The organism is Salinimicrobium catena, from assembly GCF_900102915.1.
GTDB lineage: Bacteria > Bacteroidota > Bacteroidia > Flavobacteriales > Flavobacteriaceae > Salinimicrobium > Salinimicrobium catena.
In genome coordinates, this window is record NZ_FNGG01000004.1 from 172,280 (window position 1) to 228,552 (window position 56,273).

At 42.2% G+C, this 56,273-nt stretch carries 61 protein-coding genes (1 of these 61 cut by a window edge); 12 read left to right on the top strand and 49 right to left on the bottom strand.

Annotation, left to right across the window (positions count from 1 at the left end; genetic code table 11):
* Window positions 1–85: 85 nt before the first annotated feature.
* Entirely contained in the window at window positions 86–1,855 is a 1,770-nt protein-coding gene (argS, locus tag BLS64_RS10265; protein WP_093113445.1) for an arginine--tRNA ligase, read from the bottom strand.
* 114 nt (window positions 1,856–1,969) lie between these two features.
* On the opposite strand from argS, the gene BLS64_RS10270 reads away from it, so the two are divergent.
* The gene (locus BLS64_RS10270; RefSeq protein ID WP_093113446.1) at window positions 1,970–2,404 is read left to right on the top strand and encodes a hypothetical protein; all 435 of its coding nucleotides are present in this window, start codon (window positions 1,970–1,972) and stop codon (window positions 2,402–2,404) included.
* Between the two features lie 43 nt (window positions 2,405–2,447).
* Here BLS64_RS10270 and ctlX read toward each other — a convergent pair whose 3' ends face one another.
* Window positions 2,448–3,380: a citrulline utilization hydrolase CtlX gene (gene ctlX / locus BLS64_RS10275; RefSeq protein WP_093113532.1), complete on the bottom strand. Its 933-nt coding sequence runs from the start codon at window positions 3,378–3,380 to the stop codon at window positions 2,448–2,450.
* An 11-nt stretch (window positions 3,381–3,391) separates the two neighbouring features.
* Complete coding sequence (locus tag BLS64_RS10280; protein WP_093113447.1) at window positions 3,392–4,303, bottom strand: dimethylarginine dimethylaminohydrolase family protein; 912 nt, start codon at window positions 4,301–4,303, stop codon at window positions 3,392–3,394.
* 363 nt (window positions 4,304–4,666) lie between these two features.
* On the opposite strand from BLS64_RS10280, the gene BLS64_RS10285 reads away from it, so the two are divergent.
* Entirely contained in the window at window positions 4,667–5,839 is a 1,173-nt protein-coding gene (locus BLS64_RS10285; protein ID WP_143019301.1) for a glycoside hydrolase family 2 TIM barrel-domain containing protein, read from the top strand.
* Window positions 5,829–9,602, top strand: coding sequence for a glycosyltransferase family 2 protein (locus BLS64_RS10290; protein ID WP_093113449.1), 3,774 nt, complete (start codon window positions 5,829–5,831; stop codon window positions 9,600–9,602). The genes BLS64_RS10285 and BLS64_RS10290 overlap by 11 nt, the downstream gene beginning before the upstream one ends.
* A 65-nt stretch (window positions 9,603–9,667) precedes the next feature.
* Here the strand turns inward: BLS64_RS10290 and BLS64_RS10295 are convergent, their stop codons facing one another.
* The 35 genes from BLS64_RS10295 to rpsL all read right to left on the bottom strand — a co-directional run bounded on the left by BLS64_RS10295 (window position 9,668) and on the right by rpsL (window position 30,999).
* On the bottom strand, window positions 9,668–10,954 hold the full coding sequence (locus tag BLS64_RS10295) for a citrate synthase (RefSeq protein ID WP_093113450.1): 1,287 nt from the start codon (window positions 10,952–10,954) through the stop codon (window positions 9,668–9,670).
* Window positions 10,955–11,259: 305 nt separating this feature from the next.
* Window positions 11,260–12,552 (bottom strand): phosphopyruvate hydratase, encoded by a 1,293-nt coding sequence (gene eno, locus BLS64_RS10300; RefSeq protein ID WP_093113451.1) that lies wholly within the window; start codon window positions 12,550–12,552, stop codon window positions 11,260–11,262.
* A gap of 158 nt (window positions 12,553–12,710) precedes the next feature.
* The gene (carA, locus tag BLS64_RS10305; RefSeq protein ID WP_093113452.1) at window positions 12,711–13,823 is read right to left on the bottom strand and encodes a glutamine-hydrolyzing carbamoyl-phosphate synthase small subunit; all 1,113 of its coding nucleotides are present in this window, start codon (window positions 13,821–13,823) and stop codon (window positions 12,711–12,713) included.
* Between the two features lie 134 nt (window positions 13,824–13,957).
* On the bottom strand, window positions 13,958–14,449 hold the full coding sequence (gene rplQ / locus BLS64_RS10310; protein WP_093113453.1) for a 50S ribosomal protein L17: 492 nt from the start codon (window positions 14,447–14,449) through the stop codon (window positions 13,958–13,960).
* Window positions 14,450–14,546: 97 nt separating this feature from the next.
* Entirely contained in the window at window positions 14,547–15,539 is a 993-nt protein-coding gene (locus BLS64_RS10315) for a DNA-directed RNA polymerase subunit alpha (protein WP_093113454.1), read from the bottom strand.
* A gap of 20 nt (window positions 15,540–15,559) precedes the next feature.
* On the bottom strand, window positions 15,560–16,165 hold the full coding sequence (gene rpsD / locus BLS64_RS10320; RefSeq protein WP_093113455.1) for a 30S ribosomal protein S4: 606 nt from the start codon (window positions 16,163–16,165) through the stop codon (window positions 15,560–15,562).
* Window positions 16,166–16,251: 86 nt separating this feature from the next.
* Window positions 16,252–16,641 carry a 30S ribosomal protein S11 gene (rpsK, locus tag BLS64_RS10325; RefSeq protein WP_093113456.1) on the bottom strand — a complete coding sequence of 130 codons (390 nt, stop codon included), beginning with the start codon at window positions 16,639–16,641 and terminating at the stop codon, window positions 16,252–16,254.
* 8 nt (window positions 16,642–16,649) lie between these two features.
* Window positions 16,650–17,024: a 30S ribosomal protein S13 gene (rpsM, locus tag BLS64_RS10330; protein ID WP_093113457.1), complete on the bottom strand. Its 375-nt coding sequence runs from the start codon at window positions 17,022–17,024 to the stop codon at window positions 16,650–16,652.
* Window positions 17,025–17,026: 2 nt separating this feature from the next.
* Window positions 17,027–17,143, bottom strand: coding sequence for a type B 50S ribosomal protein L36 (ykgO, locus tag BLS64_RS10335; RefSeq protein WP_037325435.1), 117 nt, complete (start codon window positions 17,141–17,143; stop codon window positions 17,027–17,029).
* Between the two features lie 5 nt (window positions 17,144–17,148).
* Window positions 17,149–17,364 (bottom strand): translation initiation factor IF-1, encoded by a 216-nt coding sequence (infA, locus tag BLS64_RS10340; protein ID WP_093228656.1) that lies wholly within the window; start codon window positions 17,362–17,364, stop codon window positions 17,149–17,151.
* Between the two features lies 1 nt (window position 17,365).
* Window positions 17,366–18,703 carry a preprotein translocase subunit SecY gene (secY, locus tag BLS64_RS10345; RefSeq protein WP_093113458.1) on the bottom strand — a complete coding sequence of 446 codons (1,338 nt, stop codon included), beginning with the start codon at window positions 18,701–18,703 and terminating at the stop codon, window positions 17,366–17,368.
* An 11-nt stretch (window positions 18,704–18,714) separates the two neighbouring features.
* Window positions 18,715–19,167 (bottom strand): 50S ribosomal protein L15, encoded by a 453-nt coding sequence (rplO, locus tag BLS64_RS10350; protein ID WP_093113459.1) that lies wholly within the window; start codon window positions 19,165–19,167, stop codon window positions 18,715–18,717.
* Between the two features lie 9 nt (window positions 19,168–19,176).
* Window positions 19,177–19,359: a 50S ribosomal protein L30 gene (rpmD, locus tag BLS64_RS10355; protein ID WP_093113460.1), complete on the bottom strand. Its 183-nt coding sequence runs from the start codon at window positions 19,357–19,359 to the stop codon at window positions 19,177–19,179.
* Between the two features lie 12 nt (window positions 19,360–19,371).
* Window positions 19,372–19,896, bottom strand: a complete 525-nt coding sequence (rpsE, locus tag BLS64_RS10360) for a 30S ribosomal protein S5 (protein ID WP_029037144.1) — start codon at window positions 19,894–19,896, stop codon at window positions 19,372–19,374.
* Between the two features lie 5 nt (window positions 19,897–19,901).
* Complete coding sequence (rplR, locus tag BLS64_RS10365) at window positions 19,902–20,258, bottom strand: 50S ribosomal protein L18 (RefSeq protein ID WP_093113461.1); 357 nt, start codon at window positions 20,256–20,258, stop codon at window positions 19,902–19,904.
* Window positions 20,259–20,269: 11 nt separating this feature from the next.
* Complete coding sequence (gene rplF, locus BLS64_RS10370) at window positions 20,270–20,812, bottom strand: 50S ribosomal protein L6 (RefSeq protein WP_093113462.1); 543 nt, start codon at window positions 20,810–20,812, stop codon at window positions 20,270–20,272.
* Between the two features lie 18 nt (window positions 20,813–20,830).
* Complete coding sequence (gene rpsH / locus BLS64_RS10375; protein WP_093113463.1) at window positions 20,831–21,229, bottom strand: 30S ribosomal protein S8; 399 nt, start codon at window positions 21,227–21,229, stop codon at window positions 20,831–20,833.
* A gap of 68 nt (window positions 21,230–21,297) precedes the next feature.
* Window positions 21,298–21,567: a 30S ribosomal protein S14 gene (rpsN, locus tag BLS64_RS10380; protein WP_093113464.1), complete on the bottom strand. Its 270-nt coding sequence runs from the start codon at window positions 21,565–21,567 to the stop codon at window positions 21,298–21,300.
* A 2-nt stretch (window positions 21,568–21,569) separates the two neighbouring features.
* The gene (rplE, locus tag BLS64_RS10385) at window positions 21,570–22,121 is read right to left on the bottom strand and encodes a 50S ribosomal protein L5 (protein ID WP_093113465.1); all 552 of its coding nucleotides are present in this window, start codon (window positions 22,119–22,121) and stop codon (window positions 21,570–21,572) included.
* A gap of 2 nt (window positions 22,122–22,123) precedes the next feature.
* A complete protein-coding gene (gene rplX / locus BLS64_RS10390; RefSeq protein WP_093113466.1) occupies window positions 22,124–22,435 on the bottom strand; it encodes a 50S ribosomal protein L24 in 312 nt (103 codons plus the stop codon).
* A gap of 13 nt (window positions 22,436–22,448) precedes the next feature.
* On the bottom strand, window positions 22,449–22,817 hold the full coding sequence (gene rplN / locus BLS64_RS10395) for a 50S ribosomal protein L14 (protein ID WP_093113467.1): 369 nt from the start codon (window positions 22,815–22,817) through the stop codon (window positions 22,449–22,451).
* Between the two features lie 2 nt (window positions 22,818–22,819).
* A complete protein-coding gene (rpsQ, locus tag BLS64_RS10400) occupies window positions 22,820–23,077 on the bottom strand; it encodes a 30S ribosomal protein S17 (RefSeq protein WP_093113468.1) in 258 nt (85 codons plus the stop codon).
* 17 nt (window positions 23,078–23,094) lie between these two features.
* Window positions 23,095–23,286, bottom strand: a complete 192-nt coding sequence (rpmC, locus tag BLS64_RS10405) for a 50S ribosomal protein L29 (protein WP_093113469.1) — start codon at window positions 23,284–23,286, stop codon at window positions 23,095–23,097.
* A gap of 11 nt (window positions 23,287–23,297) precedes the next feature.
* Window positions 23,298–23,717: a 50S ribosomal protein L16 gene (gene rplP / locus BLS64_RS10410; RefSeq protein WP_093113470.1), complete on the bottom strand. Its 420-nt coding sequence runs from the start codon at window positions 23,715–23,717 to the stop codon at window positions 23,298–23,300.
* A gap of 19 nt (window positions 23,718–23,736) precedes the next feature.
* Complete coding sequence (gene rpsC, locus BLS64_RS10415; RefSeq protein WP_093113471.1) at window positions 23,737–24,459, bottom strand: 30S ribosomal protein S3; 723 nt, start codon at window positions 24,457–24,459, stop codon at window positions 23,737–23,739.
* A gap of 8 nt (window positions 24,460–24,467) precedes the next feature.
* Complete coding sequence (gene rplV, locus BLS64_RS10420; RefSeq protein WP_093113472.1) at window positions 24,468–24,875, bottom strand: 50S ribosomal protein L22; 408 nt, start codon at window positions 24,873–24,875, stop codon at window positions 24,468–24,470.
* A gap of 8 nt (window positions 24,876–24,883) precedes the next feature.
* Window positions 24,884–25,162, bottom strand: coding sequence for a 30S ribosomal protein S19 (gene rpsS / locus BLS64_RS10425; RefSeq protein ID WP_029037132.1), 279 nt, complete (start codon window positions 25,160–25,162; stop codon window positions 24,884–24,886).
* 6 nt (window positions 25,163–25,168) lie between these two features.
* Entirely contained in the window at window positions 25,169–25,996 is an 828-nt protein-coding gene (gene rplB / locus BLS64_RS10430; protein WP_093113473.1) for a 50S ribosomal protein L2, read from the bottom strand.
* Window positions 25,997–26,005: 9 nt separating this feature from the next.
* Window positions 26,006–26,296 (bottom strand): 50S ribosomal protein L23, encoded by a 291-nt coding sequence (gene rplW / locus BLS64_RS10435; RefSeq protein ID WP_029037130.1) that lies wholly within the window; start codon window positions 26,294–26,296, stop codon window positions 26,006–26,008.
* Window positions 26,297–26,301: 5 nt separating this feature from the next.
* Window positions 26,302–26,931: a 50S ribosomal protein L4 gene (rplD, locus tag BLS64_RS10440; RefSeq protein WP_093113474.1), complete on the bottom strand. Its 630-nt coding sequence runs from the start codon at window positions 26,929–26,931 to the stop codon at window positions 26,302–26,304.
* Window positions 26,931–27,542, bottom strand: coding sequence for a 50S ribosomal protein L3 (gene rplC / locus BLS64_RS10445; protein ID WP_093113475.1), 612 nt, complete (start codon window positions 27,540–27,542; stop codon window positions 26,931–26,933). The genes rplD and rplC overlap by 1 nt, the downstream gene beginning before the upstream one ends.
* A gap of 153 nt (window positions 27,543–27,695) precedes the next feature.
* A complete protein-coding gene (gene rpsJ / locus BLS64_RS10450) occupies window positions 27,696–28,001 on the bottom strand; it encodes a 30S ribosomal protein S10 (RefSeq protein WP_010181931.1) in 306 nt (101 codons plus the stop codon).
* 11 nt (window positions 28,002–28,012) lie between these two features.
* On the bottom strand, window positions 28,013–30,121 hold the full coding sequence (fusA, locus tag BLS64_RS10455) for an elongation factor G (protein WP_093113476.1): 2,109 nt from the start codon (window positions 30,119–30,121) through the stop codon (window positions 28,013–28,015).
* A 3-nt stretch (window positions 30,122–30,124) separates the two neighbouring features.
* Window positions 30,125–30,601: a 30S ribosomal protein S7 gene (rpsG, locus tag BLS64_RS10460; protein WP_093113477.1), complete on the bottom strand. Its 477-nt coding sequence runs from the start codon at window positions 30,599–30,601 to the stop codon at window positions 30,125–30,127.
* A 23-nt stretch (window positions 30,602–30,624) separates the two neighbouring features.
* Complete coding sequence (gene rpsL, locus BLS64_RS10465) at window positions 30,625–30,999, bottom strand: 30S ribosomal protein S12 (RefSeq protein ID WP_010230128.1); 375 nt, start codon at window positions 30,997–30,999, stop codon at window positions 30,625–30,627.
* A 406-nt stretch (window positions 31,000–31,405) separates the two neighbouring features.
* Between rpsL and BLS64_RS10470 the strand changes: the two genes are divergently transcribed.
* The 5 genes from BLS64_RS10470 (at window position 31,406) to rlmB (ending at window position 38,813) form a co-directional block, all read left to right on the top strand.
* A complete protein-coding gene (locus tag BLS64_RS10470; RefSeq protein ID WP_093113478.1) occupies window positions 31,406–34,660 on the top strand; it encodes a SusC/RagA family TonB-linked outer membrane protein in 3,255 nt (1,084 codons plus the stop codon).
* Window positions 34,661–34,671: 11 nt separating this feature from the next.
* On the top strand, window positions 34,672–36,090 hold the full coding sequence (locus tag BLS64_RS10475; protein WP_093113479.1) for a SusD/RagB family nutrient-binding outer membrane lipoprotein: 1,419 nt from the start codon (window positions 34,672–34,674) through the stop codon (window positions 36,088–36,090).
* A gap of 583 nt (window positions 36,091–36,673) precedes the next feature.
* Window positions 36,674–37,267 (top strand): hypothetical protein, encoded by a 594-nt coding sequence (locus tag BLS64_RS10480; RefSeq protein ID WP_143019302.1) that lies wholly within the window; start codon window positions 36,674–36,676, stop codon window positions 37,265–37,267.
* 65 nt (window positions 37,268–37,332) lie between these two features.
* Window positions 37,333–37,992, top strand: coding sequence for a hypothetical protein (locus tag BLS64_RS10485; RefSeq protein WP_093113481.1), 660 nt, complete (start codon window positions 37,333–37,335; stop codon window positions 37,990–37,992).
* A gap of 86 nt (window positions 37,993–38,078) precedes the next feature.
* Window positions 38,079–38,813 carry a 23S rRNA (guanosine(2251)-2'-O)-methyltransferase RlmB gene (rlmB, locus tag BLS64_RS10490; RefSeq protein WP_093113482.1) on the top strand — a complete coding sequence of 245 codons (735 nt, stop codon included), beginning with the start codon at window positions 38,079–38,081 and terminating at the stop codon, window positions 38,811–38,813.
* A gap of 33 nt (window positions 38,814–38,846) precedes the next feature.
* Here rlmB and BLS64_RS10495 read toward each other — a convergent pair whose 3' ends face one another.
* Window positions 38,847–39,575 carry a rhomboid family intramembrane serine protease gene (locus BLS64_RS10495; RefSeq protein WP_093113483.1) on the bottom strand — a complete coding sequence of 243 codons (729 nt, stop codon included), beginning with the start codon at window positions 39,573–39,575 and terminating at the stop codon, window positions 38,847–38,849.
* Window positions 39,576–39,753: 178 nt separating this feature from the next.
* Here BLS64_RS10495 and BLS64_RS10500 point away from each other — a divergent pair, with 178 nt between their 5' ends.
* Window positions 39,754–41,031, top strand: a complete 1,278-nt coding sequence (locus BLS64_RS10500) for a replication-associated recombination protein A (protein ID WP_093113484.1) — start codon at window positions 39,754–39,756, stop codon at window positions 41,029–41,031.
* Here BLS64_RS10500 and BLS64_RS10505 read toward each other — a convergent pair.
* Genes BLS64_RS10505 through BLS64_RS10535 form a run of 7 tightly spaced genes read right to left on the bottom strand, consistent with a single transcriptional unit; the run spans window position 41,025 to window position 47,919 of the window.
* The gene (locus tag BLS64_RS10505; RefSeq protein ID WP_093113485.1) at window positions 41,025–41,864 is read right to left on the bottom strand and encodes a hypothetical protein; all 840 of its coding nucleotides are present in this window, start codon (window positions 41,862–41,864) and stop codon (window positions 41,025–41,027) included. The genes BLS64_RS10500 and BLS64_RS10505 overlap by 7 nt on opposite strands.
* Entirely contained in the window at window positions 41,861–43,237 is a 1,377-nt protein-coding gene (locus BLS64_RS10510) for a DUF5723 family protein (protein ID WP_093113486.1), read from the bottom strand. The genes BLS64_RS10505 and BLS64_RS10510 overlap by 4 nt, the downstream gene beginning before the upstream one ends.
* A 2-nt stretch (window positions 43,238–43,239) precedes the next feature.
* A complete protein-coding gene (locus tag BLS64_RS10515; RefSeq protein WP_093113487.1) occupies window positions 43,240–43,791 on the bottom strand; it encodes a hypothetical protein in 552 nt (183 codons plus the stop codon).
* A gap of 45 nt (window positions 43,792–43,836) precedes the next feature.
* On the bottom strand, window positions 43,837–44,526 hold the full coding sequence (locus BLS64_RS10520) for a YjjG family noncanonical pyrimidine nucleotidase (protein WP_093113488.1): 690 nt from the start codon (window positions 44,524–44,526) through the stop codon (window positions 43,837–43,839).
* Window positions 44,513–45,802 carry a polysaccharide deacetylase family protein gene (locus tag BLS64_RS10525; protein ID WP_093113489.1) on the bottom strand — a complete coding sequence of 430 codons (1,290 nt, stop codon included), beginning with the start codon at window positions 45,800–45,802 and terminating at the stop codon, window positions 44,513–44,515. Before BLS64_RS10525 ends, BLS64_RS10520 begins: the two co-directional genes overlap by 14 nt.
* 12 nt (window positions 45,803–45,814) lie before the next feature.
* Complete coding sequence (gene radC, locus BLS64_RS10530) at window positions 45,815–46,516, bottom strand: RadC family protein (RefSeq protein ID WP_093113490.1); 702 nt, start codon at window positions 46,514–46,516, stop codon at window positions 45,815–45,817.
* Between the two features lie 47 nt (window positions 46,517–46,563).
* Complete coding sequence (locus BLS64_RS10535) at window positions 46,564–47,919, bottom strand: UDP-N-acetylmuramate--L-alanine ligase (RefSeq protein WP_093113491.1); 1,356 nt, start codon at window positions 47,917–47,919, stop codon at window positions 46,564–46,566.
* 308 nt (window positions 47,920–48,227) lie between these two features.
* Here BLS64_RS10535 and BLS64_RS10540 point away from each other — a divergent pair, with 308 nt between their 5' ends.
* Genes BLS64_RS10540 through BLS64_RS10550 form a run of 3 tightly spaced genes read left to right on the top strand, consistent with a single transcriptional unit; the run spans window position 48,228 to window position 53,851 of the window.
* Complete coding sequence (locus BLS64_RS10540) at window positions 48,228–51,248, top strand: gliding motility-associated C-terminal domain-containing protein (protein WP_093113492.1); 3,021 nt, start codon at window positions 48,228–48,230, stop codon at window positions 51,246–51,248.
* 19 nt (window positions 51,249–51,267) lie between these two features.
* A complete protein-coding gene (locus BLS64_RS10545) occupies window positions 51,268–52,203 on the top strand; it encodes a PorP/SprF family type IX secretion system membrane protein (RefSeq protein ID WP_093113493.1) in 936 nt (311 codons plus the stop codon).
* Between the two features lie 10 nt (window positions 52,204–52,213).
* Entirely contained in the window at window positions 52,214–53,851 is a 1,638-nt protein-coding gene (locus BLS64_RS10550) for an OmpA family protein (RefSeq protein ID WP_093113494.1), read from the top strand.
* 73 nt (window positions 53,852–53,924) lie between these two features.
* Here BLS64_RS10550 and BLS64_RS10555 read toward each other — a convergent pair whose 3' ends face one another.
* The 3 genes in view from BLS64_RS10555 to BLS64_RS10565 are tightly spaced (at most 60 nt apart) and all read right to left on the bottom strand, a layout consistent with a single transcriptional unit that may run on beyond the window.
* A complete protein-coding gene (locus tag BLS64_RS10555; RefSeq protein ID WP_093113495.1) occupies window positions 53,925–54,446 on the bottom strand; it encodes a DUF4136 domain-containing protein in 522 nt (173 codons plus the stop codon).
* Between the two features lie 60 nt (window positions 54,447–54,506).
* Window positions 54,507–55,514 carry a GTPase ObgE gene (gene obgE, locus BLS64_RS10560; RefSeq protein WP_093113496.1) on the bottom strand — a complete coding sequence of 336 codons (1,008 nt, stop codon included), beginning with the start codon at window positions 55,512–55,514 and terminating at the stop codon, window positions 54,507–54,509.
* Window positions 55,515–55,552: 38 nt separating this feature from the next.
* Window positions 55,553–56,273: the 3' portion of an adenylate kinase gene (locus BLS64_RS10565; RefSeq protein ID WP_093113533.1), read on the bottom strand. 386 nt of this gene lie beyond the right edge of the window; 721 of the gene's 1,107 nt are visible here — the last part of the coding sequence; the start codon falls outside the window, past its right edge — the gene reads right to left on this strand; the stop codon is at window positions 55,553–55,555.

A 56,273-nucleotide genomic window follows, 5' to 3' on the forward strand; every position in this document is an offset into this window, starting at 1 on the left:
CGAATTTGTCCCTGCTCCCCGCAGATCCAAATTCACTCGAAGTGACGGCAGCCCCGTCTTTAAACATCTAACTTTGTACTTCGAATTACATTCTTTCCGGCACCTGAATTCCCAGCAGTCCAAAAGATGACTTGATCACCTCACCCACTGCCTTAGACAACTGCACCCTGAATTTCTTTTCCGTCTCATCCTCGGTTCCCAGAATGGTCACATTCTGGTAGAAACTGTTGAATTCCTTCACCAGCTCATAGGTGTAGTTGGCGATCAACGCCGGACTGTGATTTTCGGCAGCCAGCACCACTGTTTCAGGATATAACTGAAGCTGCTTGATAAGCTGTCTTTCCTTATCGTTCAAAGTATAGTCGCTCACCGGCTGACTGTACTCAAAATCGGCTCTTCTAAGGATGGATTGTATCCTCGCGTAGGTATACTGAATGAAAGGCCCGGTATTCCCCTGGAAATCCACAGAATCTTCAGGATTGAAAAGGATCCTCTTTCTCGGGTCAACCTTCAGGATATAATATTTTAAAGCTCCCAAGCCAATGATGCGGTACAGTTCCTTTTTCTCCTCATCAGAATATCCTTCGAGTTTTCCAAGTTCTTCCGAAATTTCTTTGGCAGTAGCCACCATTTCTTCAATAAGATCATCTGCATCTACCACCGTACCTTCACGGCTTTTCATTTTTCCCGAAGGCAGGTCCACCATTCCGTAGCTCAAATGATAAAGGTTTTCTGCCCAATCGTATCCCAGTTTCTTCAGGATCAAAAAGAGTACTTTGAAGTGGTAGTCCTGCTCGTTCCCCACGGTATACACCATCCCGTCAATGTGAAAATCCTTCACCCGCTGAATGGCCGTACCAATGTCCTGGGTCATGTAGACCGCGGTACCGTCGCTCCTAAGAACGATCTTTTCATCAAGGCCTTCATCGGTGAGGTCTATCCAAACACTGCCATCCTCTTTTCGGTAAAAAACACCTTTTTCAAGCCCCTCGGCCACGACATCCTTTCCTAAAAGGTAAGTATCACTTTCAAAGTAATTCTTGTCAAAATCAACTCCCAGCTTATCATAAGTCTCCTCGAAACCGTCATACACCCACTGGTTCATGGTCTTCCAAAGCTCAACCACTTCTTCATCTCCGGCTTCCCATTTGCGCAGCATTTCCTTGGCATCCTGCAGAATGGGTGCTTCTGCCTTGGCTTCCTCTTCAGTTTTTCCCTGGGCAACGAGATAAGAAACCTCTTCTTTATAGGCCTTGTCGAATTTCACGTAGAAATTCCCGACCAGTTTATCACCTTTTAGTCCGGAAGATTCCGGAGTTTCTCCATGCCCAAACCGTTGCCAGGCAAGCATGGATTTACAAATATGTATCCCCCTGTCATTGATGATCTGGGTCTTATAAACCTTATTTCCGGCCGCCTTCAAAATTTCAGAAACCGAATATCCCAAAAGATTATTTCTAATATGCCCCAGGTGAAGCGGTTTATTGGTATTTGGCGAAGAATACTCGACCATAATGGCATGTTCCCCTTCAGCCACCCGTCCAAAATCTGGCTCATCCTTTATGCTTCGGAAGAAATCCAGGAAATATTTATCTGCGAGAACTATATTCAAAAATCCCTGAACGACATTATATTTTTCGATCTCCGGATTGTTCTGAACCAGGTATTCCCCGATGGATTCGCCCAGTTTCACCGGATTGGTCTTTACCTGCCGCAGCATGGGGAAGGTCACCAGGGTGATATCCCCTTCAAAATCTTTTCGGGTAGCCTGAAATTCCACATTTTCAAGCTCCACATTATAAATGTTCTTTACTGCTTCTTTTACCTGATCTGAAAGTACCTTTTGAACGCTCATTCTTAAAATTAAATTTGTAGCCTGCCCAATTGCGCAGAAAAACGCAAAGATAACAGAAAAATAAGCTTCCTTAAAGGGTTTGAGCGCAAATGCTTATCTTTATAAAAAAAGAAAATGCTACTGAATCTATCACATGACCTGTCCAAAAAACAAGAACTCATTTCCACTCATGTGGGGAAGCCCTTTGACCTGGAAGAGCGCAAGAAGCTTGACGGCACAAGCCTAACCGAAATCCCGGTCACTGCTGCGAGCATTGATCTTTACAACCTGATGGTATTAAACGAATCGCAGGTCTTTTGCAGCATTGAGATGCGGCCCAACGGAGTGATCATTAGCTTTAAAGCCAATACCGATCTATACTCACTGGTGATCCCTTTTTATAAACTGAAGATCTACAAAGGCCGGGCACAGGAATATTCTTTTTATAAAGACCATTATTTCATCAAAGTATGGGCAGGAGAAGAAAACCCGCAGACCCATAGATTTATAAGGAAAATAAAGAATTACCAGGCAGACAGCGCCCATCCTCGAATTGAAGATATGCTTTAAAATAGAGCATTAAAAAAGCCCTTTTTGAAAGGGCTTTTTCTTTTTATTTTTTCGGAAGGAAAACTTCAGCAAGCATGCATCTCGCGCTCCCTCCTCCGCAGGTCTCAATGGTGGTAAGATCACTGCTCAAGATCTCACAGTGTTTTTCTATGGCCGCCACCTGTAATGGCAGTAAGCTTTTACGAGCAGATTCGCTCATTACCAGATATTTTTTTCCATCGGCTCCCATCACCTGCAGCATATTACCTGCATAGTGATGCATTTGCGCTTCGGTGATCTCAATGATCTCCTTGCCGTCAGCTTTCAGGTGCTTTACCACATTCTTACGTTCCTTGGGATCATCAATGGAATCCAGGCAGATCACCGCGAAATTCTCTGCCAGGCACATCATCACATTAGTATGATAAATAGGCATTCTTTTGCCTCCAACATCCTGGTAGGCGGTAAAGATCACAGGAGTAAACTCCAGGTCTTCACAAAATTCTATCAATAATTCTTCATGGGCCCTGGGCGACAATGCGCAATAAGCTTTTTCATGCACCCTGTCCAGAATAAGACTTCCGGTAGATTCCAGGAAAAGGTCTTCTTCCTCTGCACTGGTATAATCGATCACATTATCAATTCGGAATCCTTCTTCTTCGATCTTTTCAAAGATCTCTGCACGACGCTCCCTTCTTCGGTTCACCGCAAAGAGAGGATAAAGCACCGCCGTGGCGTCTTCATGGAAAGTTACCCAGTTATTGGGAAAAATGGAATCGGGTGTATCAAGCTTCTCGTCATCGCTCACAACGATCACTTTGACTCCCACACTCCGCAGCTTTTCCACGAAAGCGTCAAATTCTTCCTGGGCTTTCTTGTTGATCTTTTCATTTTCCAGTTGAAGCCCTTCCTGAAAATAGTTGTTCACAGCGGTTTGCTCATTCATTCGAAAGGCGACCGGGCGAACCATTAATAAAGTATCTGTAATTTGTCTCATGTATCGTTTTTTCAATCCCTTATTAGGGGTAGGGTTGAACATCTCAACAAACCTTCTTGTTTTGCTATTTCGGCATAGGGAACTTCTTCAACGGTCATTCCATTTTCGCGCAGCCAGGCATTGAGACGTGTAAAATTCTTTTCAGAGATCACCACATCTTCAGAAATAGAGAAGACATTTGAATTCATGTTGTACATTTCTTCACGGGTGATCTCAAAAACGTTCTCTTCACCAAAAAAGTTTTTCAGCCAATTGTATTCCTCTTCATCCAAAAATCCGCCTTTGTAGATAATGGCTTTTCCTTTTCCTACCGGCTGAAAGCAGCAATCAAGATGAAGGGCGTTATCACGAGGCTCGGTATTGGATTTACGAAGATTAAAAGATTTCACCTTTTTATTCGGGAACAACTTCTGTAAATGCTCTACCGCCTTTAGGTTAGTGCGAGCCGTAATATATTCAGGATAGTCCTCTCCATAATACGTGCCAACAAACAAATAATCATTGTGCGGCATCACATCTCCGCCTTCCACATGTGCATCTTCGGGCAATTCAAGCACATTTTCGGCACCTATCTTTTCCAGAACATGGGAGATGGCTTCGATTTCCTGCTCCCTGTCGGGCAGAATATTTGCCTTGACGAATTTATCATCTATGACAAAACCGATATCCCTGGTGAAGATCTGGTTGTAATTCTTTATGACTTTTGGCCTGAACACTTCCACTCCATATTTCTCCAGTACTTTTTTAACCGCATCCATTTCCGCGATCATATCCTCATCTTTGGGATAAGTTCCGGCTTTTATGTGCTCTACAGATTTTGGATCGTAGGCATCAGAAAGATCGGGCACACCTCCTGTACTTTCAGCCGTTCCCAGCACCACCGCCCTTAGGCGTGAAGTTTCGTTTTTAACATTTAATTTCATTTCTGCCAAAATTTCCTGCAAATATAGTAAATGCCTTCTATCTGACTATGAGCAGACAAGGAAAGTAGGCGCTTTCTGCCAGGAATTTTTTACTGCAAACTTGCCGTTAAAAAGATCCTATTCACCGACTCCCGGGCCTGCCGTTCTTACCGTATTTTATAATTTCCCTAACTTATTTCAACCTGTTTCTTTTCATATATTAGCAATAGCCTCAAAGGTCTCTTAATTTTGGTATACCTGAAGTTTTTCAAATTCATATTTCTAACCGGAATTTTTCTTACATGCACCCTTGCATGTACAAATGCCGTTCCTATAACCAATAGTTCGGCTAAAGTGTATGTGCAAAAAACGGAAGGCGGGTTCATGCTGATCAGAAATGATAAGCCTTTTGAGGTAAAAGGAGCCGCAGGTAATTCTCATCTTCAAGAACTCAAGGAGGCAGGCGGCAATACCATAAGGCTGTACGACACTATAGACCTGAGAAAAAATTTAGATGCCGCCCACGAGCTGGGCCTGGCAGCCATAGTTGATATTCCTTTACCAAAACATGGTGACGGCTCCTATTTTTACGAGAAAGATCTTACTGCTGCAAAAAGGAAAATTTCAGCTGTAGTCCTAAGACATAAAGATCATCCTGCTTTGCTCTACTGGAATGTGGGCAACGAGCTCTACTACCCCACCTTTTACCAGACAACCAAATTTTTTGACAGCTTCAATTCCCTTGTAGACCTGGTCAAGAAAACAGATCCTGACCATCCTGTGAGCACGGCGATCATTGGAGGAAACAGACGAAGGCTGGCCAGTGTAGCCTTGAAAAGTCCTAATCTGGATCTTATTTCCATCAATTCCTTCGGAAATCTAACGGAGCTGAAAGAAAGGATGGAACCCATTAAGCTCCTCTGGGACGGTCCATACGTAATCACCGAATGGGGCGTGAACGGGCCATGGGAGGAAGCTAGAACTATGTGGGGAGCACCAATAGAACAGAATAGTGTGGAAAAAGCACGAATTTTGGGAGACCGTTATAATACAGCTGCAATACAAAGCCCTAATTGTTTAGGAAGTGTGGTCTTCTTTTGGGGAACCAAACAAGAAAGAACTCACACCTGGTTTAGTTTCTTTTGGAACAACAATAAAAGTGAGACTTATAATAAAATAAAATCCCTCTGGAATAAAGATCCTTTGGCGTATAATGGTCCCAGAATGGGTCCTATAAAAATTGAAAAATTAGATGCGAGATCGAACGTAATATTATCTACAGGAGTGAAAACAAATGCAACCGTTTCCTTGGAAAAGTCTATTCCTGATTCATTAAAATTTACCTGGGAGATTAGAAAAGAGGCCTGGTCCAAAATTGAAGAACAGCAACCTATTGAAAAAGATCTTATTTTAGAAAATTCAGGTGAAAACGTGGTTTTTAAGGCACCACAAGAAGAAGGCCCCTACCGACTTTTCGTATACGTAACCGATGATGAGAACAATTTTTCTACCACCAATATTCCGTTCTACGTTCTAAATCCGGAAAATGGGGAATAACATCAAAGCACCTACCAGAAATGAATCCCGAAAGATCAAGTTCATGATCCTCCTGGGTATTTTCAGCATTCTCAATTTCCTGTTCTTCTTTTTTAAACAGGAGCACAGGGTGAATTCCTTCCTTTTTGGCATTTTGGCCATAGTGATCTTTTACGGAGTATTGAAAAAATTGTACATGTGGTACAACTACTCCAACATTTCTGTTCCCAAACCTCCTGAGGTCACTCCAGAATTCACCGTTGATGTGCTTACTACTTACTTTCCGGGTGAACCATACGAAATGATCACCACCACGCTAAAGGCGATCAAGAACATACATTACCCACACACCACCTATTTGTGTGACGAAGCTAACGACCCCTTCCTGAAGGAATTCTGTGAACAACATGAAATAGTTCATGTTACGAGAGATAATAGAAAAGATGCCAAGGCAGGAAATATCAATAATGCATTAAGGAAACATGCCACAGGCGATATCTGCGTGATCCTGGATCCCGACCATATTCCTCAGCCCGATTTTCTGGACCCGATCCTGCCGCATTTTACCAACCCGAAGATCGGATTTGTACAGATCGTGCAATCTTATTACAACATCGAGGAGAGCCTGGTAGCCAGAGGTGCAGCCGAACAAACCTTCCAGTTCTACGGCCCCATGATGATGACCTTGAACTCCTATGGAGCGGTTAACGCCATTGGTGCCAATTGCGTTTTCCGCAGGTCGGCTCTTGACAGCATTGGCGGTCACGCCCCAGGGTTGTGTGAAGATATGCATACTGCCATGCTGCTGTATGCCGAGGGGTGGGAAGCCGTGTATGTGCCGCAGGTCCTGGCAAAGGGATTGGCTCCTTCAAATCTGACCAATTTTTTCAAACAACAGCTCAAGTGGTCAAGAGGCTCATTCGATCTATGGCTGAAGGTATACCCGAAGATCTTCAGGAAACTAACCAACCGTCAGAAGATACACTACGGTATTTTACCCATGCATTACCTAAGCGGGTTGATCATTTTGTTCACTTTCCTGATCCCAATTCTTTCGCTGCTATTTTCCACCTATCCCTGGAGAGGGAACATCATCGATTTTTTCCTGGTCTTGTTACCGGTAGCTGCCAGCGCGGTGCTTATCCGCACTTACATTCAGAAATGGGTGATCGAGAAAAAAGAGCGGGGGTTCCATATTGTGGGAGGACTTTTGCACATAAATACCTGGTGGATCTATCTGTTGGGTCTGATCTACACCATCCTCAATAAAAAAGTACCCTATTTACCTACTCCCAAGGAAGATGATTTTAAAGCCAATCTCAAGATAGTGCTTCCAAACGCCATTATTGCGGGGCTATCGATCTTCGCCGTCGTTTATGGTCTTTACCGGGATTTCACCCCCTTCTCTATTATCATGTCCTTTTTTGCCCTTTTCAATGCAGGTATTATGATGTTTGGGATTTATGTCACTATGCGGCTGACGAATCAAAACAGGATCCTGCGTACTCACCTTAAAAAGGAACACCTGTTGAGCCTGAGCAGGGCAAAAAAGGGATTTTACAGGTTAGCCAATTCTGTTTTTGTGGCAACGCGAACTGTGGCGCTCCCGGTCTTACTCGTAATACTAATTATTGCTATGAGCTTTAAAGAACAAAACGACGAATCTAAATGGGAAGAAGTCCTTGTGCCGCTATCCAAAAGTTTGAAAAATGATTACCTGGGCATCTTTTTACCTTCGGAAGGAAACGGTTTGACCGATATTGAGGCGGTCAATGAGCTTGAGCAGGATCATAATGTAGATTTTGACATCATCTCGCTATACCTGCCATGGACGGATGAGAGCATAAAGGAATTCCCTCATCAACTGATGCAGTCTGTTTATGCCAGGAATAAAATTCCTATGATCACCTGGGAACCCTGGGCCTCCACTCTTGCGGCCAACGACAGTGTTCAGGAATTGCAAAATGAGAAGAAGATCTTCAAACACATTTTAGACGGAAAGTTTGACAACTACATCAGGGAATTCGCGCAAATTCTGAAATCACAGGAAAAGCCGGTTTTCCTGAGATTCGCTCATGAATTTGATAACCCGCAGTACCCCTGGTCCTCAGCTGGAGGCAACACCCCTGAAGAATTCAAGGCTGCCTGGAAACATGTATACCGGTTGATCAAAGAAGAAGAGGCGCATAAGGTTATTCTGGTGTGGAACCCGTGGAAGCCCGACACCATGCAAAAATATTATCCCGGGGATGAATATGTGGACTGGATAGGTATTACCCTGCTCGACTACTCCCCCTTAGGAAATATTAAAAACCTTAATTTTAATGAGCTATACCTGCCATTCAAGGAAAAACTTTACTGGTTCACCAGGAAACCTGTAATGCTAGCTGAATTCGGATCTCTAAAATCAGGTGCCTCTCAACAAAAATGGCTTCAGGCGGCAGTAGACACCATTAACCAACAGCATGAAGAAATCTCTGCCCTGGTATTTTTTAACAGTGCCCTCGACAAAAATATTCCTTCAGGCACTTCAGCAGGGCAGAAAAACCTGGACTGGAGCATCGAATCCTGGGAGTTCCTGGATAATAAGTATGGTAAAGCGGTGAAAAATGACCTTTCAGAACCTCTTTCCGAAATAGAAGTGAGCAAAAAGACTCCCATAACTTCCTTTGATATAAAGGGCGTCAGGTATAAAAAAGGAACCAGCTGGAAGAACAACTATTACACACTAACCAAAGTGGTGCTGGAAAAGGATTTTCGGCAGATAAAAGCAGCAGGAATAAATACCATTCAGGCTACGGGCGGAAATATCTACGATCACAACCTGCTTCTATACTCTGCCGAAGCCGACCTGCAGTTGATCTACCAGTTCAACATCGATCAAACCTTAGACTTTATCAATGAAAGAGATAAACTGAAAGAGTTGGAAAAAGACATCCTTGATAAAGTAGATGATCTAAGAGATAAGGAAAATATCATTGGTTATTCCTTTGACCTTAACCTTCAGGAACACTATACGAAACCAGCACTGTTTGACCAGAGAACTGCTTACCTAAAATGGCTTCAGTCCCTCACACAGAAGATCAAGAGGATCGATCCAGAGACGCCTATAACTTTAGATCTCCAGCTGGATTCAGAAACCGGTCATCTGCTAGAATTCCTTTCCAATCGTCTGCCTGTGGATTCTTACGGACTTGTCGCGAAGGATCCAGAATATATTCAGCAGGTATTAAAAAGGACAAAAGAGCAGGGAATTTCTGTTTTCATCAGCAGCCTTAAGCCAGAGCTGCTGACCTCGGGAAAAGCGAACCTTGAAAGTACTGATTTTATCCTGGAGAACTGGCAGGATGAAAGACAAAGTAACTGGATGACCTTTGACGGATTGGTCGACTTTAGAGGAAGGAGAAAGGAAGTGCTGAGAGATGTTGCTAATTACCTGCATCAAAAAAATGTAGAAAAAACAGCATTTTCAAGCAGGATCATAAGACCGGCCGAGCCTCTTTACCCGGGGCAGATCTACTCCTACCATGCAGCCGTCTTTAACGGGGAGAGCTGGAGTTTGCACGGATTGGAGGATGAGCATAAATTCGAGTGGAACTTGGTGAAGACCGATGCTTTTGGAAATCCACTCGCTGTCAAAAAACTGGGCACAAAACCTAATGTAGATGTGATCATTCCACAATCCTATGAAAATTATGAGATCATGCTGACCACCAGAAAGAAAGACAGTGAATACGTGACCACCACAAGAACCTCCCTTCACACCCCCGAGGAGATCAGATAGAATGCTAAACTAAAAAAGCTCCATGGTGATCATGGAGCTTTTTTGCTTATTTCTCAGGCTGCTAATTATCTGTTAGCGATGTCCTTGAATTTTCTGTGAGTTTCCCCAATGTAAACCTGTCTTGGTCGTCCAATCGGTTCTTTGCGCAGACGCATTTCTCTCCATTGAGCGATCCATCCTGGTAAGCGTCCTACCGCGAACATCACGGTAAACATTTCTGTTGGGATACCCATCGCACGGTAAATGATTCCGGAGTAGAAATCTACGTTAGGATATAATTTTCTGTCAATGAAATATTGATCTTCCAAAGCAGCTTTTTCAAGACCTTTGGCGATCTCAAGGATTGGATCTTCCACTCCGAGCTGCCCCAGAACTTCATCGGCTGCTTTTTTGATGATCTTGGCACGAGGGTCAAAGTTCTTATACACTCTGTGTCCAAAGCCCATTAGCCTGAATGGATCATCTTTGTCTTTAGCTTTCGCTATAAACTTGGAAGTATCTCCTCCGTCAGCTTTGATCTCTTCAAGCATTTCGATCACTGCCTGGTTGGCACCACCGTGTAGCGGCCCCCAAAGTGCAGAAACCCCTGCAGAAATAGAAGCGAACAGCCCGGCATGAGAAGAACCTACGATCCTTACGGTAGAAGTAGAACAGTTCTGCTCATGGTCTGCATGCAAAATAAGGAGCTTATCCAAAGCATTCACCACAGTTTTGTTCAGCTTGTAATTCTTTTTATTATCCTCCTGGAACATCATTTTAAGCAAACTCTCTACATATCCAATGTTAGTGTCTTTGTTGTAAAGATTCTGGTTGTTCTTTTTACGAAGCGTCCAGGCAGCAAGAACAGGAAATTTGGCAAGGATCTTCACGATAGCCTTGTACATATCCTCTTCTGAATCTACGTTCACAGACTTAGGGTTGAAAGCGGTCAAAGCACTGGTTAGAGATGAAAGCACTCCCATTGGGTGAGCAGATTCCGGAAAACCTTTTAGCACGGTTTTCATATCTTCGTTTACGATGCTTTGATCCAGGATATCTGTATTGAACTTCTGAAGCTGAGTTTCTGTAGGAAGTTCACCAAAGATCAACAAGTAAGCTACTTCGAGAAAATCAGCTTTTTCAGCCAACTCTTCAATAGAGTACCCTCTGTACCTAAGAATCCCTTTCTCTCCGTCAAGAAAGGTAATGGCACTCTCACAAGAACCTGTGTTCTTATACCCGGGATCAAGGGTAATGGCCCCGGTTTCTCCTCTTAACTTGGTGATATCAAGAGCAATTTCATTTTCAGTTCCGACCACTAAGGGCAGGTCGATCTTTTTTCCCTCTATTTCTACTGTAGCTACTTTTGACATATTGTTTATGAATTTGCGTGATTTTTATTTTAAGGATTGCTAAATTACAAAATTCTCAGCTATTTTCGGTCTGCTCAGGCCGATTCCTTTATGGAATCCATCCTCTTTATAGACGCTTTTTTCGGGTGCGGTTTTATTTCTGAAAAGAAATATTCAGATCCCACTTTATACTGAAAAAACTTAAACCGAAATTTCTTAAAATTAGGAACTAAGATCTACCTAAAATATGATGCTCATCAGGTTTAAAACGCAAAAAACCTTTCCGGGCAGGGAAAGGTTTTAATGAATTTTTATTTCTTCGGAAATTATTTCTTCACCTTGAAAGCTTTTTCCTGCGGAAAGTAAGCCACAGTACCAAGTTCCTCCTCAATTCGTAATAACTGATTGTACTTGGCCATACGGTCACTTCTGGATGCAGATCCTGTTTTGATCTGTCCGGTGTTAAGAGCTACTGCAAGATCTGCAATGGTATTATCTTCTGTCTCTCCCGAACGGTGAGACATTACCGAAGTATAACCTGCATTATGCGCCATGTTCACAGCCGAAATAGTTTCGGTAAGGGTACCTATCTGATTCACCTTTATAAGAATGGAATTCGCGATCTTATTTTCTATACCTTTTGAAAGACGCTCCACATTGGTCACGAAGAGATCATCTCCCACAAGTTGCACTTTATCACCGATCTTGTCGGTAAGGGCTTTCCACCCGTCCCAGTCGTTCTCATCCATTCCGTCCTCGATAGAGATGATCGGGTATTTTTCAGCTAAAGAAGCAAGGTATTCAGCCTGCTCTTCACTGCTTCTTATTTCACCACTTTCACCTTCGAACTTTGTGTAATCGTATTTTCCATTTTCATAGAATTCGGCAGCAGCACAATCGAGCGCGATCATCACTTCCTCTCCGGGTTTATAACCAGCATTTTTGATAGACTCTAAAATGGTATCCAGAGCATCTTCTGTTCCGTCAAGAGTTGGTGCGAACCCACCTTCATCTCCCACGGCTGTGCTCAGACTGCGTTTATGAAGCACTTTTTTAAGGTTATGGAAGATCTCTGTACCCATTTTTAAGGCTTCGGAAAAATTCTTCGCCTTTACCGGCATCACCATGAATTCCTGGAAAGCGATAGGCGCGTCTGAGTGTGAACCTCCGTTGATGATATTCATCATAGGCACAGGAAGGGTATTGGCACTCACCCCTCCCACATACCTGTAAAGCGGCATGTTCAGTTCGGCAGCGGCGGCCTTGGCCACGGCAAGGGAAACCCCTAAAATTGCGTTGGCTCCTAATTTCGATTTATTGGGAGTCCCGTCTATCTCGATCATTGCCTGGTCGATCAAATTCTGGTCAAAAACTGAATATCCCAATAATTCTTCGGCAATTACTTCATTTACGTTCTTAACGGCCTGGGAAACTCCTTTCCCCATATAATCCTTGCCGCCGTCACGCAACTCGACAGCTTCATGCTCCCCGGTAGAGGCCCCAGAAGGTACTGCAGCCCTTCCAACGAATCCGTTTTCGGTTTCAACATCTACTTCAACGGTTGGATTTCCGCGGGAATCAAAGATCTGACGGGCATGTATATTGATTATAATACTCATAGCTTTATATTTTCTTGATTAGCCACTGCAAGATACGAATACTTAGAAAAAAAGGTAAAAGCCATTGCGCTTACTTCAATGGCTTTCACATAATTTTATCAACGAATACGATTTAGTTCTTAAAAAAGAAAAATCCCCGCTTTAGACGGGGATCTTTTTTAGGCTTTTTCTTTGATCATGTTGTGTATGAACTCATCAAAAAGATAGTACGCATCATTGGGCCCCGGACTAGCTTCGGGATGGTACTGCACAGAGAAACAATTCTTGTTCTTCATCCTTATTCCCGCAATGGTGTTATCATTAAGATGTTTATGAGTGATCTTCACATCTGGATGTGCAGCTGTCTCCTCTTCACTAACAGTGAAGCCGTGGTTCTGAGAAGTGATCTCTCCCTTACCTGTCTCCAGGTTCATCACAGGATGATTGATACCCCTGTGGCCATGGTGCATCTTATACGTGGAAATGCCATTTGCCAGTGCAATGATCTGGTGCCCCAGACAAATTCCGAAGAGAGGTTTATCCTCTTCCATGATATCTTTAGCAACCTGTATCACCCCCTCAAGCGGTCTTGGATCACCGGGACCGTTAGAAAGCAGGTAACCATGAGCCCCCCATTCCTTCATTTCCGCGTAGCTCGTATTGTAAGGAAATACTTTACAGTAAACATCCCGTCTTTCAAGATGTCTTAAAATGTTCCTTTTCACCCCTACATCCAGCACAGCCACTTTATATTTAGCATCTTCAGATCCGAAGAAATACGGCTCTTTAGTAGAGACCTTTGACGCGAGTTCCAGTCCGTCCATATTAGGCACCTCAGAAAGTTCCTTTTTAAGGGCATCCATATCTTCAAAATCGGTCGTGATCACCGCGTTCATAGCCCCGTTTTCCCGGATATAAGTTACCAACGCCCTGGTATCAACATCTGAAATGGCAAAAAGGTTGCTCTTACCAAGAAAATCCTGAAGAGACATATCTGCCGCGGGACGCGAATGATAGTAACTGAAGTTCTTACAGATCAAACCGGAGATCTGTGCCGTATCTGCTTCTTCTTCAAGCTCATTGGTACCGTAGTTCCCAATATGGGCATTGGTGGTCACCATGATCTGCCCAAAGTAAGAAGGATCTGTAAATATTTCCTGATAGCCGGTCATCCCGGTATTAAAGCAAACTTCCCCAAAAGCTTTTCCATCCTGGTCGCCCACAGCCTTTCCGTGGAAAACAGTTCCGTCTTCCAACAACACTATCGCTTTTTTTCTTGTTTGATATTTCATAGAATAAACGGGTTTAAGATTTTTACCCTTTTTCAGCTTTTAAACACCAGCCGAAAAATGTGATTAGACAATATAAAAAAAGGATAAGCTTTTAATCGCTTATCCTTTTAAAAATTTATGAAGTAAGAATCATTTTATTCCTCTTTTCCTTCGTTGCTTTTATTCTCAGTAGCCTCTGGAGCCTTCTGTGAAGTATCGGCAGATTTCTTAGACCTACCAGCCCTACGAGTAGATTTCTTCTTCTCTGGCTTGTTCACATTATAAGTCTCGTTGTAGTCAACCAGTTCGATAAGCGCCATATCAGCGTTATCTCCCAAACGGTTCCCTAACTTGATGATCCTGGTATATCCTCCCGGACGATCACCAACTTTAGGCGCTACTTCGCGGAACAATTCAGAAATTGCGTTCTTGTCACGCAATTTGCTCATAACGATCCTTCTGTTGTGAGTAGTATCTTCTTTAGACTTGGTCACTAAAGGTTCCACGAACTGCTTTAAAGCTTTCGCCTTGGCAACAGTGGTGTTGATGCGCTTATGTTCGATAAGTGAACAAGCCATGTTGGCCAACATCGCCTTGCGATGCGCAGTTTTTCTACCTAAGTGGTTTATTTTTTTTCCGTGTCTCATGACATTTTTTGTTTCATCATCTTGCTGCGACCCATTTTGAGGAGCAAATTATGATGGTTAAAATTATAATTTTTGACAGTTGCGTATTAAACCGCGACTAGTCTTTATCAAGTTTATATTTTGAAAGATCCATTCCGAAATTCAATCCTTTGTTGTTTACAAGCTCTTCAAGCTCGGTCAAAGATTTCTTTCCAAAGTTACGGAACTTCATCAAGTCGTTTTTGTTGTATGATACAAGATCCCCAAGTGTATCCACTTCAGCAGCCTTAAGGCAGTTAAGTGCTCTCACTGAAAGATCCATATCAACCAACTTGGTTTTCAACAACTGACGCATATGAAGAGATTCCTCATCATAAGTTTCAGTTTGTGCAATTTCATCGGCCTCCAGCGTAATGCGCTCATCAGAGAACAGCATAAAGTGGTGGATCAAAGTCTTGGCAGCTTCTGTCAAGGCATCTTTTGGATGAATTGAACCATCTGTGATGATCTCAAAAACCAGCTTTTCATAGTCGGTCTTTTGCTCTACACGATAGTTCTCGATGCTATACTTCACATTTTTCACCGGAGTGTAAATAGAGTCGGTATAGATAGTACCCAAAGGCGCATTGGCTTTCTTGTTCTCTTCAGCAGGAACATATCCTCTACCTTTTTCTACGGTCACCTCCATGTTAAGGTTTACCTTTTTATCCATATTACAGATCACAAGATCTGGGTTTAGGATCTGGAAACCAGAGATAAACTTTTGGAAGTGTCCTGCGGTAAGCTGCTCCTGACCTGATACAGAAATTGTAACGGCTTCATTGTCTATTTCATCAATTTGCCTCTTGAACCTGATTTGTTTCAGGTTTAGAATAATTTCGGTTACATCTTCCACTACCCCGGGGATAGTAGAGAATTCGTGATCTACTCCTTCCATACGGACTGAAGTGATCGCAAACCCTTCAAGTGAAGATAACAGTACTCTCCTTAAAGCGTTACCAACGGTCAATCCATAACCGGGTTCCAAAGGGCGGAATTCAAATTTCCCTTCGAAATCGGTTGAATCAATCATTATAACTTTATCGGGCTTCTGAAAATTTAATATTGCCATATTACGACTTCTGTGAATTATTATTTCGAATATAATTCGACGATGAATTGTTCATTTATATTTTCCGGAATTTGGACTCTTGCCGGAACAGAAACATAAGTTCCTTCTTTTGTTTCGTTGTTGAATGTGATCCATTCGTAAACATTGCTGGTATTAGCCAATGAATCCTGGATGGCGGTTAAGGATTTAGATTTCTCTCTTACTCCAACAATATCTCCGGCCTTAAGCTGGTAAGAAGGAATGTTAACTAATTCACCATTTACAGTAATGTGTCTGTGAGAAACTAATTGTCTTGCACCACGTCTAGATGGAGCAATACCCATTCTGTAAACAACGTTATCTAAACGAGACTCACAAAGTTGTAAAAGCACCTCACCGGTAATTCCCTGTGCACGGGTAGCTTTTTCAAACATGTTTCTGAATTGACGCTCAAGGATCCCGTAGGTATACTTGGCTTTTTGCTTCTCCATCAACTGGACAGCGTATTCAGATTTTTTACCACGACGACGGTTGTTACCGTGTTGCCCCGGAGGGTAATTTCTTTTTTCGAAAGACTTATCGTCTCCAAAAATAGCTTCCCCGAATTTACGGGCGATTTTAGTCTTTGGACCAGTATATCTTGCCATTGAAAATTTGATTTAAAGCAAGCGATCAGGAATTAAGGTCACTGTCCTTCGCTGATCTCTTTGCTTACTTTTATTATACTTATTAATTAAACTCTACGTCTTTTAGGAGGACGACATCCGTTGTGTGGAAGCGGAGTAATATCGATGATCTCGGTTACTTCGATTCCTGCATTGTGAAGGGAACGAATGGCAGATTCTCTACCGTTTCCTGGTCCTTTCACAAATACTTTCACTTTGCGCAAACCGGCTTCGTGAGCCACTTTAGACGCATCTTCAGCAGCTAGCTGAGCTGCATAAGGAGTGTTCTTCTTAGATCCTCTAAAGCCCATTTTACCGGCTGAAGACCAAGAGATCACATCTCCTTTTTTATTGGTTAAGGAAATAATAATGTTGTTGAAAGAAGCAGTAACATGCGCTTCTCCAATAGACTCAACATTTACCTTACGTTTCTTTTGAGTTACTTTAGCTTTTGCCATCCTACTTATTATTTAGTTGCTTTCTTCTTGTTGGCAACTGTTTTTCTTCTTCCTTTTCTTGTTCTGGAGTTGTTCTTGGTTCTTTGTCCTCTTAACGGTAATCCCGCTCTGTGACGAATTCCTCTGTAACTTCCAATATCCATCAAGCGCTTGATGCTCAATTGAACTTCTGAACGTAATTCTCCTTCGATCTTATACTCACCAACAGTTTCACGAATTCTTCCGATCTCGTCGTCATTCCAGTCTGAAACTTTCTTATCTTCTTCTACGTTGGCAGCCTTAAGGATCTCCTGAGCTCTGCTCTTTCCAATTCCGAAGATATAGGTCAATGCTATAACGCCTCGCTTTTGTTTTGGTATATCAACACCTGCAATTCTAGCCATAACTACCCTTGTCTTTGTTTAAATTTTGGATTCTTTTTGTTAATTACGTACAGTCTGCCTTTTCTACGCACAATCTTGCACTCGGCACTTCTTTTTTTAATTGATGCTCTAACTTTCATAGTTATTAGTATCTGTAAGTTATTCGAGCCTTAGATAAATCATACGGGCTCATTTCTAATTTCACTTTGTCCCCAGGCAATAACTTAATATAATGCATGCGCATTTTACCTGAAATATGTGCGGTCACAACGTGACCATTTTCTAATTCCACCCGGATCATGGCATTTGACAATGCCTCAATGATCGTTCCGTCTTGTTCTATCGCCGGTTGTTTTGCCATATTATGCTACTGCTTTTCTGTTTTTCCCGGTTTTCATTAACCCATCATAGTGTCTATTCAACAGGTAAGAATTCACCTGCTGCATAGTGTCAATTGCAACTCCAACCATGATCAATAACGAAGTACCGCCAAAGAACAATGCCCAGCCTGCCTGCACACCAAGCAGGGAAACGATAATTGCAGGGAACACTGCGATGATCGCCAGAAATATAGAACCCGGTAGGGTAATTTGTGACATAATCCTGTCTAAAAATTCGGCAGTTTCAGTACCGGGACGGATCCCAGGAATGAAACCTCCACTTCGCTTCAAATCATCAGCCATTTTATTGGTAGGCACTGTAATCGCGGTGTAAAAGTACGTAAAAATAATGATTAACAACGCGAACACTAAATTGTACCAAAATCCGAAGATATCACTAAAGGCGGCAGTTACTCCCTGCGCGGTCTCAGACTGTGACAGTCCGGCTACCGCCGCCGGGATGAACATGATCGCCTGCGCGAATATGATCGGCATTACCCCAGAAGCGTTAAGCTTAAGAGGAATATATTGTCTTGATCCAAAAACGTTCTTCTCGTACCCGCCTGTAGCCGTTCTTCTGGCATATTGTACAGGTATCTGTCGAACAGCCATCACCAACATTACACTTCCAAGGATGATCGCGAACCAGATCACCAGTTCGATCAGGATCATAATAAGACCTCCGTTGGATTCGAATACTCTGGAAACAAACTCCTGAATAAATGCCTGCGGCAAGGTTGCGATGATACCCACCATAATCAATAGTGAGATACCATTTCCAATACCTTTATCAGTGATCTTCTCACCCAGCCACATCGCAAAGATGGTTCCTGTAGCAAGTATGATCACAGAAGACACTACGAAAGTCACGTTATTTCCAAGTAGAAAAGCGCTAGATGGCAGGGTTGCAAACAGGTTATAGATATACCCGGGTCCCTGCACCAGTGTAATGGCAATGGTCAACCATCTTGTGATCTGGTTGATCCTTCTTCTCCCGCTTTCTCCTTCCTTTTGAAGTTTTTGAAGGTAAGGAACCGCGATTCCCATCAACTGAACTACAATAGAGGCAGAAATATAAGGCATGATCCCCAGTGCAAATACAGAGGCATTAGAAAATGCACCCCCGGTAAAGGCGTTCAACAATCCCAGCAATCCACCTTCTGTCTGGGTAGACAAGTTAGCTAGTTGAGAGGCATCTATTCCCGGTAGTACTACCTGTGCACCAAAGCGATACACCAACAACAGACCGAGGGTCACTAAAATTCTATTTTTTAGCTCCTCGATCTTCCAGATATTCTTTAATGTATTGATGAATTTCATGTGCTTATCTATTATAAAGTAACAGCTTCACCACCAGCCGCTTCAATAGCTTGCTTTGCTGAGGCAGTAAATTTATGAACAGATATTTTCAACTTAGCTTTCAATTCTCCTCTACCTAATATCTTTACCAATTCGTTCTTGGTTGCCAAACCATTCTCAATAAGAACGTTCATGTCAACCGTATCCTTCACTTTACCATTATCAACTAAAGTTTGAAGGGTATCAAGGTTGATTCCCTGGTATTCTTTACGGTTGATATTGTTAAATCCGAATTTTGGCACACGTCTTTGAAGTGGCATTTGCCCACCTTCAAATCCTATCTTTCTGGAGTAACCAGAACGTGACTTGGCCCCTTTGTGACCACGGGTTGCGGTTCCACCTTTACCCGATCCTTCACCACGACCAACACGCTTATTGTTACTTTGAACTGAACCTTTTGCAGGTTTTAAGTTACTTAAATCCATGTGAGTTTCTTATTTCGTTTCCTCAGTGGAAACCAAGTGTTTTACTTTACTTACCATACCAAGGATGTTTGGCGTATTCTCGTGCTCCACAACCTGACCAATCTTCTTAAGACCAAGTGCTTCCAAAGTACGTTTTTGGTTCTGAGTGCGTTTGATGGCACTTTTTACCTGAGTTACTTTTATCTTTCCCATTTTTCCTTGTTATTATCCTTTAAAAACCTTTTCAAGCGAGATTCCGCGTTGCTTGGCAACAGTCTCAGCACTTCTTAATTGCAATAAAGCATCAAAAGTAGCTTTTACCACGTTGTGTGGGTTGGAAGATCCCTGGTTCTTTGAAAGTACATCATGCACTCCAACAGACTCCAGTACCGCACGAATCGCACCACCGGCGATAACCCCTGTACCAGGCGCTGCCGGAAGAAGCATTACACGTGCTCCACCGTATTTTCCTTTTTGCTCGTGTGGTAGCGTACCCTTGTTCAATGGGATACGCACCAGGTTTTTCTTTGCGTCTTCTACTGCTTTAGAAATAGCGTCTGCTACCTCTTTAGATTTTCCTAACCCGTGGCCTACAACCCCGTTTTCGTCACCTACAACTACAATAGCAGAAAAACCAAAAGCTCTACCACCTTTTGTAACTTTAGTAACACGTTGCACACCAACCAATCGGTCTTTTAATTCAAGACCTCCCGGCTTTACAAGTTCTACGTTTTTATAATCCTGATACATATCTTCTAGAATTTAAGTCCTCCTTCGCGAGCACCTTCTGCTAATGATTTTACTCTTCCGTGGTACAAATAACCGCTTCTGTCAAAAGAAATGGTATCAATACCTGCTTTCAAGGCCTTTTCAGCAATAGCTTTACCTACTAAAGCTGCCTGTTCTCTCTTGTTACCTTCCGAAGAAGCAACATCTTTGTCTCTTGAAGAAGCGGCAACAATGGTAGTTCCATCCTCGTCATTCACTATCTGAGCATAAATTTCTTTATTGCTTCTGAATACTGACAATCTTGGACGCGCTCCAGTACCGACGATATCCTTACGGATTCTCTTCTTAATTTTATTTCTTCTATCTTGTTTTGACACTGCCATAACTAAACTTATTAAGCTGATTTACCTGCTTTTCTTCTCAATTGCTCTCCAACGAATTTAATACCTTTTCCTTTGTAAGGTTCAGGTTTTCTGAAAGAACGAATTTTCGCAGCTACCTGGCCTACCAATTGCTTGTCATAAGAGGTCAATTTCACGATAGGGTTCTTCCCTTTCTCAGAAATTGTCTCCACCTTAATTTCAGGGGCCAAATCTAAGATAATGTTATGAGAGTACCCAATGGCAAGATCTAATTTCTGACCTTGATTGGATGCCCTGTATCCAACACCTACTAATTCCAGCTCTTTTGTAAAGCCGTTAGAAACCCCTTCGATCATGTTCATGATCAAAGCACGGTATAATCCGTGTTTGGCTTTCTGATCTTTTTTCTCTGAAGGGCGCTCAAAAGTGATCACGTTATCCTCGATCTTAACATCGATATCCTGAACCTCCTGAGTAAGCTCTCCTAATTTTCCTTTTACCGTAACAACTCCGTCCTTAAGGTCTACAGTAACACCTTCGGGAATTGTGATCGGGCTTTTACCTATTCTTGACATTTCTTTTCGTCTTTAAAATTAGTAAACGTAGCACAATACCTCACCACCAACTTTCTCTTGCTGAGCCTGCTTCCCGGTCATTACACCGTGAGAAGTAGAAACGATAGCAATACCCAAACCATTCAAGATTCGAGGCAGTTCATTGGCACCGGCATACTTACGCAAACCAGGTTTACTTATTCGCTGAATTTTCTTGATCACAGGCTCTTTAGTTATCTTGTCGTACTTAAGAGCGATCTTGATGCTCCCCTGAGCGGTAGAGTCATCAAACTTGTAACTAAGAATATATCCCTGGTCGAATAATATCTTGGTAATTTCCTTTTTAAGATTAGAAGCCGGGATCTCTACCACTCTATGGTTGGCAGCGACCGCATTTCTAATTCTTGTTAAATAATCTGCAATAGGATCTGTATTCATCTATCTTAATTTGCGAATGTGGTTTTCTACAGGTACATCCCGAAGAACCTTCATTCAATTTATAATTCTTACCAACTAGCCTTTTTAACTCCTGGAATTAATCCGTTGTTCGCCATTTCGCGGAAAGTTACCCTTGAAATACCAAACTGCCTCATGTACCCTCTAGGCCTTCCGGTCAATTTGCAACGATTGTGCAAACGAACAGGAGATGAGTTTTTTGGAAGTTTCTGTAGTGCTTCGTAGTCACCAGCCTCTTTAAGAGCCTTGCGCTTTTCAGCATACTTCTCTACCAGTTTTTGTCTCTTCACCTCACGGGCTTTCATTGATTCTTTAGCCATAATTAATTCTTTTTAAAAGGTAATCCTAGTTCGGTTAACAATGATTTTGCTTCTTTATCGGTATTGGCAGAAGTCACAAAGGTAATATCCATACCATTGATCCTATTTACCTTATCGATATCGATCTCTGGGAAGATGATCTGCTCGGTGATCCCGAGGTTGTAGTTTCCTCTTCCGTCAAAACCAGTAGCCTTGATACCGTTGAAATCACGCACACGTGGAAGTGCAGAAGTGATCAAACGATCTAAAAATTCATACATTCTCTCTCCACGTAAAGTAACTTTTGCACCAATAGGCATTCCTTTACGAAGTTTGAAAGAAGCAACGTCTTTTTTAGAAATGGTCGCAACCGCTTTTTGACCGGTAATAGCTGTTAATTCATCAACAGCATGGTCAATAAGTTTCTTGTCTGCAACAGCAGCTCCAACTCCGCGGCTCACTACGATCTTCTGTAGTTTAGGAACCTCCATTACGTTGGAGTAGCTGAATTCTTCTGTAAGAGAAGAGATCACTCTCTCTTTATACTCTTGCTTAAGTCTTGGTACGTATGCCATAACTAAATTACTTCATTAGATTTTTTGGAAAACCTTACTTTCTTCCCATCCTCTTCTCTATATCCAACTCTGGTGGCATCACCATTCTTGTCGATCAATGACAAGTTGGAGATATGAATAGGAGCTTCCTTCTTCTTGATTCCTCCCTGTGGATTGGCAGCACTTGGCTTCTCATGTTTGGATACCATGTTCACGCCTTCCACGATTGCTTTATTCTTATCCAGGAAAACCTGCTGTACTTTACCTTCCTGACCTTTGTGGTCTCCGGCAGTTACCCGCACAGTATCTCCTGTTTTTATTTTAAGCTTTTTCATTTTATTTAATGTATTAAAGCACTTCTGGTGCCAATGATACAATCTTCATGAATTGCTTATCACGAAGTTCACGTGCTACAGGACCAAATACACGAGTTCCTCTCATCTCCCCTGTTGGGTTAAGCAGAACACATGCGTTATCGTCAAAACGGATGTAAGATCCGTCTGGTCTACGCACTTCTTTTTTGGTACGAACAACAACTGCTGTTGAAACTGCACCTTTTTTTACGTTTCCATTAGGTGTAGCTTCTTTTACACTGACAACGATCTTGTCTCCAACAGAAGCGTATCTCTTCTTTGTACCACCCAATACACGAATCACTAAAACTTCTTTAGCCCCGGTATTGTCAGCAACTCTTAATCTAGACTCTTGTTGTACCATAATTACTTCGCTCTTTCAATTATTTCTACTAATCTCCAGCATTTAGATTTACTCAAAGGACGAGTTTCCATGATCCTTACTGTATCTCCAATGTTGCAGTCGTTTGTTTCGTCGTGTGCCACGTATTTTTTCGTTTTCAAAACGAATTTTCCATACATGGGGTGCTTTACTTTTTTAGTTTCAGAAACCACGATTGATTTCATCATCTTATTACTGGTAACAACACCTATACGCTCTTTTCTTAAGTTTCTTTTTTCCATTTTCAGCAGAATAACACTTATTGTTGTTCTCTTTTAGTTAACTCTGTAGCAATACGCGCTATAGATCTTCTTACAGTTCTTAACTGTATCGGGTTCTCTAATGGCGATACTGCGTGAGCCATTTTTAGATCGGAATATGATTTCCTTGCCTTACCAAGTTCTTCCTGTAATTCTGCTACAGACAATTCTCTTACTTCTGATTGTTTCATAACGATTCTAATTAAGCTTGATAATCTCTAGCTACGATGAACTTAGTTTTAACAGGTAATTTTTGAGCTGCAAGGCGCAGTGCTTCCTTAGCTACATCAAAAGGAACACCTCCGATTTCGAAAAGTATTCTTCCTGGCTTTACAACTGCTGCCCAGTATTCAACAGCACCTTTACCTTTACCCATACGTACTTCAAGAGGCTTTTTAGTGATAGGCTTATCTGGAAAAATCTTGATCCAAAGTGAACCTTCCCTCTTCATATAACGGGTAGCAGCAATACGAGCCGCTTCTATTTGTCTTGCAGTCACAAAATTTGCATCAAGGGATTTGATCCCGAAAGTACCGTTAGAAAGTCTATGCCCTCTTTGAGCATTTCCTTTCATGCGGCCCTTCTGCATTTTGCGGTATTTTGTTCTTTTAGGCTGTAACATTTTTCTTTACTTTAAAAAATTACTTTCTACGACGTGATTTGTTAGCACCACCTCGTCCGGCACCGGATTTTCCTCCTTGTTTTTTGGACATGCCAACAAGTGGAGAAAGCTCTCTTTTACCGTATACCTCACCTTTCATGATCCATACTTTAACACCCAGTCTACCGTAAGTAGTGTGTGCTTCAACTAAAGCATAATCAATATCGGCTCTAAATGTTGACAATGGAATACGACCATCTTTGTATGATTCTGAACGCGCCATCTCAGCACCGTTCAAACGGCCTGAAATTTCGATCTTGATACCTTCAGCGTTCATTCTCATTGCAGCCGCAATAGCCATTTTGATCGCACGACGGTAAGAGATACGATTCTCTATCTGTCTTGCAACACTTGATGCCACTAAATGAGCGTCAAGTTCTGGCCTCTTAATTTCAAAGATGTTGATCTGAACTTCCTTGTCGGTGATCTTCTTAAGCTCTTCCTTCAGCTTGTCTACCTCCTGGCCGCCTTTCCCGATAATGATACCAGGACGTGCAGTGGTGATAGTAACGGTTACAAGCTTAAGGGTACGCTCAATGATCACTCTTGATACACTCGCTTTTGAAAGACGAGCATGGATGTACTTTCTAATCTTATCGTCTTCGGCTAATTTGTCGCCGTAGTCATTTCCTCCGTACCAGTTGGATTCCCAACCTCTAATGATACCAAGGCGATTCCCGATTGGATTTGTCTTCTGTCCCATACTCTTACTTAGCTTTGTGTATTATTGTTAGCTCCAAGCACCAAAGTAACGTGGTTGGAACGTTTTCTAATTCTGTGTGCGCGACCTTGTGGGGCAGGACGAAGTCTCTTCAACATACTTCCACCATCCACACGGATCTCTTTTACGAACAACTCAGCATCTTCGATACTTGCGTCTTCGTTCTTAGCCTGCCAGTTGGCAATGGCCGAAAGCAAAAGCTTCTCTAAACGGTTAGACGCCTCTTTCTGGCTGAATTTCAAAATTTGAAGCGCTCTTTCTACTTTTTCACCACGAACAAGATCTGCAACCAGACGCATTTTTCTTGGCGAAGTAGGGCAGTTATTCAACTTGGCAAAAGCTATTTGCTTATTAGCTTCTTTTATTTGCTCTGCTCTTTCTCTTTTACGAACTCCCATAGCTTCAATTATTTTTTACCTTTATTTTTAGCACCAGCATGACCTCTAAAAGATCTTGTTGGTGAAAATTCACCTAATTTGTGACCTACCATGTTCTCGGTAATGTAAACCGGTACAAATTGACGTCCGTTATGAACAGCAATTGTTTGCCCAACAAAATCAGGAGTGATCATAGAAGCCCTTGACCAGGTCTTAATAACCGCTTTCTTCCCAGATTCTGTGTTCTGAGCAACTTTCTGCTCCAGTTTATAGTGAACGTAAGGTCCTTTTTTTAATGAACGTGCCATATCTTATTATTTCTTTCTACGTTCTACAATATATTTATTACTCGCCTTCGTCTTAGAACGGGTTCTGAATCCTTTAGCAGGAAGTCCCTTTCTAGATCTTGGGTGACCACCAGATGCACGGCCTTCCCCACCACCCATTGGGTGATCTACTGGGTTCATCACAACCGGTCTAGTTCTTGGTCTTCTACCCAACCATCTCTTTCTACCAGCTTTACCTGATACTAACAACTGGTGGTCACTGTTAGACACAGCACCAATAGTTGCCACACAGCTCGCCAATACCCTTCTGATCTCTCCTGAAGGTAATTTGATGGTAGCGTATTTTCCCTCTCTTGCCATTAACTGAGCAAAAGCCCCTGCAGAACGAGCCATAACAGCTCCCTGACCTGGTCTCAACTCGATACAAGAGATGATAGTACCTAATGGAATATTTGCCAATGGCATAGCGTTCCCTATTTCAGGAGCACCTGCCTCGGCAGTAGATACTACATTTTGCCCAACCTGAAGTCCATTCTGAGCAATAATATATCGTTTCTCGCCATCCTGATAATTCAATAGCGCGATAAAAGCAGTTCTGTTTGGATCGTACTCAATAGAAGCGACAGTTGCAGGAATACCCTGCTTGTCTCTTTTAAAATCGATGATCCTGTAACGCTTTTTATGACCCCCACCAATATAGCGCATGGTCATTTTTCCTTGACTGTTTCTACCACCTGATCTTTTGTTCGGAGCTAATAAACTCTTCTCCGGCTTATCAGTAGTAATCGCGTCAAATCCGTTTACTACTCTAAATCGCTGACCAGGAGTGATTGGTTTTAATTTTCTAACTGACATTTTTTAATCTTAAAGATTACTATACAAATCAATAGTTTCACCTTCCGCCACCTGTACTAGTGCTTTTTTGTAAGCACTGGTTTTACCAGTAACGACTCCCGTTTTTGTGTAACGGGTTTTTCTGTCTGGGCGGACATTTATAGTACGAACTTTAGTAACTGAAACACCATAAGCAGACTCAACTGCGTCTTTAATTTCAATCTTATTCGCCTTATTATCAACTACAAAAGCGTACTTATTGTTAAGTTCGCTATCGGCTGTAGCTTTCTCTGTAATAATAGGTTTTATTAAGATACTCATAATGCTTATTTACTTAGATTCGACTCAATTCCTTCTAGAGACCCCTCTAAAAACACAATGTTATTTGCGTTTAATATTTTGTAAGTGCTTAATTCTGAGGCACTTACAACTTCAGAGGCCTTTAAATTGCGTGACGACAAATATACGTTTTTATTCGAGTCACCCAACACTATCAAAGATTTTTTCCCGTCTAACCCCAAGGCTTTCAATACTTCAATGAAATTTTTGGTCTTAGGAGTGTCGAAAGAAAAATCTTCTACAACAACAATAGAGTTGTCATTTGCCTTCATAGAAAGGGCAGATTTTCTGGCCAATCTTTTCAGGTTCTTATTCAATTTGAAAGAGTAGTTTCTTGGTCTTGGACCGAACACTCTTCCTCCTCCTTTGAAAATAGGAGATTTGATACTTCCCGCACGGGCAGTACCAGTACCTTTTTGTTTCTTGATCTTACGGGTAGAACCTGCGATCTCAGCACGTTCTTTTGCCTTGTGCGTTCCCTGACGCTGGTTGGCCAGGTATTGCTTTACATCAAGATAAACAGCATGGTTATTAGGCTCTATTGCAAAAACAGCATCAGAAAGGTTTGCCTTTCTCCCTGTTTCTTTTCCTTTAATATCTAAAACTGCTACTTCCATTACTTCTGAATGATTACGTAAGAGTTCTTGTGACCTGGAACTGCTCCTTTAACTACAAGCAGGTTCTTATCGGCTACCACTTTCAAAACTCTTAGGTTTTCTACTTTTACTTTATCGCCACCCATTCTTCCGGCCATACGCATTCCTTTGAATACTCTCGCAGGATAAGACGCAGCACCAATAGAACCAGGAGCTCTTAATCTGTTGTGCTGACCGTGAGTTGACTGTCCAACCCCACCAAAGCCGTGACGCTTTACAACACCTTGAAAACCTTTACCTTTTGAAACACCGGAAACGTCAACGAATTCGCCTTCAGTAAAATGCTCAACGGTAATGGTATCACCTAATTTGTGCTCTCCTTCAAATCCCTTGAATTCAACGACTTTGCGCATTGCTGCGGCTCCGGCTTTTTTAGCGTGCCCTTCGGCAGCCTTATTAGCAGTCTTTTTGTCATCGAAACCAAGCTGAAGAGCTTCGTACCCGTCAACCTCTTTGGTTCTGACTTGGGTAATCACACATGGACCTGCTTCAATAACGGTACAAGGAATGTTCTTTCCGTTCTCGTCAAAAATGCTGGTCATGCCAATCTTTTTTCCTATTAACCCAGACATAATTAATTATTAGTTATTAAAAATTTATTTATTTAAAAATATTCAGGATTGAAAAACACTTCCAATCCTGAATGTATTTTTCGCCGTTTTTCCCTTGCCAACTGCTCGGGACATGTTAGTGGCCACGAAACCTGTTCGGGGCCAGGTGCATCATCACACTTTGATCTCCACCTCTACTCCACTTGGCAATTCAAGCTTCATAAGAGCATCGATCGTTTTTGAAGATGAACTGTAGATATCCAGCAATCTCTTGTAAGAGCTAAGCTGAAATTGTTCTCTCGACTTTTTGTTCACGTGAGGAGAACGCAATACAGTAAAGATCTTTTTGTGTGTTGGCAACGGAATTGGTCCGGTTACTACAGCACCCGTACTTTTTACGGTTTTTACGATCTTTTCGGCAGATTTGTCTACCAGGTTATGATCGTAAGATTTTAGTTTTATTCTGATTTTTTGACTCATGTTCCTGATAATTAATCGTTAGCTCCTTTTGCTGCTTTAATTACTTCTTCTGAAACGTTAGAAGGAGTTTCAGCATAGTGAGAGAATTCCATAGTAGAAGTTGCACGTCCGGAAGAAAGGGTACGCAAGGTAGTCACGTAACCAAACATTTCAGAAAGCGGCACTTCAGCTTTGATAACTTTTGCTCCAGATCTGTCGCTCATGTTGTTCACCTGTCCACGACGTCTGTTCAAGTCACCTACTATATCACCCATGTTCTCTTCAGGAGTAACTACTTCTACTTTCATGATTGGCTCAAGGATCACAGCACCGGCTTTTTTAGCCGCTTCTTTGTATCCAAGTTTTGCTGCCAATTCGAATGAAAGCTGATCAGAATCCACAGGGTGGAAAGATCCGTCAGTAAGTACAACTTTCAAAGTATCCATCTGGAAACCTGCAAGAGGTCCGTTCTTCATAGCTTCTTTGAAACCTTTTTCAACTGAAGGAATGAATTCTTTAGGAATACGACCACCTTTGATCTCATCCACGAACTGAAGTCCGGGTCCTTTGAAATCTTCGTCGGCTGGTCCTAAAGTGAAGACGATATCACCAAATTTACCACGACCACCAGATTGTTTCTTGTAAACCTCTCTGTGATCTGCAGACCTGGTAACAGCTTCCTTGTACTCAACCTGAGGTTGCCCCTGGTTAACTTCAACTTTAAATTCTCTTTTCAAACGATCAACAAGGATCTCCAGGTGAAGCTCTCCCATTCCTGAGATGATAGTTTGTCCTGAAGCCTCATCTGTCTTAACCTGGAAAGTTGGATCCTCTTCGGCAAGTTTTGCCAAAGCCATACCCATTTTATCAACGTCAGCCTTAGTTTTAGGCTCAACAGAGATACCGATTACCGGGTCAGGGAAAGACATTGATTCAAGAATGATAGGGTGCTTCTCATCTGTAAGAGTATCCCCTGTCTTAATATCTTTAAATCCAACAGCTGCACCAATATCTCCAGCCTCGATCTTGTCGATTGGCTGCTGCTTGTTAGCGTGCATCTGGTAGATACGTGAAATACGCTCTTTTTTACCGGAACGGTTGTTCAACACATAAGAACCTGCGTCAAGTGTTCCGGAGTAAACTCTAAAGAAAGCCAAACGACCTACGAATGGATCGGTAGCGATCTTAAATGCTAAAGCTGAGAACGGAGAATCCACGTTCGGCTTACGCTTTTCTTCAGCACCGGTATCTGGATTAGTTCCTTCAATAGCTTCAACATCAATTGGAGATGGAAGATATCTCATCACAGCATCCAACATTGCCTGAACACCTTTGTTTTTAAAGGCAGATCCACACATCATTGGAATAATAGACATATCTATTGTAGCAGCCCTAAGAGCAGCGATGATCTCATCTTCAGTTATAGAGTTCTCATCCTCAAAGAACTTCTCCATAAGAGCCTCATCGTATTCAGCAACTGCCTCTACCAACTTAGCTCTGTACTCATTTACATCATCTTCAAGTTCCGCAGGAATGTCGATGGTCTCATAGGTCATCCCATAATCCTCTTCATTCCAAACGATCGCCTTCTTAGAGATAAGATCAACAACTCCTTTGAAGTCGATCTCTTCCCCGATAGGGATCTGCAATGGCACAGGATTACCTCCAAGCATTTCTTTAACCTGGTTACACACGTTAAAGAAGTCAGCACCCTGACGGTCCATTTTATTTACGAACCCAAGTCTTGGAACACGGTATTTATCCGCTTGTCTCCAAACAGTTTCAGATTGAGGCTCAACACCATCAACCGCACTAAATAGCGCAACCATACCATCAAGTACACGCAAAGAACGCTCCACCTCTACGGTGAAGTCAACGTGACCCGGGGTATCGATAATATTTACTGTGAATTCCTGATCGCGGTAGTTCCACTTACAGTGCGTAGCAGCAGAAGTAATGGTAATACCACGCTCCTGCTCCTGCTCCATCCAGTCCATGGTTGCAGCACCATCGTGAACCTCACCAATCTTGTGGCTGATCCCGGTGTAGAATAAAATTCGTTCTGTCGTCGTCGTTTTACCGGCATCAATATGCGCGGCAATTCCTATATTTCTTGTAAATTTTAAATCTCTTTGTGCCATGTCTTAGAATCTAAAGTGTGAGAATGCTTTGTTCGCCTCAGCCATTTTGTGAGTATCAACTCTTTTCTTCACAGCCGCACCTTCTTCTTTAGCTGCAGCTAAAACCTCAGCAGCCAACTTCTGCGCCATTGATTTCTCATTACGCTTTCTCGCATAGCTAATCAACCACTTCATTGCAGTTGAAACTTTACGATCTGGTCTTATTTGCATTGGGATCTGAAAAGTAGCACCCCCTACTCTACGGCTACGCACTTCTACGTGAGGCATAACATTAGAAAGGGCATCTTTCCACAATTCCAGGGCAGTTTTTTCTTCGTCTTGCTTTTTCTCCTCTACGATAGCGATCGCATCATAGAATACTTTAAAGGCAACAGATTTTTTACCATCCCACATCATCATGTTAACAAAACGCGTTACTAACTGATCGTTAAATTTTGGATCTGGTAAAAGTGGCCTTTTTTTCGCCTGTCTTTTTCTCATTTCTTTACATTAAAGTTTTTTAATTACTTCTTAGGGCGTTTTGCACCATACTTGGATCTACGCTGTGTTCTACCCTCAACACCAGCTGTGTCAAGCGCCCCACGAACGATATGATACCTAACTCCAGGCAAATCTTTAACTCTTCCGCCTCTAACCAATACTATCGAGTGCTCTTGAAGGTTGTGACCCTCACCAGGGATGTATGCGTTCACTTCTTTTCCATTGGTCAACCTCACCCTTGCAACTTTACGCATTGCAGAGTTTGGTTTCTTAGGAGTAGTTGTGTAAACACGCGTACAAACACCTCGTCTTTGAGGGCACGAATCCAAAGCAGCCGATTTACTCTTCTTGGTAATCTTGGCTCTTCCTTTTCGTACTAATTGTGAAATTGTTGGCATAATTTCTTTTACACTAATTATTGTTTTATAAAATTCCCTTTTTTCAAAAGGTCTGCAAAGGTAAAAATAAAACTTAATTATTCAAATCTTAAATAATTAATTTTCAGAAGGGTTTAATTTCCCCAAACAATTCTATGTTTTTTATTGATGTTTCCCCTTTAAGATTTTTTTCAAGAAAAAGGAAAAACTGATCCTTATCATATAAAATATCCCTCAAACTCCTAAAAGCGATGCGATTAGAAGTTTTACGCGATATTAAAATCCCAATCAACAACCTAAAAAGTTAACGAAAAGCTAAATTTCCACGCATAAGTCAGCTGAAACGAAAGTTTTCGGGGAAAAAAGTTGCTTGGTTAACATTTAATTATCATTTTTGGCACTGGCTAATTCAAACAAATCTTTAAAAATGAAAGCAAAGTTTAGTGGAATTCTAACGCTATTACTGGCGTTAGTAGTGCAAATTACGTTTGCACAAGAACAACGGACAATTTCCGGGACGGTGACCGACGACAGCGGTATGCCTTTACCCGGGGTTAATGTACTCGTCCAGGGGACTACCCGAGGGGTGCAAACAGATTTTGATGGAAACTACTCCATCCAGGCAAGTGCCGGAGAGGTGCTTGTTTTTTCTTTCCTTGGTATGCAGACCAGAGAATACACGGTAGCGAACGTGGATACTATAGATGTGGTTTTAGAGCCCGATACCGCACAACTTGAAGAGGTGGTGGTAACAGCTCTGGGTATCTCAAGGGAAAAACGCTCGATTGGTTATGCGACTCAGGAAGTTGCCGGAGAAGAAGTTTCTACGGTTAAGACTGACAACGTGATCAACAACCTATCCGGTAAAGTAAGTGGGGTACAGATCAAAGCAAACAACAACTTTGGTGGATCTGCCAACTTCCTTATCCGTGGAGTAAGCTCCCTTACCGGGAACAACCAGCCGTTATTTGTAATTGACGGTATTCCAATTTCCAACGCAATCAACAACACAGATGCTCAGAGAGGTGGTAGTACCGGTTATGACTATGGTAACGCTGCTTCTGACATTAACCCTGAGGATGTTGCCTCTATCAACGTACTTAAAGGTGCTGCCGCTTCTGCAATCTACGGTTCACGAGGAGCAAACGGGGTGGTGATCATTACCACCAAATCAGGTCAAAGAGGTGTAGCAAAAGTAACTGTAAGCTCTGGTGTAACAGTTGGAGAAATAGACAGATCAACTTTCCTTGAATATCAGGATGGTTATGGTGCAGGATATGGTCCCTATTATGGAGCGCCAAATTTTGATGGCTACTTTGAGAGGTTTGATGTAAATGGAGACGGAACTATTGATGATGTTGTACCTACTTATGATGACGCCTCTTATGGTGCGCCACTTGATGGTAGAATGGTTTATCAATGGGATGCCTTTGTTCCTGATCATGCTAATTACCTTCAGGCCACTCCTTATCTTCCGGGAGAAACTACTCCTGCTGACTTTTTTGAAACTTCCTATCAGTTCAACAATTCAGTTGCTGTTTCCGGAGGTTCCGAAAAAATGACTTACAGGTTAGGATATACTAATTTTGACCAAACCGGTATGCTTCCTAACTCCAACCTGAATAAAAACTCCTTTAACTTAAACGGTGATATCCAGGTTACTGATAATTTAAAAGCAGGGGCTTCGGCTAACTTTATCGTTCAAAGAACTAAAGGTAGAAACTCTACAGGTTATAGCGACAACCTAATGTCTCAATTTAGACAATGGTGGCAGGTAAATGTGGACATGGATTCTCAGAGAGAGATCTTTGAACAAACCGGTCAAAACGTTTCCTGGAACCACGAAGGTGGTATGGGAGGTTCTTACCTTCAGCCACATTACTGGGACAACCCTTACTGGACCCGATATAAGAACTTCCAGACAGATAGGAGAAATCGTTTCTACGGAAACCTTTTTGCTACATACACTGTAACAGATTGGTTAGATGTTACTGCTAAAGGTGCAGTTGACACATATAAAGAATTGAGAGAAGAAAGAAGAGCTATCGGTTCTGTAGGTGCTCCATTCGGAGTCCTTAGAGACACAGAATCTTCTGGGTACGACCGTAAAGATGTAGATTTCACTGAATACAACTATGACCTTATGGCCAATATCGATAAGGATTTTGGAGAAGACGTAAGCTTAGCAGGTGTTGCAGGTATTAACTTAAGAAGAGAGACCTACAGTTACTATCACCAGTCTACAGCTGGAGGATTAATTGCTCCAGGAATTTTTGCTCTGAGCAACTCTGTAAACACGAATCCAAAACCGGTAGAAGTACTTCAGGAAAAAGAGGTAGTTGGTTATTATGGTCAAGCTTCTTTGGGTTATCAAAACACTGCCTATCTTGATGGAACTTATAGATATGATGTTTCTTCAGCTTTACCTCCAGATGAGAACGGTTATGGATATTTCGCGGTTAGTTCAAGTTTGATATTCTCAAATCTATTCGATTCAAACTGGTTCAGTTTTGGTAAATTGAGAGCTGGTTATGCAGAGGTAGGTAATGACCTTCCTGCTAATAACGTTTATGACACCTACAACATCCTTAATAACTTTGGTTCATCTGCATTATTTTCATTCCCAGGAACAAAACAGAATCAAGATCTTGTTCCTGAAAGAACAAAAGAGATCGAAGTTGGTTTAGAGACAAGAATGTGGAATAACAGAGTAGGACTTGATCTAACCTGGTACAAGAAAAACACAGAAAACCAGTTAATGCCCGTTTCCCTTTCTACCGCAACAGGTTTCTCTAGGCGTTGGGTAAATGCCGGTGAACTTCAAAACAAAGGGGTTGAAGCGAGATTACACTTAGTACCTGTAACTAACGATGATTTCACCTGGACTGTTGATTTCAACTGGTCTAAAAACGAGAACCTTGTTGTTGACCTTTACGGAGACCAGGAAAACCTGGTTTTAGCAAGTTACCAGGGTGGAGTTTCATTGAACGCTACGGTAGGTCAACCATATAATACCTTAAGAGGTACTGGTTATGAGTACTTAAACGGCCAAAGAGTTGTTAACTCAAGCGGTTACTATAAAGCAGTTTCAGATCAGGTAATTGGAGATGCCAACCCAGATTGGAACGGTGGTATTTCTAACAAATTAGCTTATAAAAACCTGGCTTTAAGTTTCCTTATTGATGTGCAGCAAGGTGGTGATGTATTCTCTCTTGACTTACATTACGGACAAGGAACTGGTTTACCAGATTATACCGGAGGACTTAACGAATTAGGAAACCCTGTTAGGGATCCAGTTTCTGAAGGTGGAGGAATCTTAAATGAAGGTGTTACTGAAGATGGGCAACCAAACACTACCAGAGCCAGAGCAGATTTCTACGGTGGTGCTTACTACTGGGGTAACTCAAGCAGAAACCCTAACCAGATCAACGTATATGACGCCTCTTACGTAAAATTAAGAGAACTTGCATTAACCTATAAGATGCCAGTTAAGCAGTGGTTTGGAGATATGATTACAGCAGGTAATGTTTCCTTGATAGGAAGAAACCTTTGGATCATTGATAAGAATGTACCTTTCGCCGATCCAGAATCTGGATTAGGTGCAGGTAATGCTCAGGGATATCTATCAGGTTCTTACCCAACTCTGAAGACTATTGGTCTTAACGTACAATTCGAATTTTAATTTTAAACAAAATGAAAAAGACATTCTTAACTATATTTTGTTTTAGCATTCTCCTCACCTCGTGTGAAGTTGATGAAGGCTTGAACATTGACCAGAAAAATCCTACGGAAGTACCGGCGAGTGGACTTTTCACGAATGCGACTAGAAATTTCTTTGACCTGATGCAATCAGCGAGTGTAAATTTCAACGTTTTCCGTCTCTACTCTCAGTATTGGGCTCAAACAACTTATCCTGATGAGAGCCAGTACAACCAGGTCACCAGAAATATTGGTGGTAACATTTGGAACACAATTTATCGTGATGTTCTACAGGACCTAAAAGGTGCAAGAGAAAGCCTTGAAGCTGCCGAAAATCCTGAGAACCTTCAGAATAAGCTCGCCATTATAGAATTCATGGAAGTTTATGCTTATTCTGTATTGGTAGATACTTTTGGAGATGTTCCTTATACTGAGGCATTAGATCCAACAAACCCATCTCCTGCTTACGATGATGCTGCGACTATATATGCAGATCTTCTTAGCCGTTTAGATGCTGCGATCACGCAAATGAACCCTGGACAGGGTGGTTTTGAAGCTTCACAGGATCCTGTTTATGATGGAAATGTTGCTTTGTGGCAAAAAGCAGCCAATTCTTTAAGATTAAGATTGGCTATGCGCCTTGTAGATGTAAACCCATCTGTGGCTCAAGCTACTGCAGAAGAAGCTGCCAATGCACCATTAATAACTGACAATTCTGAGAACTTTGGTATTCAATACCTGGGAGGTGCTCCAAACACCAACCCTGTATGGGTTTCGTTGGTACAAAGTGGACGTACAGATTTTGTTGGTGCCAATACTTTAGTAGATGAACTACAAGCACTTGATGATCCAAGACTGGAAGCCTATTTCCAACCTGTAGATGGTCAATATATTGGAGGTGTTTATGGAACCGCCAATTCACCTTCCAGCTTCTCTCTACCAGGAGAAATGCTATATGATCCTACCTTACCCGGAAACATCATTACAGCTGCCGAAATTCACTTCTTGCTTGCAGAAGCTGCAGCCAGAGGTTACGCCGTAGGAGGAACTGCTCAAGAATTTTTCGAAGAAGGTGTTGAACTTTCCATTTTGGAATGGGGAGGTGATCCAGCAGAAGCAGCAGCTTATGCAGCAACTGCATGGAGTGAAACTCCAGGAGCTACTGAACTTGAAAAAATAGCTTATCAAAAATGGATAGCTCTTTACAACAATGGTTTTGAAGGATGGACCGTTTGGAGACTTTTCGAATCACTTCCATTCAATGCTCCTGAGGATATGACCTTAGAAGATGTTCCTAACAGATTCCTTTATCCAGTTTCAGAAGCTACATTGAATCCAGAAGGATATGAAGCAGCCGCTTCTGCAATTGGGGGAGATACTAAATCAAACACAATCTTTTGGGATGTTAACTAATTAGTCTATATCTCATTCATTGGGAAAAAGCTACCGATTATTCGGTAGCTTTTTTTTATCCGAGTTCTATATTATGATTAAGAGAAAGATTCTGATCCGCATGCCAACCATATTCGGCGAAAAATTATGTAAGCAGGATAAATTCAAAAGAAGAGATTTTCCCTTTCACCATACTTTGAAGTTACTACATGCTCATTGAAGAATTCTAAAGGAAGAGTTATGTAAATAACTATCCCCACCAAGAGCCGAGTATCACAAGACATTTGTCTTATTTTGACTAAAAGGTTAATAGAGAAGAAAAATCTCGAAATGCAAAATATAATCTCTCATAATCATCAACCCCGATAGTATTAGAAAAAATATAAAGGATAATAAAAGATGCTATGAAATATTTATGACCTTATCATTAATTTACAGTATTTTCACTATATTACGTTTCGCTTAGTAAAAAATCCCTACATCCAATTTAATTTTTAACTTATTTAATAGAAAGATGAAAAAAAACTTTTTAACCCTGATGCTATTGCTTCCGTTTACACTTATAGCACAAAACCGGAATTTAGGACCTAAGAGTAATATGTTTATGAACAATCTCGAAGATTTCGCTTTGCAGAAGATCGATAAAGTCTTCACCAGCGAGTACTCCAATAATGTCAGTGGCAAAATGTACCTTTTTGATGAATGGCAAAATTGTGTAGTCAGGACTAACTTAAAGGAAGAGGGTCTTAATTTTACAGTACCTTGTAATTACAACCTTTATACCGACAAATTCGAAATGAAAATTGACGGTGAAAAATATTTCCTAAAAAAAGAAGCAGTAGTAGAAATTATCAAAGGTAACAGAATCTTTGTTCCTATTGATGATGAGATAAAAGGGGAAGCAAGAAACTATATGGAAATCCTGGGAACCGGTGAAAAATATGATCTTGTTAATGTATACGAGCTTAAAATAAAAGATGTACAATCAAAAAGGTCTTTAGGACTTTATGAGAAAAAGATCTCAACCACAGATAAGATGTTTTTTCTGGATCAGAAAAATCAAGCGCTAATTGAAGTTCCACGAAGAAAAAAGAAAATTTACAAATTGTTGGATCTTAGTGCTCAAGAGAAAGAGGAGATAGACGGAAATATTAAACGTACAAAAAACCTCATCAAGGCGGTTGAACTAGCAGGTTAAAAGCTTCAAAGATCATTGGCAGTCATTTAAGGCGTCACAATTCACAAAACTTTAAAGACAATCAGATGAAAAATATCAGCTTAATAGCATTCCTTCTCTTCACTAATTTCATTTTCGCCCAAACAGCAATAGGTGCCTTTAGCACCAGGGAATATCATAATGTTGAAAATCTATACTACAGTGAATATACCAATGAAGTAACAGGAGATCTGTACCTTTTTGAAGACTGGAAAAAATGTGTTGTCAACACTAATCTGAAGGAAGATGGTCTAACCTTAAATTTGGTTTGCAATTACAACCTGTTTACAGATCAGTTTGAAATGAAAATTGATAATGAAATCCATTATTTGAAAAAGGAAAACATCGTAAGTATTTGGAATGGCCAAAATTTTTTTAAACCGGTCAGTAATGGTGAAGAGGAAGAGACAAGAAACTATCTAGAACTATTAGCGACTGGAAATAAATTTGATCTTGCAACTGTTCACTATTTGAAAATTAAAGATGTACCCAACAAAAAAGCTTTAGGAATTTTCAAAAAAAGAATTTCAAAACATAATAAGTTGTTCTTGGTGGACAAAACAACTGGTGAATTAATGGAAATTCCAAAATCACAAAGAAAGATCTATAAACTCCTGGATCTCAATAAAGATGAGATAAAGAAAATTCCAGGAAATATTAAAAGAACAGAGAACTTGATCGAAGCCGTAGAGTTGGCGGGAATCTAACAAACACCAAAATCAGAAAACCACCTCTCGGGGTGGTTTTTTTATGCCCTGTTATTAAAGAGCAATAATAACTCTATCTTTGCAGCATGACAGATACTACTACCATCTTCGGAATAAGAGCTGTAATTGAGGCCATCCAGAACAACAAGACCATCGATAAGATCTTTATTCAAAAAGGGCTTAGCGGACATCTTTTTCAGGAGCTCCAACGACATCTTCACGGTGGGGAATACAATATCTCCTATGTACCCATAGAAAAGCTTAACAGGCTGGCTAAAGGAAACCACCAGGGCGTGGTTGCAAAGATCTCTCCTGTTGCCTTTGCAGACCTGGAAGAGGTGGTATTAAAGGCGCAGGAACAAGAAACTGCTCCTTTGTTTTTATTGCTGGACCAGATCGATGATGTTCGAAATTTTGGAGCTATAATAAGGACCGCAGAATGCTGTGGCGTGAACGGGATCGTGGTACAGAAAAAAGGGGGTGCGCCAATAACAGCCGATACAGTAAAAACCTCAGCCGGAGCTATTTTTAATGTGCCCATCATAAAGGTGGATCATATCAAGGATGCTATCTATTATATGCAGGCTTCCGGAATTAAAGTGGTTGCCGCTACCGAAAAAACAGAAGACCTGATCTACTCAAAAGACCTGTCAGAACCAGTGGCATTAGTAATGGGCAATGAAGGCAAAGGCATCTCCCCTTCCGTGTTAAAAATAGTGGATGAAAAAGCCAAATTACCTTTGCAGGGAAGCATAGGTTCATTGAATGTTTCTGTAGCTTGCGGAGCTTTTCTATATGAAGCGGTAAGGCAACGGCTGTAGACGAAGAAAAAATAGAAAACTAAGAAAGGAGGATCAGGTAGGATCTTCCTTTCTTGTTTCTTTAAAGTGATAAATATATTCGCTCTCCTCCTCTGCTTCGGGGTGTTCTATGAAGTTTCCATTCTCATCAAAGTGTTTCATGAACGGATCATTTTCAGCATTATATGATTCCCTCTCCCATTCATACTTTGGAGGGCGGGCAATGTCTTTCTTATAGATCACGGCAAAAAGCAGCCCGGTAACAAGACCCGATAAATGCCCTTCCCACGAAATTTCAGGATCAATTGGAGCGACATACCATAACAGGCCACCGTAAAGAAAAACCACAATAAGGGAGAGAGCCACCAGTCGATAATGCTTTGAAAAGATCCCTTTGAAGAAGAGAAATCCCGCAAGCATATAAATGATCCCGCTGGCGCCAATATGAAACGCCGGCCTGCCGATCACCCAGGTGAGTAATCCGGTCAAAAGGAGTCCGTAGCCCAGTATTTTCCAGCTAAGCTTTCTATAGAAATAAAAAAGAGAAAGAGAAAGCACAAAAAGGGGAATGGTATTATGAAAAAGGTGCTTGATATCGCTATGAACAAAAGGTGAAATGAAGATTCCTCTCAACCCCTCAACAGTTCTTGGATAGACCCCGTAATCATTAAAATCCCACCCGAACCTTATCTCTGCCCAAAAGACGATCCAAATGATCAATACAAAGGCTAACGGATATCCCAGCACGCCGGGGGTAAATATAAATGGATCTCTTTGCTTCACTCTATGAACCTGTTTTCAATTATTTATTTTCAAAAATTCAGCCATTTACTTCCATGTTGAGAACTGCAGTACATCATGACCGAATTCTCATAAAAATACTCATTTTAATGACAGGAAGTCAGCCGGTTTTACACCACGAGCTATTTCCTTCTCCAGAGCAAATTAGTATTTTTACGACATGAACAAACCATTGGCAGAACGACTGCGCCCCCGCAGTTTAGATGATTATTTAAGTCAGCAGCACCTGGTGGGACCCGATGCTGCTCTAAGAAAGCAGATCAAGAATGACATTATTCCCAGCATGATTTTTTGGGGGCCACCCGGAGTGGGAAAAACCACCCTCGCTAATATTATCGCCAATGAATCGGGGCGGCCGTTCTTTACCCTTAGCGCCATTAGCAGCGGGGTAAAAGATGTTCGGGAGGTGATCGAAAAAGCCAAACAAAGTGAAGGTTTGTTCACTACCAAGAATCCTATCCTGTTCATTGATGAGATCCACCGCTTCAGCAAAAGTCAGCAGGATTCACTTTTAGGAGCCGTAGAAAAAGGATGGGTGACCCTGATAGGTGCCACTACCGAAAATCCGAGTTTCGAAGTTATTCCCGCATTGCTTTCCCGAAGCCAGGTATATGTCCTCAATTCTTTCTCAAAGGACGATCTGATAGCACTTCTTGAGCGGGCGATGAAGGAAGACGAGCTCCTTCAGAAGAAAAAAATAAAGTTATCCGAGATAGAAGCATTACTGAGGCTTAGTGGCGGTGACGCCAGGAAAATGCTGAACATTTTCGAGCTTCTGGTCACCTCCGAAGAAACCGATTCCGTAGAGATCACCAATGAGATGGTTCTCAAAAAAGTGCAGCAAAACACGGTTTTGTACGACAAGACCGGGGAGCAGCATTATGACATCATTTCGGCATTTATAAAATCAATTCGCGGAAGCGATCCCAACGCGGCGGTCTATTGGCTGGCTCGCATGATAGAGGGAGGGGAAGATGTTAAGTTCATCGCACGGCGGTTGCTTATCCTGGCCAGTGAAGATATAGGCAACGCCAATCCCACCGCGCTTATCATGGCCAACAACACCTTTCAGGCGGTTTCTACGATTGGTTATCCTGAATCGAAGATCATTTTGAGCCAGTGCTGCATCTATCTGGCTACTTCGCCTAAAAGCAATGCCTCCTATATGGCCATTAATGAGGCACAGGCTCTGGTCAAAAAAACAGGTAACCTTCCGGTGCCCTTATCCATTCGAAATGCACCCACAAAGCTCATGAAAGATCTGGGCTATGGCGAAGATTACAAATACGCCCATAGTCATGAGGGAAATTTTGCGGAAGCTGAATTTCTTCCCAAAGAGATCTCCAACACAACTCTTTTCAAGCCCGGAAATAACCAGCGCGAATTGGCACAAAGAGAATTTCTGAAGAAACGCTGGAAGAACAAATACGGTTATTGATCTTTCCTGTAAGTAACCGTAATCACCTGACCGCTGTTTGCGTCAAAGTATTCGGCAACGAGATTTCCTTGTGCATCAAAATAGGCATTTCCATTCCCCGAAGCTGAAGAATAGAGGTAATTTTCCCCACTGCCAGAATTGATAAGTTTAGCAAAGACTTCTGTCTCTCCCTTTTTAAATAGGTCAAATCCCACTGCAGTCTTTTTCAACTCATAGGACACCGCTCCGTTCATATAGGTTCCGGCAACGGTTTTCCTATTCCGTGTTTTAGCGGGCTTTTTTAGCTCTTCCCTTTCTTCGGAAGTAACCACAGGATCTACAATGACTTCGGCAGGAAGTGAATCTACTTCAGAAGCTTCTTCGTAAGCTTCTTTTTCTTCCACGGAAACTACAGGGTCTATCACAACTTCTCCCGAAAAACTATGCTGCAACTCCTCAATGGATTTAAAGGCATCCCTAAGTGCTTCGTGATAAGAATCTTTATAATCTTTTTCTCTACTGGTCCCGGTTCTTGAGGTGAATACCACTTCCTTTTTACAGTCTCTCAAAGTCACATAGACTTTAGAACTAAAAATACTGCTCTCATCATGCACATTGGCATCAAGGATTTCACAAGGCTGCACCCCTTCTGGAGTAGGTTCTTCGTAAAGGGCCGTAAATCCGAATTTTTCAAATAGAAAGGCTGTCAACGCGTTCAACTGGTATTGATTGTCCTCGTTAAGGAAATCGAATTTTTCAGGCACCCGTACATACTGGTATTGATCCAGCTCCTGCCCTGCTGCACCTATAGAAATATTTACAAATAAAACGGCCGTAAAAATCAACTTTTTCATCCTTTATCAAATATGAACTGGAAGCCCAACTGCACCGAAGCGTTTCGCGCTTTGGCAAGATTGGAATAATCCAGCAGGTTGTCTGCAGCAAGATAAAGATTAAAATTTGAAAATCTTCCCGAAACCAGTAGTCCCACGTTAGAATATGAGAAAGAATCTACCGTGTAAGTAACTTTTCCGAAGAAATTTTGAGAAAATTTCCTGTCGAAATAGACAGTGGCAGCATTTACCAAACCCCGCGGCCGCTTCATGCTAAAGAGCTGCAAGCCCACATGGTTCCTGTAACGTCTCCTTGGCCTTCTCTCCCGGTAATCACACGCTGCCAGATAAAGGTCTTCTTCAAAACCGTAATCAAATGAAGCATTAAGCTTTACCGGTCTAGTACTTATATACGGATCGCTGAGCTCTTCCTCATGAAAATACTCCCCCAGCTCACCGCTATCCGGATGATCTGGATCCAGAGTACTTTCCTGGTTCGAATCATAATCCCCATAATACCTGAAAGTACGAACGTCTTCAGTATGTTTGAGCATTCCAATATCAAGAAGGCTTCCGGTAAGACGATATTGATCGGTCAGGAAATAAGTAAAACCTATATCAACGCCCACTCCCAAATTTCCGCCTAAAAAAGCCTGACTTCGAAAGTGGTTAAAAAGCTCTTTATTGGTCATCTTATTTTCATTCAGGAAAGGACCCAGCCCGGCAGTACGCAGTAACACATCTACCTTACGAAGATTGGGGCGGGACACCCCGTTTTCTGAACTTCCGTAGGTAAAGAAATCTCCATTGTTATCAATGCTACGAACATTGATAATTCCTGAGTACAACTTTCCCCTGATCCCTATACTGAGATCGCGGTTCCAGTAATGGCTTACTCCAAAATGGAAAACATTCAACACTTCGCCGGTAAAGGCCAGGTCGCTGAGATGAAAATTTTTCTGATTCTCATTTCCTTCCCAGGCCAGCACCGCCAGATCTTTCGGAAAATAGGCAAAGACATCGGATTCCTGATAAATGCCTGCCGAAAAATAGTTGCGCTTCTTGTCACGCCAGCCCAGGAACAAAAGCTCCAGCTGATTCCTCACCGTGAAAAAATCTCTGTCACTTATCCTGGAAAGGGAACGGTCGATATTTTCATTCACCGTACCATTTCCTTCCCCAAAAATGTCATAAAGACTCACTCCTGAAGAGCCGGCCGAAAAAGAAATCTGTGAAAAAAAAGGCACACCGGCATGCATATCAAACCTAACTTCACCCCCGGGATTGGCCATAAGGTTTTGAGGAAGGGAATTAACATTGTACAGCAACTGCTTATTTTGAGCATAAACAAGCTGGCCGGTAAACCAAACGAGCAACACAAAAAATAATCTCATCCCTAAAATTCAAACTGGTAGGTAGCGGTTGACAATAATTTTATCTCCCCTTCTGTAGCACCGGGACCGGGCTGCATGGTGAACTTGGCTTTCACCTGAGTGGATTCACTTAGCAATTCAAGTTCTTTCGCTGTGGTAAATGAAAAAATTAGTTGATTATCGGCTGGAAAATTTTTACTACCGGGAGGAATTTCAAATTTCCGGGTCTGCTTAACACGATTTCTATCATCAAGAAAATTGATTTCCACGTTGAAAGTCCGGGGAAGAGAATTATAATATTCGAAACCCAGATCGATCCCTACTACGCTTTCTTCAAGATCGTCTGTAATAACATTAAAAGGAATAATTTCTTCAGTGGTAAATGGATTCCCAAGATCCAAAGTTGGAATAAGATCGGCATTCAATTCAAAATTGATAAGATCTACCACAGCTTTGGGCTGCAGTTTAATCTCCTCGATTTGATCCAGATCGACATCTTTCACGCAGGAAACAGAGATGAAAAAAATAGAAATCGTAAGCAGGGGGATCTTTAACAGATCTTTAAGATTTTTCATGGGGGCAAATTTACAATCTTAAACGAAAGTAAACTGCATATATTGCTAAAAAAATTTAGCTAATTCTTTCATTTCCAATACCTGATGATACTCAGGAGAGAATTCCTGTTTATAATAATTATAAAGAATAGCAGGCATTCCGAAGCTATGGGCTCCCAGGATATCAGCTTCAAAATTATCACCTATCATGATACTTTCTTCAATTTTTGCCGAAGCATTTTTGAGAGCTGCTTCAAATATCAACCTGTCCGGTTTTTTTACGCCTACATCTTCTGAAGTGGTCACAGTGTTAAAATACTTTAAAATTCCCGAGCTTGCCATTTTTTTATGCTGCACTTCTTTGAAGCCATTAGTAATAATATGCAGCTTATACTTTGGGTGAAGATATTCCAGCATTTCAACAGTACCTTCCAGCAAATGGTTATGATTGGGGAGATGGTCTATGTAGTCAACAGACAATTGATCGATTTGCTCATCGGTCACGTTGACCTTAAGCACATCAAAAGTATCCTTTAACCTGCCGTACCTTAGATCCTCCTTGGAAACCCGGTTTTCCCGGTACTTCTTCCAATAATCCATGTTAATGGGAGAATAAGCTTCCAGGAATTCTTCCAACTCTACGGCTATTCTATTTTTCTTGAAGATAGAATTAAAGGCGAGGCCCGAATTCCTGTCAAAATCCCACAGGGTATGGTCAAGGTCGAAAAATATGTGTTGTAAGTTATGAAATGTCATTGACTGTCTTTAAAATGTTCCTGTTCCTTTTAGCGTTAGCGTATTCTGAAAAGTCCTTATTGGTAAAGACCGAAATAAATTTTCCGTCTACCAGTTTGATCTGTCGTTTTAATTCCAGAACCTTATACTCGATCTCAGTTTCTTTCATCTTCTGAGTGGCCTGAATGTTTACCACGTATGGATGAATGAGCAAGGGCGTGGTGATCTCAAAATTGATATCGTAGAACAGGAACGGCGTGCAGGTCCCGGCCCTAAATCCCATAGCCTCGGGATAGCCCATAGAATAATCATTTTTAAATTCCAGCTCCACCATATTGTTATACGTATCGGGCAGCAAAAGATTGTACTTATTGTTCAAGGCGCTAACCACCGGCCTTTTCAAAATGCCCTCCAATCTTGTCTTTTCTTCCTTTAATGCCCTAAATTTTTGGTTAGCGAAATAGCCTGGTTGAAGACCTACCTCTGCATAATCGGCTACAGATTTGATAAGGCTTTGGAATTCTAGCCGGTTGTGATTGATATTCCTGTCATGGGTTGAAAAATCGCTCACCTGGAACATGAATTTTATTGGTACATGATACTTTTTAAAGATCCTTATGATCCTGTCATAAACATCATAAGGATCCCGTTTTAACTTTACCAGAACCTGAACCCGGTGCAAAAGATATTTTGGTTTAAGATGCAATAGATCTTCTGTAAAACCAAGTAATGATCGCACTATTCCCTTCTTCTTATAGCAGTAGGCTTCAGTTACCGCGATTACGTTTTCGGTTGCGTAGGGTCGCTTCGGAAAGTTAAAATCTGGAAATTTCTGCTGAAGCACTTCTCTGAACTTGTAAGCCCAGATATCGATCACCGGTTTATCCAGAAACCCTTCCTGAAATGCCAGACTTTCCGAGGCCGGAAACCTTCCCTCCTCATCCTTCACATGCGGCAGGTATTCTTCATACCTGCTTAAAAGGTAAAAAGTCGCGGCAAAAATATCGAACGGCAAAGAGCTGTTTTCTGAAACCCCAAAAAAACACGGCACCTCATCCCACTCCTGTACTTTCACCTCCATGTCGGTCATTCCCTGTTCCAGTAAAAGATCTACATTCTGAATAAAGATCTCGTTGCCCAGACTTTGTTTTCCGTAAGATAATTTCATGCCTTCGTGAGCCACGAACTCCTCGATCTTTGAAGTAAATGCCACCTGCACTCCAAGTATGCGGGTACAAATATGCTTGAATGAGTAAGTGATCCTGGGCGTGATCTTTTGGGTATAGACTAAAAGCATAGAGGTAGAAAATTACAACAATCCTTCATCGGCGAAGCTAAAATAGGATTTATCGGTCACAATTACATGATCAAGCACTTTAATGTCAAGGCTTTCTCCCGCTGTCTTTAATTTTTGGGTGAGTTGTTTGTCAGAATTACTGGGGTTGAGATTTCCCGAAGGATGGTTATGAGCCAGGATAATGGAGGTCGCCCCCAGCTCTAAAGCCATCTTTAGCGCCAAGCGAACATCTACCAGAGTTCCTGTAATTCCTCCTTTGCTTAGCTGGTACCGATCTATCACTTTGTTGGAATTGTTTAGATAGACGATCCAGAATTCCTCATGCGGCAGGTCACCAATAATGGGCTGCATAAGTTCAAAAACCGAAGCGCTGGAGGTGATCTTCTTTTTCTCCATGGCTTCTTCTGTGCGCCTTCTCCTGCCAAGTTCCAGAGCAGCGACTATGGTCACGGCCTTGGCCTCTCCAATCCCCTTGAACTCCATAAGCTGCTTTACAGAAAGTCTTCCCAGTTCATTAAGACTGTTACCGGTCTTTGCCAGTACCTTTTTACAAAGATCTACTGCGCTTTGATTTCTGCTTCCGGTGCCAATCAAAATCGCCAGTAGTTCGGCATCACTTAGTGAGGTACGGCCTTTTTGAAGCAGTTTTTCTCGCGGACGATCGTCCTGCGCCCAGTTCTTAATAGTGAATGATGTTTGTTCCCCTTCGGCCATTGATCCATTTTACTTAAAGATAAGAAAATGAACATTACCACCTTAGGCTATTTGATCCACTCCTTTACTTCTTCAAAATCCAGACCTCCATAGTTCCCGCTACTCATCAGGAGCAGCACGCTCTGGCTGAAGTTCTGAGACTTCAGGAATTCCTGAAAATCTTCAGAATTAGTATAAATTTCCAGGTCCTGCCGCCCAAAGGCTTTGAAAATCTGTTCAGCAGAAATAGATTCCAGACGTTTATTTTGCACTGCTTCGGGAGAAAAATAAACCATGGCAACATCGGCATTATCAAGAGCGCTCTTGTACTCTGTCAAAAACTCCGAATTAAGGCTGCTGTAGGTATGCAGTTCGAGGCAGGCTACCAATTTTTTATCAGCATACTGCTCTTTTACTGCCCTGGTAGTAGCCGCCACTTTAGAAGGGCTGTGAGCAAAATCCTTAAAGACCACCGTGTTTCCAGTTTCTGCTATTTTTTCAAGACGCTTTGAGGCACCTTTGAAAGAAGCTATTGCCTCGTAAAAATCCTCTTCGTCTATACCCATGTGCTGGCAGATCCATTTTGCGCCCGCGAGGTTCTGCAGGTTATGTCTTCCAAAGATCTCTACCGGCATATCGCCTTCAGGTGTCTCCAGCAAGGTCACCTCATTTTCCACATGGTAGGCAGGCACGTGATAAGGATGCTTTCTGATGGTATTTGTGGTCTCCTCTACCAGTTTCTTGAGTTGCTCATCCTCCTCATTATAGACCAGGATCCCTCCTTTTACTATAGAATCAATGAATATTCTAAACTGGTCCAGGTAGTTCTCAAATGTGGGAAAAACATTGATATGATCCCAGGCTATCCCACTAAGCAGAGTGATATTGGGCTGGTAAAGATGAAATTTTGGTCGACGGTCTATAGGCGAGGAAAGATATTCATCCCCTTCCAGAACTATAAAATCATTCTCTTCAGTAAGGTGTACCATGGTATCAAAACCCTCCAGCTGGGCCCCTACCATGTAATCCACCTCTTTGTTATGGTAATTAAGCACGTGCAGGATCATGGAAGTTATCGTGGTCTTACCATGCGAACCTCCTATGACCACTCTGGTTTTTTCTTTAGATTGCTCAAAGAGAAACTCGGGATAAGAGAATACCTGCACCCCTATTTCTTTAGCTTTTTTTAATTCGGGATTATCTTCCCTGGCATGCATTCCCAGAATGACCGCATCAAGTTCCCGAGTGATCTTTTCAGGAAACCAGCCGTAAGTTTCGGGCAGCAGACCAAATTTTTCAAGTCTTGACCGGGAAGGTTCGTAGATCATATCGTCACTCCCGGTGATCTGGTGGCCTTTTTGGTGCAAAGCCAAAGCCAGGTTGTGCATGGCACTGCCTCCAATTGCAATAAAATGTATGCGCATAAAAAATTTTGGTGTAAAGATAACTAAAGCGGCGGGAAGGAAAAGAGCGTTTGACTTAATATGAAAAAGATCGAATTAGTACTGTTTTAGAACAAAAAATTTTAACGAATATTTTGTAAAACATTTCTTCCCAATATTTTATTAATGAAAAAATTGTATTTTTAACCCACCCTACCTCAGTCAAGTAGAGCAATTAGAAGTAACCAGCCTGTAATTCCTGACTTAACAGGAGTTTAAGCTTTTTTTTTCATCTTTGCCATATATTTGAACCCAATTCTAAAAACAGAACAAATTAACATCTAGAGCCTATGCAAAATTTTACTTTAAGGAGAAATGGAATTTCCTTATTCCTTTTTGCCTTTATTCTTTTTAGCGGAACCTACTCTTATGGACAGACCTGTCCCACGGTAGAAGACCAAAATACCACTGCCTCTGGCAATCAGCAGTATTTTTGTGATTCCCAGATCCCGGAAGTACAGCATCTAGTTGCTACTGGTGATGTGGTATGGTATGCAGATCAAAATTCCACGACTCCCATAGCCTCTACCCAACTCTTGGCTGATGGAATCACGTATTTTGCCGGCAACAGTGACGCAACTTGCGCCGGAAGCAGGGAATCAGTGACTGTTACCATTTATAGTCAGCCTGACATACTGGGAATTAAAGAATCGACGAACAAGCAATCCTTACCTACACTATCTTTTTGTGTTGCCGATGTTAATAATCCGGATATCTATTTAAGCAATATCCGGACCAGTGCTGATGAGACAGGTAGCATCCAATGGTATGACAGCCAAACAGGTGGCAACGTGCTACCGGCCGATACAGAATTGGTGAATGGCGCTACTTACTGGGTTGATCAGGCTAATCCTTTTGGGACCTGTCGTACTAACCGAAGAAGTGTAAAGATCGAACTCAATAGCGAACCCGCACCTGAAGGTGAACCTGCACAAACCTTTTGTGCTGCAAACAATCCTACTCTGGCAGACATAGTAGCCAGCGGAGACCTTCGGTATTTTGTTTCTGAAACATCTTTGACTGAACTAAGTTCGGCAACTCCACTTGAAGACGGAAAAACCTACTACCTTGCTTCAGTTGGAGAAATTTGTGTGAGTGTTGACAGACTTGCTGTAACTGTAACCGTGAATGAACTTACTATCCTTGATGAAACACAGGGATTCTGTGAAACAGAAAGTGCAACTGTAGATGACCTTCTACCTGCTGATGGCGTATGGTACACAGATGAAACTTTTAGTACTCCAATAGACGCGGGCACTGCCCTTGTACATGGAAATAGCTATTTCCTGGGAATAGAGGAAGGTACCTGTACCACTACCGAAGTAACTGCCGACATTTACCCGGCACCCGATGCAGGTACTCCAACTGAATTAACGTATTGCTCCAATGATCCTGCAGTCGACCTGTTCACTCAAATTGAAGGAACTCCAGACCAGGCAGGAACTTTTGAACCGGCACTTACCAACAATATGTTTAACCCTGCCGATTATGAAGCCGGTGTACAAGAATTTACTTACACCGTAGAAGGCAATGAATTTTGTGAGGATGCTGTAAACACTATCACCATTAATATCATTGCCGCGCCCGAAGCCGGAGCTGATGTGAACGAGGCTTATTGTACTGCAGACTTTGCAGATGGTGACGCCCTGATGACGCAGTTCAACACCTACCTTGAGGGAAGAGATCAAACCGGAACTTTTAATCCTACTTTAGAAAGCCTTCGTGACGATTACAACACCAATGGAGCAGGTGTATATACAACCGTCTACACAATAAATGATGGCGACACAGGATGTTCTGACTCTGCAACCTTTGAAATCACTGTGAACCAGACCCCTGATGCCGGGGAAGATGCTACCGTGCAATTAGTAGAAGGAGACAATACGGTAATTGACCTGTTCAGCGAACTTGGTGGCACTCCAGTTACCGGAGGAACCTGGGACATTGGAAATGGCACTTTTGATCCGGCTGTTGATACCGCACCGGCATCTTACACTTATACCGTGACTGCGAACGGATGTTCTTCTTCAGCAACCATTTTTGTGGCTGAAGCTTGTCCTATCGTAGCCGACACCACTCCTGAATTTTGTGAAACAGTAGATGATGGAACCGGAGCGGACTTCCCACGAGTGAGCGATCTTTTACCTGCTCATGCGGTATGGTACACCACAGCAGATCCGTCTGACGACACCACTATTGACCCCAATACTCAACTTGAAGATCAGGCTGTATATTATGCCGGAAATCAAAGTGGGACATGTACTGCCAGAACTCCGGTAACGGTTACCATCCTCGATTCTCCAAATGCAGGAATTGACACTGAAATTACTGTATGTGCAAATGATGCACCATTTGATCTTACTACCATGATAGATCCATCTATCCTTGGTAATGCCGATGCAACAGGAAACTTCTCCCCGGCTTTAGCCAGTGGCGGAAACATGTTTGATCCTGCAGTAGATGTTGCCGGCACTTACACATATACAGTTGCTTCCACTACCTCTTGTCCAGATGCAAGCGCAGACATCATTGTGAACGTTGAAGCAGTTCCGGCTGCTCCGGCTACAACAGCAGTTACAGACTGCGCCGCAACCGGACTTACTGTTGCTGATCTTGTTGCTACTCCGGATACCGGAAACAGTATTCAGTGGTATACAGATGCTGCATTGACTACTCCTGCTGCCGGAACAGACGTACTGGTTACAGGAACTTATTACGCTACCCAAACCAGCCCTGCAGGTTGCGAATCTGCCGCAACTCCTGCCGAGGTAGTGATCAACGATGCTCCTACACCTACTCTTGTAGCAGGTGGAAACCAATTTTGTATGATCGACAGGCCTACCGTTGGCAACATCGCCATGAACGAAGCCAATATTACTTGGTATGATTCAGCTACAGGCGGAAGTGTTGTGAGCCCCGAAACCAGCCTTCTGGATGGAACTGTTTATTACGCTTCCTTAACAGATGCTGCTTCAGGCTGTGAAAGCTCGCAAAGGCTGGCAGTGACCGCAGAGGTGGAAAAATGCCCTTTACCAATACCTGAAGCTTTCAGCCCGAATGGTGACAACATCAACGATCTTTTTATGGTGGAATTCATTGGAGAGCAATATCCACAGTTCACCATTGAGATCTTCAACAGGTGGGGTCAAAAAGTATTTAAAGGAAACGCTTCTAATGCTACCTGGAACGGCGAATCTACAGAAGGTTCCCTGGGTAGTGATGTAGTTCCTGTAGGAGTTTACTTCTATGTGATTGAATATAATGACGGAGAAACTACACCAACCCAAGGAAGATTGTACCTAAGCAGATAATTTGAAAACATTGAACTATATGAGAAATTCCATTATAAAACTTTTATTCATTGTTAGCATTGCCCTTCTTTCAACAGAGGGTAATGCTCAACAAGACCCCCATTTCACTCAGTACATGTATAACATGGGAGTGATCAACCCTGCTTATGCTCTAGACGAGGAGGGGCTTTTCAGAACCGGAGCCATTTACCGTAACCAATGGGTTGGAATGGAAGGCGGTCCTGAAACGGCAACAGTTTTTGCACAAACTGCCCTTGCCAGAAGAGTGGAACTAGGAATCAATATTATGCACGACCAGGTTGGTGACATCGTTAAGGAAAGTCATCTTTCTGCCAACTTTGCCTATGTATTCCCGGTTTCTGACAACTCGAAGCTTTCCCTCGGATTAAAAGGAGGAGTGAACTTTTTTGATGCAGACCTTGCCGGCTTGAGAACTCCTGAACAGGGAGTAGATCCAGCCATGGAAAACATCAGCGAGACCTTTCCTAACTTTGGAGTGGGCGCTTATTGGTTTGGTAAGAACTATTATGTAGGATTATCTGCTCCAAACCTTATTACCTCCAAGCATATTGAAAATGCTGATGGAAGAGCCGGTTTAGGAGAAGAAAACATTCACTACTTCCTTACAGGTGGATACGTGTTCGACCTCAATGACGATCTTAAACTAAAACCTGCCTTTATGGTGAGAGGAGTGCAGGATGCTCCACTGTCAGTTGACATTACTGCCAATGCCCTTCTTTACGATCGTCTTGAAGCAGGAATTGGATACCGACTTGGCGACGCTCTTAGCGGTTTAGTGAACTTTCGCGTTACTCCAGACCTTCGCATAGGTTATGCATATGATTACACCCTTTCAAACCTGGGTGATTACAATGACGGAACTCATGAGATCATGATCCTGTTTGACATGGATGTGTTCTCAAGAGGATTTGATAAATCTCCACGATTCTTCTAAAAAAAGATATATGAGAAAATTATACACTACACTTTTAGCTACAGTTATAGGTCTTACTGCTTTCGCTCAGAATGTGAGCGTAGGCAAGGCCGACCAACTGTTCAAAGAGAGAGCTTATATGGATGCTGCAGAAATGTACAGGCTTATATCCAATAAAGATCAGCACGTGCTTCAAAATCTTGCAGATTCCTATTTCTACACCCACAGGATGATGAGCGCCGAAGGTAATTACAGGGAACTCTTCAACCGCTTTGACGGGAACATTGCTCCTGAATATCGCTTCAGATATGGCCATGCCCTTAGAGCCATGGGTAAGAACCGGGAAGCCGACGAGGTGCTCAGCGAATATTATAACCAGGAGATCAATCTGCGTAAGCTGGCACAGGAGCTGGATACCATCGCCCCACACACTTTCAAGGTGCGTCAGCTTGCCAGCAACAGCTCCAGTTCAGATTTTGGGATCACCTACATGGGAGATCGGGTAGTATTTGCATCAACTCGCAATGAGAACCGTCCTTTGTACCTGTGGAACAAGAAGCCGTACCTTGATCTTTACTCAGGCGAAATGTCTGCAGATGGAGAAATAAGCGATGTACAGCTTTTCCCAGGAGAGATCAATACAGATACCCATGAAAGTTCTGCCACTTTCAACGCAGATCAGACGGTAATGTTCTTTAACAGAACAAACTCCGAAAGAGTCAAAGCCGAGGATGAGAATATCAGGGTAGCACACATCAGTATTTACCGGGCTGAAAAGGTGAATGGGGAATGGACCAATATAGAAAGAGTTCCTTTTGCAAGCGACAGCTATTCTACAGAGCATCCTGCGCTGAGCCCTGACGGTTCAAAACTTTACTTTGCGAGCGACATGCCGGGATCTTTAGGATCTTTCGACATCTATGTTGTAGACATCAATGCAGACGGGTCTTACGGGGAACCAAGAAACCTTGGGCCAGCCATCAATTCGGAGCATAGGGAACAATTCCCATTCATTAGCAGTGAAGATGTACTTTATTATAGTTCCAATGGAAAAACAGGTTTTGGAAACCTGGATATTTTTCGTGCGGAATTGAAAAACGGCAGTTTTGAAGAGGCTCAGAATTTGGGCGGAACGGTTAACAGCGGAAGCGATGACTTCGCCTTCGTAATCAAACCGGGAGAAGATAAAGGTCATTTCACTTCTGTGAACAATGGAACTGAAAACCTCTATTCCTTTGTAAGAGAAGAGAACAAACGCCCAGAACCGGTGGTTGCTGTTGAATTAACCGAAGAGAACGAAGTCACTGGCGCCCAACAGCTAAGAGATGTTTCCAATATCTACTTTGATTTCGATAAATCAGAAATTCTACCCCAGGCAGAAGTTGTATTAGACCGTGTGGTGAAGATCATGAAAGATTACCCGAGGCTTGAACTTGAGATCGGTTCTCATTCTGATGCTCGCGGATCTGATAAATATAATATGGACCTCTCGGAAAGACGCGCGGCAGCTACCCTAGAATACATTGTTAGTCAGGGAATTGATCGCAGCAGGCTTAGCTCAAAAGGTTATGGAGAGTCAATGCCTTTAAATGATTGTACCGAACCTGATATGTGTACTGAAGAACAGTACGCTAAAAACAGAAGAAGTGAGTTCAAGGTTATGAACTAGTTTCTATCTGACCAACCAAAGAAAAGCCCTGAGAGATCGGGGCTTTTTTATTTTCTGAAAACAGGATGTTTTGTCACCTTTTTGGAGGATAACCGGCCAAAGCTTTTTGCACGATCTGGTCAAATCTCTTCTGCCGTTCTGTAGGACTGGCGTTAAGATCAAATGAACTTTCCACCACCGCCTGCCATACTAAGGCATCGGTTTTGGCATCTATAAGATCAAAGGTGAGCCTAAGGTAAGTTTCAGGACCTCCCAAAGGAATGCCGCCGCTTACTCCTACTCCAACATTTCTGCTACCGCCTCCTACACCTATTCCTAATCGGCTGTCACTTTGCTGACGGTATTCTTCGGAATAAATATTCAGATAAAGATCGGGGTTGGTAGAATGCGATAGAGATTTATTTTGCAGTTGATGCCTGGCACTCTTGATAAGCCTCTCTTCATCCAACTGACTCAAGCCGGTTCGCAGATCTGGATAAATATCAAAGGTCTGATACTGGGAAAAGTTAATTTGTTGATCGTAATCATATACTGCCTGCGGTGCATTGCAAGATGTGAGAATGAGAAAAAACAGAAGGAAGGGAATGAACTTCATAACGAGAGTTTTACTTAAAAATAAGAAAAACTATCCTGAAAATGAAGCGATTAACAATCCCTAAACAGGCTCCCTGTTCAGCATTTCCCAAAGCTTGTCTTTGAGTTCCTGCAGCCCCAGTTGTGCGACAGAGGAAATGAAGAGATAAGGAACATCAAAAGAATTGTCCAGTTCTTTCTTCATTTCGGCTTTTAACTCCTCATCAAGCATATCGCTTTTGGAGATGGCGATCAACCTGTCCTTGTCCAGCATTTCAGGATTATACCTTCGTAATTCATCTACAAGGATCTCGTATTGCTTCGGAATATCCGGAGCGTCTGCCGGAATGAGGAATAACAGAGTAGAATTGCGTTCTATGTGACGCAGGAAACGATGACCTATCCCCCTGCCTTCAGCAGCACCTTCAATGATCCCGGGAATATCGGCAACCACAAAAGTTTTAAAATCCCGGTATTTTACTATCCCGAGATTCGGTTTTAGAGTGGTGAATTCGTAATCGGCGATCTTTGGCTTGGCCGCGGTAATGACCGAAAGTAAAGTGGATTTTCCGGCGTTTGGAAATCCAACCAGACCTACATCGGCCAGCACTTTAAGCTCCAGAGTAATGTCCTTTTCCTCCCCGGAAATTCCCGGTTGGGCATATCTCGGGGTCTGATTGGTAGAGGATTTAAAATGCCAGTTACCCAGGCCACCTTTTCCACCTTCAGCAATGATGATCTCCTGCCCATCTTCTGTGATCTCGTCAAGCGGCTTTTGAGTTTCGGTATCCCGTATCACGGTACCCAGCGGCACCTCAATATATTGATTCTCGCCATCGGCCCCGGTGCTGCGTTGCTTTCCGCCGTGCTCCCCGTGGCCGGCCTTGATATGCCTTTTAAACTTTAAATGGAATAAGGTCCAGAGGTTCTTGTTCCCCTTGATGATCACATGCCCGCCGTGACCTCCGTCACCACCATCGGGCCCGCCTTTTGCAATGTATTTTTCACGGTGCAAATGGGCTGAGCCTTTCCCTCCGTTTCCGGAAGTTACATGGATCTTTACATAGTCAACAAAATTTCCTTCAGTCATTATTCCTTTTCCTTAAAAATTGAATGGAGTCTTTCCTATTACAGGTTGTCGATAACATCCTTAAGTCGCTGGGTGATCTCAGAAATACTGCCTACCCCGTTTACGCCGAAATATTTATTCTGCTTTAGGTAAAACTGCTTTAGGATTGCAGTCTCTTCATAGTAGACCTTGATCCTTTTCCTGATCACCTCTTCATTGGCATCATCTGGCCTGCCAGAAGTCTTTCCTCTTTCCAAAAGTCTTTCTACAAGCAGGTCGTCCTCCACTTCAAGCGCGATCATGGCACTTACAGAAGTACCTTCATTGTGAAGCAATTCTTCCAAAGCCTCGGCCTGTGCCACAGTCCTTGGAAAACCGTCAAAAATGAAGCCTTTACCGCCTTTTGCCTGTCTTACCTCAGCCTTCAGCATGTCAATGGTCACCTCATCGGGTACCAGCTGCCCCTGGTCCATATAAGACTTGGCCATAAGCCCCAGCTCAGTTTCATTTTTAATGTTATACCTAAACACATCTCCGGTAGAGATATGCTTAAGGTGGTAAGTGTCTTTTAAAATAGTTGCCTGTGTTCCCTTGCCGGCTCCCGGAGGGCCAAACAGCACAATATTTGTCATTTTGCTTTCTTTAAGTTTGTATACCTGTGTAAGATTTCGGCCCAGACCATCATAATCAAGTCCGTAACCAACAATAAAATCATTTGGGATCTCCATTCCCACGTAGTCTATATGCAGGGATTTCTTATAAGCTTCGGGTTTGTAAAAA

Excerpts from the sequence above, each read along its gene's own strand:
- BLS64_RS10525 (WP_093113489.1), bottom strand. The coding sequence starts at position 45,802 with ATGCTTTTAGTCTATACCCAAAAGATCACGCCCAGGATCACTTACTCA.
- BLS64_RS10290 (WP_093113449.1), top strand. The coding sequence starts at position 5,829 with ATGGGGAATAACATCAAAGCACCTACCAGAAATGAATCCCGAAAGATC.
- BLS64_RS10520 (WP_093113488.1), bottom strand. The coding sequence starts at position 44,526 with ATGACATTTCATAACTTACAACACATATTTTTCGACCTTGACCATACC.
- BLS64_RS10480 (WP_143019302.1), top strand. The coding sequence starts at position 36,674 with ATGAACAATCTCGAAGATTTCGCTTTGCAGAAGATCGATAAAGTCTTC.
- BLS64_RS10500 (WP_093113484.1), top strand. The coding sequence starts at position 39,754 with ATGAACAAACCATTGGCAGAACGACTGCGCCCCCGCAGTTTAGATGAT.
- rpsJ (WP_010181931.1), bottom strand. The coding sequence starts at position 28,001 with ATGAGTCAAAAAATCAGAATAAAACTAAAATCTTACGATCATAACCTG.
- rplD (WP_093113474.1), bottom strand. The coding sequence starts at position 26,931 with ATGGAAGTAGCAGTTTTAGATATTAAAGGAAAAGAAACAGGGAGAAAG.
- rpmD (WP_093113460.1), bottom strand. The coding sequence starts at position 19,359 with ATGGGAAAGATAAAAGTAACTCAGGTAAAAAGTGCCATCAAACGCACT.
- rpsE (WP_029037144.1), bottom strand. The coding sequence starts at position 19,896 with ATGTATCAGGATTATAAAAACGTAGAACTTGTAAAGCCGGGAGGTCTT.
- BLS64_RS10540 (WP_093113492.1), top strand. The coding sequence starts at position 48,228 with ATGCAAAATTTTACTTTAAGGAGAAATGGAATTTCCTTATTCCTTTTT.
- rplN (WP_093113467.1), bottom strand. The coding sequence starts at position 22,817 with ATGGTACAACAAGAGTCTAGATTAAGAGTTGCTGACAATACCGGGGCT.
- fusA (WP_093113476.1), bottom strand. The coding sequence starts at position 30,121 with ATGGCACAAAGAGATTTAAAATTTACAAGAAATATAGGAATTGCCGCG.
- BLS64_RS10535 (WP_093113491.1), bottom strand. The coding sequence starts at position 47,919 with ATGCGCATACATTTTATTGCAATTGGAGGCAGTGCCATGCACAACCTG.
- rpmC (WP_093113469.1), bottom strand. The coding sequence starts at position 23,286 with ATGAAACAATCAGAAGTAAGAGAATTGTCTGTAGCAGAATTACAGGAA.
- rplP (WP_093113470.1), bottom strand. The coding sequence starts at position 23,717 with ATGTTACAGCCTAAAAGAACAAAATACCGCAAAATGCAGAAGGGCCGC.
- rpsD (WP_093113455.1), bottom strand. The coding sequence starts at position 16,165 with ATGGCAAGATATACTGGTCCAAAGACTAAAATCGCCCGTAAATTCGGG.
- rpsK (WP_093113456.1), bottom strand. The coding sequence starts at position 16,641 with ATGGCAAAAGCTAAAGTAACTCAAAAGAAACGTAAGGTAAATGTTGAG.
- BLS64_RS10510 (WP_093113486.1), bottom strand. The coding sequence starts at position 43,237 with ATGAGATTATTTTTTGTGTTGCTCGTTTGGTTTACCGGCCAGCTTGTT.
- BLS64_RS10555 (WP_093113495.1), bottom strand. The coding sequence starts at position 54,446 with ATGAAGTTCATTCCCTTCCTTCTGTTTTTTCTCATTCTCACATCTTGC.
- eno (WP_093113451.1), bottom strand. The coding sequence starts at position 12,552 with ATGAGTATTATAATCAATATACATGCCCGTCAGATCTTTGATTCCCGC.
- secY (WP_093113458.1), bottom strand. The coding sequence starts at position 18,703 with ATGAAATTCATCAATACATTAAAGAATATCTGGAAGATCGAGGAGCTA.
- BLS64_RS10550 (WP_093113494.1), top strand. The coding sequence starts at position 52,214 with ATGAGAAAATTATACACTACACTTTTAGCTACAGTTATAGGTCTTACT.
- ctlX (WP_093113532.1), bottom strand. The coding sequence starts at position 3,380 with ATGAGACAAATTACAGATACTTTATTAATGGTTCGCCCGGTCGCCTTT.
- rplF (WP_093113462.1), bottom strand. The coding sequence starts at position 20,812 with ATGTCAAGAATAGGTAAAAGCCCGATCACAATTCCCGAAGGTGTTACT.
- rpsL (WP_010230128.1), bottom strand. The coding sequence starts at position 30,999 with ATGCCAACAATTTCACAATTAGTACGAAAAGGAAGAGCCAAGATTACC.
- carA (WP_093113452.1), bottom strand. The coding sequence starts at position 13,823 with ATGAAATATCAAACAAGAAAAAAAGCGATAGTGTTGTTGGAAGACGGA.
- rpsM (WP_093113457.1), bottom strand. The coding sequence starts at position 17,024 with ATGGCTAGAATTGCAGGTGTTGATATACCAAAACAAAAGCGAGGCGTT.
- BLS64_RS10295 (WP_093113450.1), bottom strand. The coding sequence starts at position 10,954 with ATGTCAAAAGTAGCTACAGTAGAAATAGAGGGAAAAAAGATCGACCTG.
- BLS64_RS10485 (WP_093113481.1), top strand. The coding sequence starts at position 37,333 with ATGAAAAATATCAGCTTAATAGCATTCCTTCTCTTCACTAATTTCATT.
- rlmB (WP_093113482.1), top strand. The coding sequence starts at position 38,079 with ATGACAGATACTACTACCATCTTCGGAATAAGAGCTGTAATTGAGGCC.
- rplE (WP_093113465.1), bottom strand. The coding sequence starts at position 22,121 with ATGGCATACGTACCAAGACTTAAGCAAGAGTATAAAGAGAGAGTGATC.
- BLS64_RS10470 (WP_093113478.1), top strand. The coding sequence starts at position 31,406 with ATGAAAGCAAAGTTTAGTGGAATTCTAACGCTATTACTGGCGTTAGTA.
- rpsC (WP_093113471.1), bottom strand. The coding sequence starts at position 24,459 with ATGGGACAGAAGACAAATCCAATCGGGAATCGCCTTGGTATCATTAGA.
- rpsG (WP_093113477.1), bottom strand. The coding sequence starts at position 30,601 with ATGAGAAAAAGACAGGCGAAAAAAAGGCCACTTTTACCAGATCCAAAA.
- rplC (WP_093113475.1), bottom strand. The coding sequence starts at position 27,542 with ATGTCTGGGTTAATAGGAAAAAAGATTGGCATGACCAGCATTTTTGAC.
- rpsQ (WP_093113468.1), bottom strand. The coding sequence starts at position 23,077 with ATGGAAAAAAGAAACTTAAGAAAAGAGCGTATAGGTGTTGTTACCAGT.
- rpsH (WP_093113463.1), bottom strand. The coding sequence starts at position 21,229 with ATGAATACAGATCCTATTGCAGATTATTTAACAAGAATTAGAAATGCG.
- BLS64_RS10280 (WP_093113447.1), bottom strand. The coding sequence starts at position 4,303 with ATGAAATTAAATGTTAAAAACGAAACTTCACGCCTAAGGGCGGTGGTG.
- BLS64_RS10505 (WP_093113485.1), bottom strand. The coding sequence starts at position 41,864 with ATGAAAAAGTTGATTTTTACGGCCGTTTTATTTGTAAATATTTCTATA.
- BLS64_RS10315 (WP_093113454.1), bottom strand. The coding sequence starts at position 15,539 with ATGGCAATATTAAATTTTCAGAAGCCCGATAAAGTTATAATGATTGAT.
- rplB (WP_093113473.1), bottom strand. The coding sequence starts at position 25,996 with ATGTCAGTTAGAAAATTAAAACCAATCACTCCTGGTCAGCGATTTAGA.
- rplQ (WP_093113453.1), bottom strand. The coding sequence starts at position 14,449 with ATGAGACACGGAAAAAAAATAAACCACTTAGGTAGAAAAACTGCGCAT.
- rplV (WP_093113472.1), bottom strand. The coding sequence starts at position 24,875 with ATGGGAGTTCGTAAAAGAGAAAGAGCAGAGCAAATAAAAGAAGCTAAT.
- BLS64_RS10475 (WP_093113479.1), top strand. The coding sequence starts at position 34,672 with ATGAAAAAGACATTCTTAACTATATTTTGTTTTAGCATTCTCCTCACC.
- BLS64_RS10270 (WP_093113446.1), top strand. The coding sequence starts at position 1,970 with ATGCTACTGAATCTATCACATGACCTGTCCAAAAAACAAGAACTCATT.
- rplX (WP_093113466.1), bottom strand. The coding sequence starts at position 22,435 with ATGAAAAAGCTTAAAATAAAAACAGGAGATACTGTGCGGGTAACTGCC.
- rpsS (WP_029037132.1), bottom strand. The coding sequence starts at position 25,162 with ATGGCACGTTCATTAAAAAAAGGACCTTACGTTCACTATAAACTGGAG.
- obgE (WP_093113496.1), bottom strand. The coding sequence starts at position 55,514 with ATGACTGAAGGAAATTTTGTTGACTATGTAAAGATCCATGTAACTTCC.
- rplR (WP_093113461.1), bottom strand. The coding sequence starts at position 20,258 with ATGGCAGTGTCAAAACAAGATAGAAGAAATAAAATTAAGAAGAGAATC.
- rpsN (WP_093113464.1), bottom strand. The coding sequence starts at position 21,567 with ATGGCTAAAGAATCAATGAAAGCCCGTGAGGTGAAGAGACAAAAACTG.
- argS (WP_093113445.1), bottom strand. The coding sequence starts at position 1,855 with ATGAGCGTTCAAAAGGTACTTTCAGATCAGGTAAAAGAAGCAGTAAAG.
- infA (WP_093228656.1), bottom strand. The coding sequence starts at position 17,364 with ATGGCAAAACAACCGGCGATAGAACAAGACGGAACGATCATTGAGGCA.
- ykgO (WP_037325435.1), bottom strand. The coding sequence starts at position 17,143 with ATGAAAGTTAGAGCATCAATTAAAAAAAGAAGTGCCGAGTGCAAGATT.
- BLS64_RS10545 (WP_093113493.1), top strand. The coding sequence starts at position 51,268 with ATGAGAAATTCCATTATAAAACTTTTATTCATTGTTAGCATTGCCCTT.
- rplO (WP_093113459.1), bottom strand. The coding sequence starts at position 19,167 with ATGGATTTAAGTAACTTAAAACCTGCAAAAGGTTCAGTTCAAAGTAAC.
- radC (WP_093113490.1), bottom strand. The coding sequence starts at position 46,516 with ATGGCCGAAGGGGAACAAACATCATTCACTATTAAGAACTGGGCGCAG.
- BLS64_RS10515 (WP_093113487.1), bottom strand. The coding sequence starts at position 43,791 with ATGAAAAATCTTAAAGATCTGTTAAAGATCCCCCTGCTTACGATTTCT.
- BLS64_RS10285 (WP_143019301.1), top strand. The coding sequence starts at position 4,667 with ATGCTGATCAGAAATGATAAGCCTTTTGAGGTAAAAGGAGCCGCAGGT.
- rplW (WP_029037130.1), bottom strand. The coding sequence starts at position 26,296 with ATGAGTATCTTAATAAAACCTATTATTACAGAGAAAGCTACAGCCGAT.